This is a genomic window from Streptomyces sp. NPDC013157 (assembly GCF_042899865.1).
GTDB lineage: Bacteria > Actinomycetota > Actinomycetes > Streptomycetales > Streptomycetaceae > Streptomyces.
Genome location: NZ_JBIBAK010000004.1, coordinates 624,787 through 679,670, shown reverse-complemented (window position 1 = coordinate 679,670; position 54,884 = coordinate 624,787). Strand labels below are relative to the sequence as shown.

57 protein-coding genes (1 of these 57 running past the window's edge) are annotated in these 54,884 nt (G+C 71.8%); 23 read left to right on the top strand and 34 right to left on the bottom strand.

Annotated elements, in window-relative coordinates; all coding sequences use genetic code 11:
- Positions 1-41: 41 nt before the first annotated feature.
- Both ACFY6U_RS16400 and ACFY6U_RS16395 read right to left on the bottom strand, forming a co-directional pair.
- A complete protein-coding gene (locus ACFY6U_RS16400; protein ID WP_390038619.1) occupies positions 42-476 on the bottom strand; it encodes an NfeD family protein in 435 nt (144 codons plus the stop codon).
- A 71-nt stretch (positions 477-547) separates the two neighbouring features.
- Positions 548-1,339, bottom strand: a complete 792-nt coding sequence (locus tag ACFY6U_RS16395) for an ABC transporter ATP-binding protein (RefSeq protein WP_351502746.1) — start codon at positions 1,337-1,339, stop codon at positions 548-550.
- Positions 1,340-1,489: 150 nt separating this feature from the next.
- Between ACFY6U_RS16395 and ACFY6U_RS16390 the strand changes: the two genes are divergently transcribed.
- On the top strand, positions 1,490-2,275 hold the full coding sequence (locus tag ACFY6U_RS16390; RefSeq protein WP_390038617.1) for a hypothetical protein: 786 nt from the start codon (positions 1,490-1,492) through the stop codon (positions 2,273-2,275).
- 178 nt (positions 2,276-2,453) lie between these two features.
- On the opposite strand, the gene ACFY6U_RS16385 is transcribed toward ACFY6U_RS16390, so the two are convergent.
- From ACFY6U_RS16385 to ACFY6U_RS16375, 3 genes are all read right to left on the bottom strand, one after another.
- The gene (locus ACFY6U_RS16385; protein ID WP_351498536.1) at positions 2,454-2,702 is read right to left on the bottom strand and encodes a chaplin; all 249 of its coding nucleotides are present in this window, start codon (positions 2,700-2,702) and stop codon (positions 2,454-2,456) included.
- 170 nt (positions 2,703-2,872) lie between these two features.
- Positions 2,873-3,514: a response regulator gene (locus ACFY6U_RS16380; RefSeq protein ID WP_390038615.1), complete on the bottom strand. Its 642-nt coding sequence runs from the start codon at positions 3,512-3,514 to the stop codon at positions 2,873-2,875.
- On the bottom strand, positions 3,507-4,652 hold the full coding sequence (locus ACFY6U_RS16375) for a GAF domain-containing sensor histidine kinase (protein WP_390038613.1): 1,146 nt from the start codon (positions 4,650-4,652) through the stop codon (positions 3,507-3,509). Before ACFY6U_RS16375 ends, ACFY6U_RS16380 begins: the two co-directional genes overlap by 8 nt.
- Before the next feature lie 226 nt (positions 4,653-4,878).
- Here ACFY6U_RS16375 and ACFY6U_RS16370 point away from each other — a divergent pair, with 226 nt between their 5' ends.
- The 3 genes from ACFY6U_RS16370 to ACFY6U_RS16360 all read left to right on the top strand — a co-directional run bounded on the left by ACFY6U_RS16370 (position 4,879) and on the right by ACFY6U_RS16360 (position 7,800).
- Positions 4,879-5,574, top strand: a complete 696-nt coding sequence (locus ACFY6U_RS16370) for an SDR family NAD(P)-dependent oxidoreductase (protein WP_390038611.1) — start codon at positions 4,879-4,881, stop codon at positions 5,572-5,574.
- Positions 5,571-6,704 carry an S-adenosylmethionine:tRNA ribosyltransferase-isomerase gene (locus tag ACFY6U_RS16365; RefSeq protein ID WP_390038609.1) on the top strand — a complete coding sequence of 378 codons (1,134 nt, stop codon included), beginning with the start codon at positions 5,571-5,573 and terminating at the stop codon, positions 6,702-6,704. The genes ACFY6U_RS16370 and ACFY6U_RS16365 overlap by 4 nt, the downstream gene beginning before the upstream one ends.
- 295 nt (positions 6,705-6,999) lie before the next feature.
- Complete coding sequence (locus ACFY6U_RS16360; protein WP_390038607.1) at positions 7,000-7,800, top strand: transglycosylase SLT domain-containing protein; 801 nt, start codon at positions 7,000-7,002, stop codon at positions 7,798-7,800.
- Between the two features lie 86 nt (positions 7,801-7,886).
- Here ACFY6U_RS16360 and ACFY6U_RS16355 read toward each other — a convergent pair whose 3' ends face one another.
- Positions 7,887-10,415 carry an FHA domain-containing protein gene (locus ACFY6U_RS16355; protein ID WP_390038605.1) on the bottom strand — a complete coding sequence of 843 codons (2,529 nt, stop codon included), beginning with the start codon at positions 10,413-10,415 and terminating at the stop codon, positions 7,887-7,889.
- Positions 10,416-10,647: 232 nt separating this feature from the next.
- Between ACFY6U_RS16355 and ACFY6U_RS16350 the strand changes: the two genes are divergently transcribed.
- Both ACFY6U_RS16350 and serB read left to right on the top strand, forming a co-directional pair.
- Entirely contained in the window at positions 10,648-12,561 is a 1,914-nt protein-coding gene (locus ACFY6U_RS16350) for a streptophobe family protein (protein WP_390038603.1), read from the top strand.
- Between the two features lie 394 nt (positions 12,562-12,955).
- A complete protein-coding gene (gene serB / locus ACFY6U_RS16345; RefSeq protein WP_390038601.1) occupies positions 12,956-14,164 on the top strand; it encodes a phosphoserine phosphatase SerB in 1,209 nt (402 codons plus the stop codon).
- Positions 14,165-14,282: 118 nt separating this feature from the next.
- On the opposite strand, the gene ACFY6U_RS16340 is transcribed toward serB, so the two are convergent.
- From ACFY6U_RS16340 to ACFY6U_RS16325, 4 genes are all read right to left on the bottom strand, one after another.
- Positions 14,283-14,801 carry a SixA phosphatase family protein gene (locus ACFY6U_RS16340; RefSeq protein WP_390038599.1) on the bottom strand — a complete coding sequence of 173 codons (519 nt, stop codon included), beginning with the start codon at positions 14,799-14,801 and terminating at the stop codon, positions 14,283-14,285.
- A 91-nt stretch (positions 14,802-14,892) separates the two neighbouring features.
- The gene (locus tag ACFY6U_RS16335; protein WP_390038597.1) at positions 14,893-15,099 is read right to left on the bottom strand and encodes a hypothetical protein; all 207 of its coding nucleotides are present in this window, start codon (positions 15,097-15,099) and stop codon (positions 14,893-14,895) included.
- A 178-nt stretch (positions 15,100-15,277) separates the two neighbouring features.
- Positions 15,278-15,394: an SGM_5486 family transporter-associated protein gene (locus tag ACFY6U_RS16330; protein ID WP_351498514.1), complete on the bottom strand. Its 117-nt coding sequence runs from the start codon at positions 15,392-15,394 to the stop codon at positions 15,278-15,280.
- Between the two features lie 137 nt (positions 15,395-15,531).
- Positions 15,532-16,854, bottom strand: a complete 1,323-nt coding sequence (locus ACFY6U_RS16325) for a CynX/NimT family MFS transporter (protein ID WP_390038679.1) — start codon at positions 16,852-16,854, stop codon at positions 15,532-15,534.
- A gap of 153 nt (positions 16,855-17,007) precedes the next feature.
- On the opposite strand from ACFY6U_RS16325, the gene ACFY6U_RS16320 reads away from it, so the two are divergent.
- The gene (locus ACFY6U_RS16320; protein WP_351498509.1) at positions 17,008-17,700 is read left to right on the top strand and encodes an FCD domain-containing protein; all 693 of its coding nucleotides are present in this window, start codon (positions 17,008-17,010) and stop codon (positions 17,698-17,700) included.
- Here the strand turns inward: ACFY6U_RS16320 and ACFY6U_RS16315 are convergent.
- From ACFY6U_RS16315 to fabG, 3 genes are all read right to left on the bottom strand, one after another.
- Complete coding sequence (locus ACFY6U_RS16315; protein WP_390038677.1) at positions 17,678-18,028, bottom strand: hypothetical protein; 351 nt, start codon at positions 18,026-18,028, stop codon at positions 17,678-17,680. The two genes, ACFY6U_RS16320 and ACFY6U_RS16315, sit on opposite strands and share 23 nt — an antisense overlap.
- A gap of 174 nt (positions 18,029-18,202) precedes the next feature.
- Positions 18,203-18,970 carry an enoyl-ACP reductase FabI gene (gene fabI / locus ACFY6U_RS16310; protein WP_046727988.1) on the bottom strand — a complete coding sequence of 256 codons (768 nt, stop codon included), beginning with the start codon at positions 18,968-18,970 and terminating at the stop codon, positions 18,203-18,205.
- 5 nt (positions 18,971-18,975) lie between these two features.
- Positions 18,976-19,695, bottom strand: a complete 720-nt coding sequence (fabG, locus tag ACFY6U_RS16305; protein WP_351498506.1) for a 3-oxoacyl-[acyl-carrier-protein] reductase — start codon at positions 19,693-19,695, stop codon at positions 18,976-18,978.
- 236 nt (positions 19,696-19,931) lie between these two features.
- On the opposite strand from fabG, the gene ACFY6U_RS16300 reads away from it, so the two are divergent.
- From ACFY6U_RS16300 to tyrS, 3 genes are read left to right on the top strand one after another with little or no spacing between them, the layout of a single operon-like run.
- Complete coding sequence (locus ACFY6U_RS16300) at positions 19,932-21,455, top strand: TldD/PmbA family protein (protein ID WP_390038594.1); 1,524 nt, start codon at positions 19,932-19,934, stop codon at positions 21,453-21,455.
- Positions 21,452-22,846: a metallopeptidase TldD-related protein gene (locus ACFY6U_RS16295; RefSeq protein WP_390038592.1), complete on the top strand. Its 1,395-nt coding sequence runs from the start codon at positions 21,452-21,454 to the stop codon at positions 22,844-22,846. Before ACFY6U_RS16300 ends, ACFY6U_RS16295 begins: the two co-directional genes overlap by 4 nt.
- A 43-nt stretch (positions 22,847-22,889) precedes the next feature.
- Positions 22,890-24,158: a tyrosine--tRNA ligase gene (gene tyrS, locus ACFY6U_RS16290; RefSeq protein ID WP_390038591.1), complete on the top strand. Its 1,269-nt coding sequence runs from the start codon at positions 22,890-22,892 to the stop codon at positions 24,156-24,158.
- Positions 24,159-24,275: 117 nt separating this feature from the next.
- On the opposite strand, the gene ACFY6U_RS16285 is transcribed toward tyrS, so the two are convergent.
- Positions 24,276-24,554, bottom strand: a complete 279-nt coding sequence (locus tag ACFY6U_RS16285; RefSeq protein ID WP_390038589.1) for a GlsB/YeaQ/YmgE family stress response membrane protein — start codon at positions 24,552-24,554, stop codon at positions 24,276-24,278.
- 244 nt (positions 24,555-24,798) lie between these two features.
- Here ACFY6U_RS16285 and ACFY6U_RS16280 point away from each other — a divergent pair, with 244 nt between their 5' ends.
- The 3 genes from ACFY6U_RS16280 to ACFY6U_RS16270 all read left to right on the top strand — a co-directional run bounded on the left by ACFY6U_RS16280 (position 24,799) and on the right by ACFY6U_RS16270 (position 25,947).
- Positions 24,799-25,200, top strand: coding sequence for a DUF3099 domain-containing protein (locus tag ACFY6U_RS16280; protein WP_390038587.1), 402 nt, complete (start codon positions 24,799-24,801; stop codon positions 25,198-25,200).
- A 256-nt stretch (positions 25,201-25,456) separates the two neighbouring features.
- Positions 25,457-25,669 (top strand): hypothetical protein, encoded by a 213-nt coding sequence (locus tag ACFY6U_RS16275; RefSeq protein ID WP_294008432.1) that lies wholly within the window; start codon positions 25,457-25,459, stop codon positions 25,667-25,669.
- Between the two features lie 26 nt (positions 25,670-25,695).
- Positions 25,696-25,947 carry a hypothetical protein gene (locus tag ACFY6U_RS16270; RefSeq protein WP_390038585.1) on the top strand — a complete coding sequence of 84 codons (252 nt, stop codon included), beginning with the start codon at positions 25,696-25,698 and terminating at the stop codon, positions 25,945-25,947.
- A gap of 24 nt (positions 25,948-25,971) precedes the next feature.
- Here ACFY6U_RS16270 and moaA read toward each other — a convergent pair whose 3' ends face one another.
- From moaA to ACFY6U_RS16255, 3 genes are all read right to left on the bottom strand, one after another.
- On the bottom strand, positions 25,972-26,961 hold the full coding sequence (gene moaA, locus ACFY6U_RS16265) for a GTP 3',8-cyclase MoaA (protein ID WP_390038583.1): 990 nt from the start codon (positions 26,959-26,961) through the stop codon (positions 25,972-25,974).
- A gap of 154 nt (positions 26,962-27,115) precedes the next feature.
- Complete coding sequence (locus tag ACFY6U_RS16260) at positions 27,116-28,735, bottom strand: cation acetate symporter (RefSeq protein ID WP_390038581.1); 1,620 nt, start codon at positions 28,733-28,735, stop codon at positions 27,116-27,118.
- Positions 28,732-29,088, bottom strand: coding sequence for a DUF485 domain-containing protein (locus ACFY6U_RS16255; RefSeq protein ID WP_390038579.1), 357 nt, complete (start codon positions 29,086-29,088; stop codon positions 28,732-28,734). The genes ACFY6U_RS16260 and ACFY6U_RS16255 overlap by 4 nt, the downstream gene beginning before the upstream one ends.
- A gap of 351 nt (positions 29,089-29,439) precedes the next feature.
- On the opposite strand from ACFY6U_RS16255, the gene ACFY6U_RS16250 reads away from it, so the two are divergent.
- The 4 genes from ACFY6U_RS16250 to ACFY6U_RS16235 all read left to right on the top strand — a co-directional run bounded on the left by ACFY6U_RS16250 (position 29,440) and on the right by ACFY6U_RS16235 (position 35,162).
- Positions 29,440-30,966: a S8 family serine peptidase gene (locus ACFY6U_RS16250; RefSeq protein WP_390038577.1), complete on the top strand. Its 1,527-nt coding sequence runs from the start codon at positions 29,440-29,442 to the stop codon at positions 30,964-30,966.
- A gap of 62 nt (positions 30,967-31,028) precedes the next feature.
- Positions 31,029-32,576 carry a S8 family serine peptidase gene (locus ACFY6U_RS16245; protein WP_390038575.1) on the top strand — a complete coding sequence of 516 codons (1,548 nt, stop codon included), beginning with the start codon at positions 31,029-31,031 and terminating at the stop codon, positions 32,574-32,576.
- Positions 32,577-32,630: 54 nt separating this feature from the next.
- Positions 32,631-34,007: a CoA transferase gene (locus ACFY6U_RS16240; RefSeq protein ID WP_390038573.1), complete on the top strand. Its 1,377-nt coding sequence runs from the start codon at positions 32,631-32,633 to the stop codon at positions 34,005-34,007.
- A gap of 153 nt (positions 34,008-34,160) precedes the next feature.
- Positions 34,161-35,162 (top strand): CopD family protein, encoded by a 1,002-nt coding sequence (locus tag ACFY6U_RS16235; protein ID WP_390038571.1) that lies wholly within the window; start codon positions 34,161-34,163, stop codon positions 35,160-35,162.
- A 5-nt stretch (positions 35,163-35,167) separates the two neighbouring features.
- Here the strand turns inward: ACFY6U_RS16235 and ACFY6U_RS16230 are convergent, their stop codons facing one another.
- The 8 genes from ACFY6U_RS16230 to ACFY6U_RS16195 form a co-directional block, all read right to left on the bottom strand.
- Positions 35,168-36,214 (bottom strand): zinc-dependent alcohol dehydrogenase family protein, encoded by a 1,047-nt coding sequence (locus tag ACFY6U_RS16230; protein WP_390038569.1) that lies wholly within the window; start codon positions 36,212-36,214, stop codon positions 35,168-35,170.
- Between the two features lie 36 nt (positions 36,215-36,250).
- Positions 36,251-36,916 carry a lysoplasmalogenase gene (locus tag ACFY6U_RS16225; protein ID WP_390038567.1) on the bottom strand — a complete coding sequence of 222 codons (666 nt, stop codon included), beginning with the start codon at positions 36,914-36,916 and terminating at the stop codon, positions 36,251-36,253.
- Positions 36,913-37,779, bottom strand: a complete 867-nt coding sequence (locus ACFY6U_RS16220; protein ID WP_390038565.1) for a sterol desaturase family protein — start codon at positions 37,777-37,779, stop codon at positions 36,913-36,915. Before ACFY6U_RS16220 ends, ACFY6U_RS16225 begins: the two co-directional genes overlap by 4 nt.
- A gap of 100 nt (positions 37,780-37,879) precedes the next feature.
- On the bottom strand, positions 37,880-38,593 hold the full coding sequence (locus ACFY6U_RS16215; RefSeq protein ID WP_390038563.1) for a VIT family protein: 714 nt from the start codon (positions 38,591-38,593) through the stop codon (positions 37,880-37,882).
- A 45-nt stretch (positions 38,594-38,638) separates the two neighbouring features.
- Positions 38,639-39,865 carry an amidohydrolase family protein gene (locus ACFY6U_RS16210; RefSeq protein ID WP_390038561.1) on the bottom strand — a complete coding sequence of 409 codons (1,227 nt, stop codon included), beginning with the start codon at positions 39,863-39,865 and terminating at the stop codon, positions 38,639-38,641.
- The gene (locus ACFY6U_RS16205) at positions 39,862-41,148 is read right to left on the bottom strand and encodes an amidohydrolase family protein (RefSeq protein WP_390038559.1); all 1,287 of its coding nucleotides are present in this window, start codon (positions 41,146-41,148) and stop codon (positions 39,862-39,864) included. Before ACFY6U_RS16205 ends, ACFY6U_RS16210 begins: the two co-directional genes overlap by 4 nt.
- Positions 41,149-41,161: 13 nt before the next feature.
- The gene (locus ACFY6U_RS16200; RefSeq protein WP_390038557.1) at positions 41,162-42,046 is read right to left on the bottom strand and encodes an SDR family NAD(P)-dependent oxidoreductase; all 885 of its coding nucleotides are present in this window, start codon (positions 42,044-42,046) and stop codon (positions 41,162-41,164) included.
- Entirely contained in the window at positions 42,046-42,849 is an 804-nt protein-coding gene (locus tag ACFY6U_RS16195) for an acetoacetate decarboxylase family protein (RefSeq protein ID WP_390038555.1), read from the bottom strand. The genes ACFY6U_RS16200 and ACFY6U_RS16195 overlap by 1 nt, the downstream gene beginning before the upstream one ends.
- A 253-nt stretch (positions 42,850-43,102) precedes the next feature.
- Here ACFY6U_RS16195 and ACFY6U_RS16190 point away from each other — a divergent pair, with 253 nt between their 5' ends.
- The 5 genes from ACFY6U_RS16190 (at position 43,103) to ACFY6U_RS16170 (ending at position 47,890) form a co-directional block, all read left to right on the top strand.
- Entirely contained in the window at positions 43,103-44,092 is a 990-nt protein-coding gene (locus tag ACFY6U_RS16190) for a DEDDh family exonuclease (RefSeq protein ID WP_390038553.1), read from the top strand.
- Between the two features lie 113 nt (positions 44,093-44,205).
- Positions 44,206-44,439, top strand: coding sequence for a hypothetical protein (locus ACFY6U_RS16185; protein WP_089101588.1), 234 nt, complete (start codon positions 44,206-44,208; stop codon positions 44,437-44,439).
- 49 nt (positions 44,440-44,488) lie between these two features.
- Positions 44,489-45,283, top strand: coding sequence for an SURF1 family protein (locus ACFY6U_RS16180; protein WP_390038551.1), 795 nt, complete (start codon positions 44,489-44,491; stop codon positions 45,281-45,283).
- Between the two features lie 62 nt (positions 45,284-45,345).
- Positions 45,346-47,130, top strand: coding sequence for a glycoside hydrolase family 15 protein (locus ACFY6U_RS16175; RefSeq protein WP_390038549.1), 1,785 nt, complete (start codon positions 45,346-45,348; stop codon positions 47,128-47,130).
- Between the two features lie 4 nt (positions 47,131-47,134).
- Positions 47,135-47,890, top strand: a complete 756-nt coding sequence (locus tag ACFY6U_RS16170; RefSeq protein WP_351501591.1) for an SDR family oxidoreductase — start codon at positions 47,135-47,137, stop codon at positions 47,888-47,890.
- Positions 47,891-48,000: 110 nt separating this feature from the next.
- Here the strand turns inward: ACFY6U_RS16170 and amaP are convergent, their stop codons facing one another.
- Genes amaP through ACFY6U_RS16145 form a run of 5 tightly spaced genes read right to left on the bottom strand, consistent with a single transcriptional unit; the run spans position 48,001 to position 50,265 of the window.
- Positions 48,001-48,579, bottom strand: a complete 579-nt coding sequence (gene amaP / locus ACFY6U_RS16165) for an alkaline shock response membrane anchor protein AmaP (RefSeq protein ID WP_390038547.1) — start codon at positions 48,577-48,579, stop codon at positions 48,001-48,003.
- Between the two features lie 4 nt (positions 48,580-48,583).
- Positions 48,584-49,192 (bottom strand): DUF6286 domain-containing protein, encoded by a 609-nt coding sequence (locus ACFY6U_RS16160; protein ID WP_390038545.1) that lies wholly within the window; start codon positions 49,190-49,192, stop codon positions 48,584-48,586.
- Positions 49,192-49,551: an Asp23/Gls24 family envelope stress response protein gene (locus ACFY6U_RS16155; RefSeq protein WP_390038543.1), complete on the bottom strand. Its 360-nt coding sequence runs from the start codon at positions 49,549-49,551 to the stop codon at positions 49,192-49,194. Before ACFY6U_RS16155 ends, ACFY6U_RS16160 begins: the two co-directional genes overlap by 1 nt.
- Positions 49,548-49,742 carry a hypothetical protein gene (locus ACFY6U_RS16150; protein WP_053654947.1) on the bottom strand — a complete coding sequence of 65 codons (195 nt, stop codon included), beginning with the start codon at positions 49,740-49,742 and terminating at the stop codon, positions 49,548-49,550. Before ACFY6U_RS16150 ends, ACFY6U_RS16155 begins: the two co-directional genes overlap by 4 nt.
- Before the next feature lie 58 nt (positions 49,743-49,800).
- Positions 49,801-50,265, bottom strand: coding sequence for an Asp23/Gls24 family envelope stress response protein (locus ACFY6U_RS16145; RefSeq protein ID WP_390038541.1), 465 nt, complete (start codon positions 50,263-50,265; stop codon positions 49,801-49,803).
- A gap of 87 nt (positions 50,266-50,352) precedes the next feature.
- On the opposite strand from ACFY6U_RS16145, the gene ACFY6U_RS16140 reads away from it, so the two are divergent.
- Complete coding sequence (locus tag ACFY6U_RS16140) at positions 50,353-51,048, top strand: nucleopolyhedrovirus P10 family protein (RefSeq protein ID WP_390038539.1); 696 nt, start codon at positions 50,353-50,355, stop codon at positions 51,046-51,048.
- A gap of 196 nt (positions 51,049-51,244) precedes the next feature.
- On the opposite strand, the gene ACFY6U_RS16135 is transcribed toward ACFY6U_RS16140, so the two are convergent.
- The 4 genes from ACFY6U_RS16135 to ACFY6U_RS16120 all read right to left on the bottom strand — a co-directional run.
- Positions 51,245-52,048: an enoyl-CoA hydratase/isomerase family protein gene (locus tag ACFY6U_RS16135; RefSeq protein ID WP_390038537.1), complete on the bottom strand. Its 804-nt coding sequence runs from the start codon at positions 52,046-52,048 to the stop codon at positions 51,245-51,247.
- A 128-nt stretch (positions 52,049-52,176) separates the two neighbouring features.
- On the bottom strand, positions 52,177-52,395 hold the full coding sequence (locus ACFY6U_RS16130; RefSeq protein WP_046727957.1) for a helix-turn-helix domain-containing protein: 219 nt from the start codon (positions 52,393-52,395) through the stop codon (positions 52,177-52,179).
- Positions 52,396-52,756: 361 nt separating this feature from the next.
- A complete protein-coding gene (locus ACFY6U_RS16125) occupies positions 52,757-54,355 on the bottom strand; it encodes an ABC-F family ATP-binding cassette domain-containing protein (RefSeq protein WP_390038535.1) in 1,599 nt (532 codons plus the stop codon).
- 92 nt (positions 54,356-54,447) lie between these two features.
- On the bottom strand, positions 54,448-54,884 hold the final stretch of the coding sequence (locus ACFY6U_RS16120) for a hypothetical protein (RefSeq protein ID WP_390038533.1). 517 nt of this gene lie beyond the right edge of the window; the window shows 437 of its 954 coding nt (coding positions 518-954); its start codon lies off the right edge, out of view; its stop codon occupies positions 54,448-54,450.

Sequence of the window (54,884 nt, the reverse complement as noted above, 5' to 3'; positions counted from 1 at the left end):
CGCAACTCGGGGACTCTTCTGTTCAGTTGAGTCTTACGAGGTCAGATGACGATCGCGGTGGCCCCCTCGATCTCCACGACGTCGACTTCCTGCCCCACTTCGTAGGCACGGTCCGGGTCGAGGGCGCGCGCCGACCAGATCTCCCCTGCGAGCTTGATCCGTCCGTCCGCGCCGCCGTCGACGCGTTCGAGTACGACGGCCTGTCTGCCCTTCAACGCATCCACGCCGGTGGCGAGTTGCGGGCGCTGGGCGGCGTGCCGGTTCGCGATGGGCCGTACGACGGCGATCAGCGCGACCGAGACGACGACGAAGACGAGTACCTGGAACACGGTGCCCGCGCCCAGTCCGGCGGTACCGGCGGCGGCCACGGCGCCGACCGCGAACATGCCGAACTCCGGCATCGCGGTCACCACGAGCGGAATTCCGAGCGCCGCCGCGACGACGAGCCACCACACCCATGCGTCGATGCTGTTCACACAGTCATGGTAGGGCCGGGGGTGCCGACCACGACAGTGCGCTGTGCCGGGTCAGGGCCCGTCAGATCCGGTCAGGACAGGGGCAGTCCGTGGGCGGTCCAGCGGTCGCCGAGCTGCTCGACGACGAGCGGGAGGCCGAAGCAGAGGGAGAGGTTGCGGGAGGTGAGTTCGAGCTCCAGCGGGCCGGCGGTGAGGACCTTGCCCTGGCGGATCATCAGGACGTGGGTGAAGCCGGGGGCGATCTCCTCGACATGGTGGGTGACCATGATCATGGAGGGGGCGATCGGGTCGCGGGCGAGCCGGCCGAGGCGGCGGACCAGGTCCTCGCGGCCGCCGAGGTCGAGGCCGGCGGCGGGTTCGTCGAGGAGGAGCAGTTCGGGGTCGGTCATCAGGGCGCGGGCGATCAGGGTGCGCTTGCGCTCGCCCTCGGAGAGGGTGCCGAACTTCCGGTCCACGTAGTCGGTCATGCCGAGGCGGTCGAGGAAGGCACGGGCGCGCTGCTCGTCGACCTCGTCGTACTCCTCCTGCCAGTGGGCGGTCATGCCGTAGGCGGCGGTGAGCACGGTCTCCAGGACGGTCTGGCGCTTGGGGAGCTTCTCGGCCATCGCGATGCCGGCCATGCCGATGCGCGGGCGCAGGTCGAAGACGTCGACCTTGCCGAGTGTGTCGCCGAGGACGGTGGCGGTGCCCTTGCTGGGGAAGAGGTAGCTGGACGCGACGTTGAGGAGGGTGGTCTTGCCGGCGCCGTTGGGGCCGAGGATGACCCAGCGCTCGCCCTCCTTCACCGACCAGGAGACCTGGTCCACCAGAGCCCGGCCCTCCCGGACCACGGATACGTCCTGAAGCTCCAGAACATCGCTCATGAGCGCGTTGTCTCCCCTTGCAGTGTCGCCGTTCTCGGCTGTCGCGTACGCCTGTGGCCCGGGCGGCGGCGCCGGTGGGCGCGGCCCTTATGAAATCTACGCCACGAGTGCGCCACTCCATTCCATCGGTCCTGTCCTTAGGGTGGGGGCATGCTCTCGGAACCGCGTTCAGGACGCCTCGCCGCGTGGGGAAATGCCCTTTTGGCCGGACTTGTCTCTCCGGATGACGCCGTGCTCGCCATCGTCGGCGAGGACGCGGTGCACCGGGTGGAGGGGCTGCCCGGTGAGTCCGCTCCGGTCGGGCTCACGCTGGCGCTGGGGCGGCTGCGGACGCTGGGGACGACAGGGCTGCGGGTCGCGCTGCCGGCGTCGGGGCATCCGCTGGGGCTGAGCGGGCCGCCGGAGTTCAATGCGCGGGCGCTGGAGGCGGAGGAGGCGGTGATCTGCCACGGCGCCGCGTTCGGGCTGGTGCCGGAGGTGTACGAGGCCGGGCCGGCCGGCGATGTACATGTCGAGGCGGTCTGGCATGTGCTGCCGGTGCGGGAGGCGCCGCCGGCCGACGTGCCGTCGCTCGGCGAGGCGGAGCGGGAGCTGGCCGAGGCGCTGCGGGACGCGACTGAGGTGCTGTCGAAGCTGGACGTCGCCGGGTCCGGACCGGTGGCGGAAGCGGCGATCGACGCGTACCGGGCGCGCGCGGAGCGGGGCCGGGAGGTGCTGGCCCCTGGGTATCCGCCGCGGGCGGTGCGGGTGCTGGAGCTGGCGCAGCGGGTGGGGCTGCTGATCTCGCTGGCCCACGACAACGGGCACGGCGGGGCGGTGAGCGCGGCGGAGATGGCGGCGCGGTCGCTGGCGCTGCGGCCGGTGGAGCGGACGGCGCGGCGGGCGCAGGTCGCGGCGTACAACTCCGTTGTGGAGGAGCGTGAGCGGGGGCGCTGAGCGCTCTGCTGTAAGTGCCGCTGGATGTCGTCAGACGTCTGCGGCGCCGTCGTGGTTGGTCGCGCAGTTCCTCCCCCGGCCTTCGGCCGGGGTACCCCCAGCACCCCTTCGGGGCGCTGCCCGACCGCGGCAAGCCGACCGGCCTTCCGGGGCGTCCGGAAGGCCGGAGGTCGCGGTCTCAGTGGTTGAGGCCGAGGTTGCCGAAGGCGGGGTTCAGCACGCCGATGACGTTGATGCTGTTCCCGACGACGTTGACCGGGACGTGCACCGGGGCCTGGATGACGTTGCCCGAGACGACGCCCGGAGAACCATGGGCCTCGCCGGCCGCGGTGGCGCCGCCGGTGTGGGCGGAGGCCAGTCCGGCACCAGCGGCCACGATCCCGCCGGCCACCATCGTCACGGCCGCTGCCTTCTTCAGGTTCTTCACTTCTTGAGCCCTCCTTGGCGATCGCCACGGCGGTCGCCGCGGCACGCACTGAAGAACGGCGGCGGCCGACGGAGGATGCGCCGTCCGGGTGACATTCCCACGACGGTATGAATCTCAGCCCGTAGGACGACCCTCCAGGTTGCCGTCGGTGAAGCGTTGCGGAGGACGTTTCAGCCGGTCACGCCGTGGCGAACGGCCCACAGGGCGGCCTGGGTGCGGTCGGCGAGGTCGAGTTTCATCAGGATGTTCGAGACGTGTGTCTTGACGGTCTTCTCGGACAGCACCAGGGCACGCGCTATCTCCCGGTTGGAGCGGCCGTCGGCGATCAGCCCCAGTACCTCCCGCTCCCGCTCGGTGAGCGAACCACCCCTGCCCTGGCCGGAGTTGGCCTCCTCCTGGGAGAGCAGGACGCCGGCCACCTCGGGCTGGAGCAGGACGTGCCCGGCGTGCACCGAGCGGATGGCGGCGGCGAGCGCGTCGGGATCGACGTCCTTGTAGACGTATCCGGCGGCGCCCGCGCGCAGGGCCGGGACCACCGTGCGCTGCTCGGTGAAGCTGGTGACGATCAGCACGCGCGCGGGGTTGTCGAGTTCGCGGAGCCTGCGCAGCGCCGCCACACCGTCCAGGCCGGGCATCTTGACGTCCATGAGGACGACGTCGGGGGTCAGCTCCTGGGCGCGCTCGACCCCCTCCGCGCCGTCGGCGGCCTCGCCGACGACCTCGATGTCGTCCTGGACCTCCAGGAAGGTGCGCAGGCCCCGGCGGACGACCTGGTGGTCGTCGACCAGCAGCACCCGGATCGCGTCAGCCACCGGGGACCTCCATCTCGATCGTGGTGCCCTTGCCGGGCGCCGATTCCACGGTCAGCGTGCCGCCGACGCCGCTCGCCCGGTCCCGCATGGAGACCAGGCCGAGGTGGCGTCCGGCGCGCCGGGTGAGGAGCGGGTCGAAGCCGCTGCCGTCGTCCGTGACCCTCAGGACGGCTCCGCCGCCACGCCGGTTCACCGTCACGTCGACATGCTCGGCCCCGGAGTGTCTGAGCGCGTTGTGCAGGGCCTCCTGGGCCACCCGGAGCAGAGCCTCCTCCTGGGCGGCGGGCAGGGCGCGGAATCCGCCGGCGGCGAAGGTCACGCGCGCGGTGTGGGCGCGGTCGAGGACCTGGACCTGGGTGCGCAGGGTGGCGAGCAGGCCGTCCTCGTCGAGGGCGGCGGGGCGCAACTCCACGACGGCTGCGCGCAGTTCGTCGACGGCCTCGGCGGCGAGCACGGCCACCTGCTGCAACTCGCCCTTGGCGCGGGAGGGATCGCGGTCGACCAGGGCGGCGGCGGCCTGGGCGGTCAGGCGGAGCGAGAAGAGCTTCTGGCTCACCGCGTCGTGCAGCTCGTGGGCGAGCCGGGAGCGCTCCTCGGCGATGGTCAGCTCGCGGCTGCGCTCGTAGAGGCGGGCGTTGGTGAGGGCGATGGCCGCGTGCTGGGCGAGGATGGAGAGGAGTTCCTCGTCCTCGGCGGTGAAGCCGCAGCCGCCCTCCGGTTTCGGGCAGTTCTTGTTGGCGAGGAACAGGGCGCCGATGACCTCGTCGCCGTCCCGGATCGGCAGCCCCAGGAAGTCGGACATCTCGGGGTGGGCGGAGGGCCAGCCCTCGAAGCGGGGGTCCGTGCGGACGTCGGCCAGCCGCTCGACCTTCGCCTCGCGCAGCATCGCCGCGAGGATGCCGTGCTGGCGCGGGAGCGGGCCGATGGCCTTCCACTGGGTGTCGGTGACGCCGTCGACGACGAACTGGGCGAAGCCGCCGTGGTCGTCGGGGACCCCCAGCGCGGCGTACTGGGCGTCGAGCAGCTCACGGGCGGAGGCGACAATCGTCTTGAGGACGTCGCGCACCTCCAGATGCCTGCTCATGGCCAGCAGCGCGGAACTGACCGCCGCCAGGCCGGACCGGGGACCATGACTCATGTCCTCACGGTACCGGCGGGGTCCGACAGTGCGGATCGGGCCGATGGCGGCAGGGCCTGGACCGCCGGCCGTAGGCCGCAGGACCTAGGCCGCGAGTCCCGGACCGGCGGCTTAGTCCGAAGGACCCCGCCCGGTTGCGGCCCGCGTCCGAGGCGGCCGGGGTGGTCCGGTTCCTACGTTGGGATCACCGCCGACGCGGGCGGACGGAGCCGAGGGGACGGTTGTCATGCCGGTAGCGATCATCACGGGGGCCTCGAGGGGGCTGGGGCGGGCGCTGGCGGAGGCGCTGGCCGCGCGCGGCTGGGATCTGGTGCTGGACGCCAGGGGGGCCGGGGTACTGAAGGAGACGGCGGAGTCCGTCGCGGGGCACGGGACGCGGGTGACGGCGCTGTCCGGCGATGTCACGGACGCCGGGCACCGGGCCGGCCTGGTGGCCGCGGCGCGGGAGCTGGGCGGGGTGGACCTGCTGGTGAGCAACGCCAGCGCGCTGGGCGCCGAGCCGCTGGTGCGCCTGGGCGAGCTGCCCCTGGCGGGGCTGCGCCGGGCGCTGGAGGTGAACGTGGTGGCCGCGCTGGGCCTGGTCCAGGAGGCGCTGCCGCTGCTGCGGGAGTCGGCGGCGGGCGCGGTGGTCGCGGTCAGCTCGGACGCGGGCGCCGAGGCGTACGAGACCTGGGGCGGCTACGGCGCCTCGAAGGCGGCCCTGGACCAGCTGGCGGCGGTGCTCGGTGTGGAGGAGCCGGGGCTGCGGGTGTGGGCGGTGGATCCCGGGGACATGGCGACCGACCTGTACGCGGCGGCCGTACCGGACGACGACGGTCCGCGGCCGGCACCGGTGAGCGTCGTACCGGCCTTCCTACGGCTCCTGGACGAGCGGCCGGCGAGTGGGCGGTACGGGGCGCCTGCCCTGGTGGAGGGGCGATGACGACGGTGGTGCGGGTACCCGAGGAGCTGTCCGCGCGGGTGCCGGCCGAGCAGCGCGGGCCGGGTCTTGAGCGGGACGCCGTACGGCTGCTGGTGTCGCGCGGGACGGCGGTGTCGCATCATGCCTTCGCGGAGCTGCCGTGCCTGCTGCGGGCCGGGGACCTGCTGGTGGTGAACACCTCGCCGACGCTGGCGGCCGCCGTGGACGGGCGGGTCGGGCACGCGCGCGTGGTGGTGCACTTCTCCACGCGCGGGGACGACGGCCGGTGGGCGGTCGAGCTGCGGGAACCGGACGGGAAGGGGACCACCCGCGCGCGTGCGGGTACGCGTGCGGGGAGTGAGGTGCGGCTGCCCGGGGGCGGGCGGCTGGTCCTGGAGGAGCCGCTGAGCGCGCGGGGCGAGCGGCTGTGGTGGGCGCGGGCCTCCGCGGACGTACGCGGGGTACTGCGGGAGCACGGGCGGCCCATCCGTTACTCCTATACGGAGCGGGACCAGCCGTTGTCCGTCTACCAGACGGTGTTCGCGCTGCCGTCGGCGGACGGGGCGGGGAGCGCGGAGATGCCGAGTGCGGCCCGGCCCTTCACCGCGCGGCTGGTGGCGGAGCTGGTGAGCCGCGGGGTTCAGTTCGCGCCGGTCACGCTGCATACCGGGGTGTCGTCGGGGGAGGCGCACGAGCCGCCGTACGCGGAACGTTTCGCGGTGCCGGAGGCGTCGGCGCGGCTGATCAACAACGCGAAGGCGAATCAAGAAAGGCGCGAAGCGCTTCCTCGGAAGGGTGGTGATGGGCGACGGGCGGGCGGGCGGGTCGTCGCGGTGGGGACGACAGCCGTGCGGGCCGTGGAGACGGCCGCCGGGGCCGACGGGGTGGTGCGGGCGGCCGAAGGGTGGACGGAGCTGGTCGTGACGCCGGAGCGCGGGGTGCGGGTGGTGGACGGGCTGCTGACCGGGCTGCACGAGCCGGAGGCCTCGCATCTGCTGATGCTGGAGGCGGTCGCCGGGCGGCCCGCGGTCGACCGCAGCTACGAGGAGGCGCTGCGCGCGCTCTACCTGTGGCACGAGTTCGGCGACGTGCACCTCATCCTCCCGGAGGAGGGCCCTCACGCAGAGCGTTGCGCCAGCAACTCCTGGTGAGATTCGCGTGTGGCCGATGTGAGGCCGCACATAGGGCGCACATCACGTACGAACGGACATAGGAGATAAACAGTCACGGCGCGAACGGGGCAGACGTTCCAGTCTGTCCCGATTTGCCCATCCGGGCTCCACTACCGGGGATCGTACGTCACACCTTTGCCACGGCATTTTGCGGCCGCTAAGAATGGCTGCCGTCGCTCAGCACCGCGGGTTCCCTCCGGTGCTCGTGCAGGAGGAGCCGGTCTCCCCCGCGGACAACGAGCGACCTCCGCGCTATTCGAAGAGGTCCACTCCCATGCCCAAGCACGCCCACAGTCCCACGCTGACCAAGCACCACAAGATCGCGCTCGCCGGAGTCGCCACGCTCGGCGCCGCCGCCCTCGCCTTCTCGGCCGTGCCCAGCAGCGCCGAGACGATCGCGTCCGGTACCCCCCAGACCGCCGCCAAGGTGGCCTACGGCACCGAGCAGATCAAGGACGTCACGGGCAAGGTCACGGACCAGCTGGCCCTGCAGAACGTCAAGGTCGAGGCCATCGCCGCCAAGAAGAAGCCGGCCTCCGCCCACCAGCGGCACGTGGCTCACGTGAAGAAGGTCCACGCGGCCCATGTCGCCCACGTGAAGAAGGCCCACACGGCTCACGTGAAGCACGTCCACGCGGCCCACGTGAAGCACGTCGCCGCCGTCAAGAAGGCCGCCGCCAAGCGCGCCGCCCAGCAGGCCGCCAGCCGGTCCGCGCAGCGCCCACAGATCCAGCAGGTCGCCGCGAAGACCTACGCCAACAACCTCGACGGCTGGATCCGCCAGGCCCTCGACATCATGAACGCCAAGGGCATCCCGGGCTCCTACAGCGGCCTGCACCGCAACATCATGCGGGAGTCCTCCGGCAACCCGAACGCCATCAACAACTGGGACATCAACGCCATCAACGGCATCCCGTCCAAGGGCCTGCTGCAGGTCATCCCGCCGACCTTCTCGACGTACCACGTCTCCGGCACGTCCTGGAACATCTACGACCCGGTCGCCAACATCACCGCCGCCGCCAACTACGCGGCGCACCGCTACGGCTCGATCGACAACGTCAACAGCGCGTACTGAGGCAGGCGCGGGCCTCGGCACACACACGCCGAAGGGCGGCACCCCACTGCGGGTGCCGCCCTTCGGCGTCGTACGGACCGCGGGTGCTACTTGCGCATGACCTCGGGCTCGTGGCGGCGCAGGAAGCGGGCCACCAGGAAGCCGCAGATCACACCCAGGACGATCAGCGCGGCCATGTCCATGGTCCAGGCGCCGGCCGTGTGGTTCCACAACGGGTCCGTCTTGGTCGGATCGTCGGTGTTCGGCGCGATGTTGTTGAAGTCGAGCGTGGCGCCGTCGGCGGCCACCGCCCAGCGGGAGGGCATCAGGAACGAGACCTGGTTGACGCCGACCGCCCCGTTCAGGTTGAACAGGCAGCCGGTGAACACGACCTGGATGATCGCGAACATCACCAGCAGCGGCATGGTCTTCTCGGAGGTCTTCACCAGCGAGGAGATGACCAGTCCGAACATCATCGAGGTGAAGCCGAGCCCCATGATCGGGATGCACAGCTCGAAGAGGGTGGAGTGGCCGAGGATCACGCCCTGGTCGGGGATCGTGCGGCTGGAGAAGCCGATCAGGCCGACCATCAGGCCCTGCAGCACGGTGATCACGCCGAGCACGACCACCTTGGACATCAGGTAGGCCGACCGGGACAGTCCGACGGCGCGTTCCCGTTCGTAGATGACCCGTTCCTTGATCAGCTCACGCACGGAGTTCGCGGCGCCCGCGAAACAGGCGCCGACCGCGAGGATGAGCAGGACCGTGGTCGCCGTGCCGTTGGGGACGGGGATACCGGTCTTGTGGTTGACCGGGTTCACCAGCAGGGTCTTGTCGCTGTCGATGAGCAGACTGACCGCGCCGAGCACCGCCGGCAGGATCACCGTCAGCGCCAGGAAGCCCTTGTCCGACGCGATGACCGCCACGTACCGCCGGACGAGGGTCAGCAGCTGCGAACCCCAGCTCTGCGGCTTCTTCGGCTTCATCACCTGCATCGGCGGCATCTGTACGGACTGCGGAGCTATCGCGTCGATGTCCGCGGCGTACATCTGGTAGTGCTGTGAGCCCTTCCAGCGGCCGGCCCAGTCGTAGTCGCGGTAGTTCTCGAAGGCGGAGAAGACGTCGGCCCAGGTGTCGTAGCCGAAGAAGTTCAGCGCCTCCTCGGGCGGGCCGAAGTAGGCGACCGCGCCACCCGGGGCCATCACCAGGAGCTTGTCGCACAGCGCCAGCTCGGCCACCGAGTGGGTGACGACGAGGACCGTGCGGCCGTCGTCGGCGAGGCCGCGCAGCAGCTGCATCACATCGCGGTCCATGCCCGGGTCGAGGCCCGAGGTGGGCTCGTCGAGGAAGATCAGCGACGGCTTGGTGAGCAGCTCCAGGGCCACCGACACGCGCTTGCGCTGGCCGCCGGAGAGGGAGGTGACCTTCTTCTCCTTGTGGACGTCGAGCTTCAGCTCGCGCAGCACCTCGTCGATGCGGGCCTCGCGCTCCTCCCCCGTGGTGTCGGCGGGGAAGCGGAGCTTGGCCGCGTACTTGAGGGCCTTCTTGACGGTCAGCTCCTTGTGCAGGATGTCGTCCTGCGGGACCAGACCGATGCGCTGGCGCAGCTCGGCGAACTGCTTGTACAGGTTGCGGTTGTCGTACAGCACCTCGCCCTCGTTGGCGGGGCGGTAGCCGGTGAGCGCCTTGAGCAGGGTCGACTTGCCGGACCCCGACGGGCCGATGACCGCGATCACGGACTTCTCCGGGACGCCGAAGGAGACGTCCTTGAGGATCTGCTTGCCGCCGTCGACCGTGACGGTCAGGTGGCGTGCGGAGAAGGAGACCTCACCGGTGTCGACGAACTCCTCGAGCCGGTCGCCGACGATCCGGAAGGTGGAGTGGCCGACGCCCACGATGTCGTTCGCGTCGAGCAGCGCGCTGCCGCCCTTGGCGATCGGCATACCGTTGACGTACGTGCCGTTGTGCGAGCCGAGGTCGCGGATCTCCATGCGGCCGTCGGGCGTGGAGTGGAACTCGGCGTGGTGGCGCGAGACCTGCAGGTCGGAGACGACCAGCTCGTTGTCCAGGGCACGGCCGATGCGCATCACGCGGCCGATGGAGAACTGGTGGAACGTGGTCGGGCTGCGGTCGCCGTAGACCGGCGGCGCCCCCGCGCCACCGCCGGAGGCCACGGCCGGGGCGCCCGGCTGCTGCGGGATCGCCGGCGGGGCCTGCTGCCAGCCCTGTTGCGGAGCCGGCGGCTGCGCGGCGGGCGGCTGGGACCAGCCCGCGCCGCCCGCGCCCTGCGCCGCGAACGGCCGTTGCTGGGGCTGCGGTTGGGCGGCGGCCGCGGCACCGGAGAGGCCCAGGCGCGGTCCGTCGTTCGCGTTGCCGAGATGGACGGCCGAGCCCGGGCCGATCTCCGACCGCTGGACCCGGCTGCTCTGCACGAAGGTGCCGTTGGTACTGCCGTGGTCCTCGATGACCCAACTGCGGCCGTCGAAGCTGATCGTGGCGTGCCGCCAGGAGACCCTGGCGTCGTCGAACACGATGTCCCCCTGCGGATCCCGTCCGAGGGTGTATGACCTGGACGGATCGAGCGTCCAGGTACGTCCGTTTGATTCCAGTACGAGTTCCGGCACTCCAAGCCCCATGAGTAGTCCCCCGAGTTACCCCCATCACAGGGAGTCTAGGGATGTCGAACATCGTCGGGAACTATTTCAGGCTCGGCCCTCTGACCGAAAGCCGGGCCTTGTGGAGGCCTCGGACGAGCGCTTCAACTCTTTCCGTTGACGGGGTTGAAACCGGGCCGGAGAGTGGTAATCCACGCGAGGGGGACAAGCGCGACGGAGTGGTCCGGCGCGGCTGCGGATCGGGGGGTCTGCCATGAGTGCTGATGCGTCCGGTACGGGAATCGAGCACGGGAGGTACGGCGGGCGGCTGCCGTGGGCCGACATCCTGCTGTCCTCCATAGCCGCCGTGAGCTGGGCGTTGATCGGCATGGCGGGTACGGCGGCGCTGGGTCTGCATCTGCTGCGGGCCGACGCGGCGGGCTCACTGGGCCCGATGACCGCGGCCGTTGTGGCGCTCGGGGCGGGTGGTTCGGTCACCCCGGACGGAGATCTGTCCGCTTTCGGCCTGAAGGGGGCGCAGGCCTCCACGGCCATCGAGATCACGCCACTGGGGGTGAGCCTGGTCGGCGCGCTCCTTTTGTCATGGTTCTTCTTACGGTCCCTGCGCACGGCCGGAGTTGTGATCTCCCCGGCCGAACTGCTGGCCCGCGCGGGCTCGGTGGTGGTGCTGTTCGTGGCGATCCTGGGCGGACTGGCCTGGGCGGGACACTCCGTCGTGACGATAGACGGCGGCGCGCTCGGCCTCGACACGCTGACGGGTGGCGGGAGCGGCGGCGGAGGGCTGAAGATCCCCGGCATCGGTGACATCGGCGGGCTGCTGCCGGACCGCCTCGGCGACCTCGTGCACGCGAACGCCGCGGTCGGCTTCAGGGTGGACACGGCGGCGACCCTGCTCGGCGGCCTCGGCTGGTCGGTGGGCATCCTGCTGATCGCCCTGCTGGCCTCGCGCCGGACTCCGCTGCCACCCGGCTGGGCTGCGGTGCACCGGGTGGTGCGGCCGGCGGCCTCGGCGCTGGTGACGGTGCTGCTGGTGGCCGTGGCGGCCGGCTGGGCGGCGGCGGCCTACGCGGCGATCGGCGACCCGCATCCGGCCCGGATCATGGGCGCGGCCCTCCTCGGCGCCCCGAACGGCGTCTGGCTCGGCATCCCGATCGGGCTCTTCGTCCCCTTCGACGGCAGGGCCACGGGCGTCCTGACCATGTTCCTGCCGCACCCCCTGGACGAGCTCCTGGACTCGAAGTCCGACCAGTCGGTGACGCTGGGCCATTTGGCCGGCCTGGACGGGCGGGTGTGGCTGCTGGGGGTCGCGGCGGCCCTGCTCATGCTGCTGGCCGGGGTGTTCACGGCGGTCCGGACGCCGGTGGGGTGGACTGCGCCCGGTTTCGCCGGGCGGTGTGCCGTGCGGCTGGGGATCGCCACCGCGCTCACGCTGCCGCTGCTGGCGTGGCTGGCGGACGTGTCGGTGGACGCCTCGCTGTCGGTGCTGGGCTTCGACGCGTTCGGGGCGGGGATCCAGCTGCACGGGAAGCTGGGCATGGCGTTGCTGCTCGGAGCGGTCTGGGGTGCGGCGGCGGGGGCCGCTGGGGCGCTGCTCGCCTGGGTGACCGGGGCGGCGGGGTCACGGGCGGCTCCGCTGGCACTGGGTGACGGCGAGGCGAGCGGCGGGCCCGCTCGTCAGGGGGCCGACCTGGCTCCGGGACGGGTCGGGAGCGAGACGGCGGGGCCTTACCTGCCGGGCAGGCCGTACCGTCCGCCGAATCCGAACACGAACCCCTATCTCCGGGTGCCGGAGGAACTGCGGGACACCGGGGGCGGCCGCGGGGCTCGGTCCGGTGCGGTACAGGGGGCGGGGACGGCACCGCCGGGCGGTTCCGCCGTCCCGGGCCGTCGTCCGCCGGACGCACCGCCCCCGGCGGACGACGGCCGCCGGGCACCGGAGGAGAGCCGGGCGGACGGCGGCCCCTCCGACGTACCGCCGCCCGGGGCGGGCGATGTGTACGGCGCTCCCACCATGGCGCGCCCCTTCGATCCGCCGCCCCGCTCCCCGCGGCCCCGGCCGAGCGCGCGGCGGCCCGACGGATCACAGGGCGGTCCGGGCGCCGTGCCCCCACCGCCTCCGCCTCCTCCCCCGCCACCTCCGGCACCGCCCAGGCGGCCCCCAAGGTGAGCCCGAGCGCGGGCCGGGAAGCGACCGACGGCGGGGGTCGGACCGCCCGCGCGGAACATGGCGACCGCGCGGATCACGGCCTCCGCGCGAATCGCGGCCTCCGCACGGATCACGGCGTCGGCGCGGATCGCATCATTCGCTGGATCATGGTTGCGTCCGCGCGGATCACGGACTCCGCGCGGATCACTGCGTCCGCCGCCTGCGTGTCCCGGGGCTGAACCGTGCGTGAAGACGCGGCGGGGCGCACCCCGGCCCCGGCCGTGGTCATCGCACGCACGTTCGCCGGTAGGGCGGAGGCAAGGCGTCCGACACCGGCCCGACACCTATTGTTCCGTGTCCGTCAGGCGGACCACCTGCGCCGCAGGCACTGGGTGCCGGTTACGGTGGTTACACCATGAGCGATCCGCAGACCTCCGAGGTCCCCACTCTCCTCGTCAAGATTTTCGGCAAGGACAGGCCGGGCATCACGGCCGGCCTCTTCGACACTCTTGCCGCCTACATGGTCGACGTGGTCGACATCGAGCAGGTCGTCACGCGAGGCCGCCTGGTGCTGTGCGCGCTCGTGACCCAGCCCCCGGCGGGGCTGGAGGGCGACCTCAGGGCGACCGTGCACAGCTGGGCCGAGTCGATGAAGATGCAGGCGGAGATCATCTCCGGCCGCGGCGACAACCGCCCGCGAGGCCTCGGCCGTTCCCTGGTCACCGTCCTCGGCCACCCGCTGACCGCTGAGTCGACGGCCGCCATCGCCGCCCGGATCGCCAAGACCGGCGGCAACATCGACCGTATCTTCCGGCTCGCCAAGTACCCGGTGACAGCGGTCGAGTTCGCGGTGTCCGGCGTGGAGACCGAACCGCTGCGCACCGCCCTGGCCTCCGACGCGGCCGAGCTCGGTGTGGACATCGCGGTGGTCTCCGCGGGCCTGCACCGGCGGGCCCAGCGGCTGGTCGTCATGGACGTGGACTCGACGCTCATCCAGGACGAGGTGATCGAGCTCTTCGCGGCGCACGCCGGCTGCGAGGACCAGGTCGCCGAGGTGACGGCGGCCGCGATGCGCGGGGAGCTGGACTTCGAGCAGTCGCTGCACGCGCGCGTGGCGCTGCTGAAGGGGCTGGACGAGTCGGTCGTGCAGAAGGTGCGCGCGGAGGTGCGGCTGACGCCCGGCGCGCGGACCCTGATCCGGACGCTGAAGCGGCTCGGCTACCAAGTCGGCGTCGTCTCGGGCGGTTTCACCCAGGTCACCGACGACCTGAAGGAGCGGCTGGGGCTGGACTTCGCCCAGGCCAACACGCTGGAGATCGTCGACGGGAAGCTGACCGGCCGGGTGACCGGCGAGATCGTGGACCGGGCGGGCAAGGCGCGGCTGCTGCGCCGGTTCGCCGCCGAGGCGGGCGTGCCGCTGGTGCAGACGGTGGCCATCGGTGACGGGGCCAACGACCTGGACATGCTGAACGCGGCCGGTCTCGGGGTCGCCTTCAACGCCAAGCCGGTGGTCCGCGAGGCCGCGCACACGGCGGTGAACTTCCCGTTCCTGGACACGGTCCTCTACCTGCTGGGCGTGACCCGCGAAGAGGTCGAGGCGGCGGACACCCACGACGAGAGCTGAGCCGTCCGGCCGATCCGGACACGAGGGCCCGGCACCGATCTCCACGGTGCCGGGCCCTCGTCGTGTCACGTCACTGGTGGTGCGGTGGGCTCACGTCTCACGTCTCACGTCTCACGTCTCACTCGGAGGGTGCCCAGTAGTCCACGAGCGTGGCCACGCCGGGTTCGAGGGCCTTCCAGGAGCCCTCGTGCGTCAGGACGGCGAAGGCGGCGGCGGGAAAGCCCCGGCGGTTCATCCGCTCGCGGGCGTCGTCCTCGGCGGCGCCGGCGAGGATCTCGGCCAGACCGTGCACGCCGGGGTTGTGGCCGATGAGGATCACGGTCTGTACGTCGTCGGGCACCTCGTTGAGCACGGCGATCAGCTCGCCCGGCGAGGCCTCGTACACCCGCTCCTCGTAGACGGTTTTCGGCCGGTGCGCGAGCTCGTGGACGGCGAGCTTCCAGGTCTCCCGGGTACGCACGGAGGAGGAGCACAGTGCCAGGTCGAAGGTGATGCCACTGTCCGCGAGCTTGCGTCCGGCGACGGCGGCGTCCATTCGGCCCCGCTCAGCGAGCGGTCGCTCGTGGTCGGTCACCTGTGGCCAGTCGGCTTTCGCATGGCGGAAGAGGACAATCCTGCGGGGTTCTGCGACGCTCATGGCACCCAGCTTCGCATGAAACAGGCCATCGGGCGCAGGGAGTTGACATGCGGCTTCGCCCGGTCCGCGGGCGCCGCGCCCCTGGCCGCCGCTAGCGGTCGACGATCTGCTGGACGCGCTCGAGGAGGTGGGTGACGGCGGGGTCTCCGGTGGCCGCGTGGGCGTCCGCCGGGTTCAGTAGGAGGAGCAGCAGGGCCACGAAGGCGAGCGCGGGAAGGGCGAGCGCCCACCAGGGGAGCCGGATGTCGACGCTGCCCGGGGTCGCCGGGTGGGACCGGGTGTGCGTGGGGGCCGGCATGGTCGCCTCCGTTGGTCTCCGGGGTGTGTCGGCCGCTCTCGCGGCCACACCTCGAAACTACGGAATCCGCGGTCGCCGTCCCATCCGGTGATCCACCCACTTGACCCTGACCCTCACCCCCTAGGGGATGGTGGGGCTAGCCCCACCACCGGGCCGCGGGAGCGGTGGCCGGCTGCGGTCAGGGTGACGCGAGGGTCGCGATGACGGCGATGACGACGAAGATGGCGAAGAACGAGCCGAAGACGATCAGCATCTTCTTCTGACCGTTCTGGGGGTTCGGGTCGAGCACTGGCATGGGGCCAGTCTGGCACCCCCGGGAGGCGACGGACCGAGCGGGGTGGCCGCGACACGGTCCGGCATGGGCCGACAGGGGGCGCCAAGGCGTGGCGGGGGCTCCCAGGGGGCGCGGGGGCCGGCGGGGCCGGTGCGGGGTCAGGCGGTCGCGGCCGCCTCGTCCTCCACGATGCGGTCCCGGCCCGCCAGGACGCCGACGGCCATCTGCGGGATCATCAGGCCGACCATGAGGGCGATCGGCAGGCCCCAGCCGCCGCTGTGCTGGTAGAGCACGCCCACCAGCAGCGGGCCGGGGATGGAGATCAGGTATCCGGTGCTCTGGGCGAAGGCGGAGAGCTGGGCGACGCCCGCGCCGGTCCTGGCCCGCATCCCGACCATGGTGAGGGCCAGCGGGAACGCGCAGTTCGAGATGCCGAGCAGCACGGCCCAGGCCCAGGCGCCGCCGGCGGGCGCCAGGTACAGGCCGGCGTATCCGGCGAGGCCGCAGACGCCGAGCGCGATCACGATCGGGCCCTGGTGCGGCAGCCTGGTGGCCACGCGCGGGATGACGAAGGCCAGTGGTACGCCCATCACCATGGTGACGGCCAGCAGCAGTCCGGCCGTGCTCGCGGAGACGCCCGCGTCCCGGAAGATCTGCGCCATCCAGCCCATCGTGATGTAGGCGGCGGTGGCCTGGAGCCCGAAGAACACGGCGAGCGCCCAGGCGGTACGGCTGCGGGTGATCCGCAGGGCGGGCGGCCTGCGCTCCGCACGCGCGCGTGCCCCGGCCTCGCTCTCGGGGGCCGGCGCCGTTCCGCGGTCCCGCACCAGCGGGATCCACGGCAGCACCGCGATCGCCGCGAGCCCGGCCCAGACCGCCAGCCCGGTCTGCCAGCTGCCGCCCAGGGCGCCGGTCAGGGGCACGGTCACCGCGGCGGCCACCGAGGTGCCGGCGGCGAGGGCCATCGAGTACAGGCCGGTCATGGAGCCGACCCGGTCGGGGAACCAGCGCTTGACGATGACCGGCATCAGCACGTTGCTGACCGCGATGCCCATGAGCGCGAGCGCGCTGCCGGCCAGGAACCCGGCGGTGCTCCCGGCGTACGGCCGTATCAGCAGGCCGGCCGTGACGGCCGCCATGCCCGCGCAGACCACGGCCGCGGGGCCGAAGCGGCGGGCGAGGCGGGGGGCCATGACGCCGAAGACGGCGAAGCAGAGCGGGGGCACGGAGGTCAGCAGTCCGGCCACGCTGCCGCTCATACCGAGGCCGTCGCGGACCTCCTCCAGGAGGGCGCCGAGGCTGGTGATGGCGGGCCGGAGGTTGACGGCGGACAGCACGATACCGACGACGACCAGCCGTGCCGCCCACGCGCGCGTGGGGGTCGCGGGGCTCCCGCCGGATGCCGTCGCCCGAGCTGTCTCAGCCGTCTCGGCTGTTTTGGATACCCCAAGCGTCCCGGTTGTATCGGATGTCTTGAATATCTTGAATGTCTTGGATATTTCGGATGTTCCAGAGGCCGTGGTGCTGTTTTCCCTGCCTGCCATGAGGCCATCATAGAATCATAGGATGAATGGTTGTCCATCCCCGGGCGGGCCCGGCCGGTCCCGCCGGGCCCTCGCGTGCGAAGGTGTGTCATGCCTCTGAGCCATCCGCGCCGCTCGGCGCTGTCCGAGCAGGTCATCGCCGCGTTGCGGAACCAGATCACCTCGGGCGAGTGGCCGGTCGGCTCGCGCATCCCCACCGAGCCGGAGCTGGTCGAGCAGCTCGGGGTGGCCCGCAACACCGTCCGGGAGGCCGTCCGGGCGCTGGCCCACAACGGCCTGCTGGACATCCGCCAGGGCTCGGGGACCTACGTCTCCGCCACCAGTGAGCTGGCCGGGGTGATGCACCGCCGGTTCGCCGGGGCCGACCCCCGGCACGTCGCCGAGCTGCGCTCCACCCTGGAGTCGTCGGCCGCCCGGCTGGCCGCGGCCCGCCGCACCGAGAAGGACCTGGGGCAGCTTGACGCCCTCCTGGCACGCCGCGAGCAGGCCTGGCGGTCGGGCGACGCGGAGGCCTTCGTGACGGCGGACGCGACCCTGCACCTGGCTGTGGTGGCCGCCTCGCACAACGACGTGCTGACGGCGATGTACGCCGACCTGGGCGAGGTGCTGCGGGACTGGCTGCGCGCGGACGTCGGCGCCGAGCTGACGCCGCAGTCGTACATGGACCACACCCGGCTGGTCGAGGCGATCCGCGCGGGCGACGCGGACGCGGCCGCGAAAGAGGCGGCGAGCTATCCGTTCCAGTGCCGTCCGGACCGGTTCAGCCCACCTTCTGGTGGCTGATCCACACCGCGCGGACGTCCTGCCAGCAGCGGCCGGAGAGCCGTACGGTCATCGCCGGGCCGGTGTCGACCGGGGAGCCGTCGGTGTCGATGTCCCACCACTGGGCGCACTCGATGTGCAGCCGGACCCGGTCCGTGTCGACGTAGGGGTTGTGGCAGTAGGCCACCACGTGGGAGCCGCGGACGGTGCTCCGGCACGCCGCGCCGAACAGCTGCGGGGCCGGGCCGTGTCCGCTCGGCACGCGCGCGTGGGACTCCGCGTCGCAGGGCAGCGACACCACGAGGGCGAGGGCCAGGGTCACCGGGGCCAGGCTGCGGGACAGGCGCACAAGGGGGACCTCCTCGGCCGGGCTGGGGAGGGACATCGCGCGGTGCACGCGCAACCAGGGTGCGCCGCCGCGTCTCCAGGGTGCGCCGCCCGGCGGGCGACGGCCCGGCCGGTGGGCCGAACGGGTGAGGCCCGCACCCTTCGCGGGATGCGGGCCTCGAAGAGTCCGTGCGGGTCAGGCGCCGATGGCGTGCAGACCGCCGTCCACGTGGATGATCTCGCCGGTGGTCTTCGGGAACCAGTCGCTCAGCAGGGCGACGATGCCCTTGCCGGCCGGCTCGGGGTCCTTGAGGTCCCACTCCAGCGGGGAGCGGTGGTCCCAGACGGCGGCCAGGTCGCTGAAGCCCGGGATGGACTTGGCGGCCATAGAGCCGATGGGGCCCGCGGAGATGAGGTTGCAGCGGATGTTCTGCTTGCCGAGGTCGCGCGCGATGTAGCGGCTGGTGGCCTCCAGGGCGGCCTTGGCCGGGCCCATCCAGTCGTACTGCGGCCAGGCGTACTGGGCGTCGAAGGTGAGGCCGACGACCGAGCCGCCGTTCTGCATCAGCGGCAGGCAGGCCATGGTCAGCGACTTCAGGGAGTACGCCGAGACGTGCATGGCGGTGGCGACGGACTCGAACGGCGTGTTGAGGAAGTTGCCGCCGAGGGCGTCCTGGGGGGCGAAGCCGATGGAGTGGACGACGCCGTCGAGGCCGCCGAGCTCCTCGCCGACGAGGTCGGCCAAGCGGCCGAGGTGCTCGTCGTTGGTGACGTCGAGCTCGATGACCTTGGTGGGCTTCGGCAGCTTCTTGGCGATGCGCTCGGTCAGCGTGGGCCGCGGGAACGCGGTGAGGATGATCTCGGCACCCTGCTCCTGGGCCAGCTTGGCCGCGTGGAAGGCGATGGAGGACTCCATCAGCACACCCGTGATCAGGATGCGCTTGCCCTCGAGGATTCCACTCATGGTGATCAGTGACCCATTCCCAGTCCGCCGTCAACGGGGATGACGGCTCCAGTGATGTACGAGGCGTCGTCCGAGGCGAGGAACCGCACCGTCGCGGCGACCTCCTCGGGCTCCGCGTACCGGCCGAGCGGCACCTGCGACACGATGGTGGCGCGCTGCTCGTCGGTGAGCACCTTGGTCATGTCGGTGTCGACGAAGCCGGGCGCGACGACGTTGAAGGTGATGTTGCGCGAGCCCAGCTCACGGGCGAGGGACCGCGCGAAGCCGACCAGGGCGGCCTTGGAGGCGGCGTAGTTGGCCTGGCCGGGGCCGCCGTAGAGGCCGACGACCGACGAGATGAGGACGACGCGGCCCTTCTTGGCGCGCAGCATGCCGCGGTTGGCGCGCTTGACGACCCGGAAGGTGCCGGTGAGGTTGGTGTCGACGACCGAGGTGAAGTCCTCCTCGGACATCCGCATCAGGAGCGTGTCCTTGGTGATGCCGGCGTTGGCGATCAGGACCTCGACCGGGCCGTGCGCGTCCTCGATCTCCTTGTAGGCCTGCTCCACCTGCTCGGAGTCGGTGATGTCGCACTTGACGGCCAGGACGCCCAGTTCCTTGAGGACGGCCGGCGGCTCACCGGAGCGGTACGTGACGGCAACCTTGTCGCCGTTGTCGGCGAAAGCACGGGCGATGGCGAGGCCGATGCCCCGGTTGCCTCCAGTGACGAGAACCGAGCGGCTCAACGGATCACCCTTTCGTTCGGTATGACAACCCGCCCGAACAGCTGGCATGACAGGCGGCTTCATCGAAAACCTATCGGTCCCGCCATCGCCGCGGGCAAGCGGGCACCGACAGTGGCTCGGGGGTGTCACTGTCGGGTCCCTACAGAAAGGCCCGGCGCCGGGCCGAAACCTGTGGTCCGCACGCCCGCGGGCGCGACATGATCGGACGGACAGGCCACGACAGCAGGGAGACCTCCGTGCCTCATTCCATCGACGAAGCCTTCACGGCGCTTCCGCTACGGGCCCTGGCCGACGCCGCGCTGGCACGCGCGCGTGCGCTGGGGGCCGAGCACGCGGACTTCCGGTTCGAACGGGTGCGCAGCGCGTCCTGGCGGCTCAGGGACGCCAAACCCGCCGGATCGTCGGACACCACCGACCTCGGGTACGCGGTCCGGGTCGTGCACGGCGGTACCTGGGGCTTCGCGTCCGGGGTGGACCTGACCCTGGACGCGGCCGCCAAGGTCGCCTCCCAGGCGGTGGCGATGGCGAAGCTCTCGGCGCAGGTCATCAAGGCGGCCGGCTCGGATGAGCGGGTGGAGCTGGCCGCCGAGCCGGTGCACGAGGAGCGGACGTGGGTCTCGTCGTACGAGATCGATCCGTTCGCCGTGCCGGACGAGGAGAAGGCCGCACTGCTCGCGGAGTGGAGCGCGCGGCTGCTGGCGGCGAACGGCGTCAACCACGTCGACGCCTCGCTGCTCACCGTCCACGAGAACAAGTTCTACGCGGACACGGCCGGGACCGTGACGACCCAGCAGCGGGTGCGGCTGCATCCGCAGCTGACGGCCGTGTCGGTCGACGAGTCCAGCGGCGAGTTCGACTCGATGCGGACCATCGCGCCGCCGGTCGGCCGCGGCTGGGAGTACCTGACCGGCACCGGCTGGGACTGGGACGCCGAGCTGGAGCAGATCCCGGAGCTGCTGGCCGAGAAGATGCGGGCGCCCAGCGTCGAGGCGGGTCTGTACGACCTGGTGGTCGATCCCTCCAACCTGTGGCTGACCATCCACGAGTCCATCGGCCACGCCACCGAGCTGGACCGCGCGCTCGGCTACGAGGCCGCCTACGCCGGCACCTCCTTCGCCACCTTCGACCAGCTCGGCAAGCTGAAGTACGGCTCCGACCTGATGAACGTCACCGGCGACCGCACCGCCGAGCACGGCCTGGCGACCATCGGGTACGACGACGAGGGCGTCGCGGCCCAGTCCTGGGACCTGGTCAAGGACGGCACGCTCGTCGGCTACCAGCTGGACCGCAGGATCGCGCGGCTGACCGGCTTCGACCGCTCCAACGGGTGCGCGTACGCCGACTCCCCCGGACACGTCCCCGTGCAGCGCATGGCCAACGTGTCCCTGCAGCCGGACCCGGCCGGGCTGGCGACGGAGGACCTGATCGGGGGGGTCGACCGCGGGATCTACGTGGTCGGCGACCGCTCCTGGTCGATCGACATGCAGCGCTACAACTTCCAGTTCACCGGACAGCGGTTCTTCAGGATCGAGAACGGCCGGATCACCGGGCAGCTGCGCGATGTCGCCTACCAGGCGACGACCACCGACTTCTGGGGCTCCATGGCAGCCGTCGGCGGCCCCCAGACGTACGTCCTCGGCGGCGCCTTCAACTGCGGCAAGGCCCAGCCGGGACAGGTCGCCGCGGTGTCGCACGGCTGCCCCTCGGCCCTCTTCAAGGGCGTCAACATCCTCAACACCACGCAGGAGGCCGGTCGATGAGCGCCCGTAGCAACAAGCCGCACGAGATCGTCGAGCGCGCTCTGGAACTGTCCCGGGCCGACGGCTGCGTGGTCATCGCCGACGAGCACTCCACCGCCAACCTCCGCTGGGCCGGCAACGCGCTCACCACCAACGGCGTCACGCGCGGCCGTTCGCTCACCGTCGTCGCCACCGTGGACGGCAAGGAGGGCACGGCCTCGGGTGTCGTCTCCCGGTCGGCCGTGACCGCCGACGACCTGGAGCCGCTGGTGCGGGCCGCCGAGGCCGCCGCGCGCGGTGCCGGGCCCGCCGAGGACGCCCAGCCGCTGGTCACCGGCGTGCCGGAGGCGCCGGACTTCACCGACGCACCCGCCGAGACCTCCTCCGCCGTGTTCGCCGACTTCGCCCCGGCGCTCGGCGAGGCCTTCGCACGCGCGCGTGCCGGTGGCCGCGAGCTGTACGGCTTCGCCAACCACGAGCTGGTGTCGACGTACGTGGGCACCTCGACCGGGCTGCGCCTCAGGCACGACCAGCCCACCGGCACGCTGGAGCTGAACGCCAAGTCTCCGGACCGTACGCGCTCCGCCTGGGCCGGACGCTCCACCCGGGACTTCAAGGACGTCGACCCCGGCGCGCTCGACGCCGAGCTCGCGGTGCGGCTCGGCTGGGCCGAGCGGCGCGTGGACCTCCCGGCCGGCCGGTACGAGACGCTGCTGCCGCCGACCGCCGTCGCCGACCTGCTGATCTACCAGCTGTGGTCGGCGTCCGGGCGGGACGCGGCCGAGGGCCGGACGGTGTTCTCCAAGCCGGGCGGCGGCACCCGCGTCGGCGAGAAGCTGACCGACCTGCCGCTGACCCTGCGCAGCGACCCGAACGAGCCGGGCCTGGAGTCCGCGCCCTTCGTCGTCGCGCACTCCTCCGGCGGCGACCAGTCGGTCTTCGACAACGGGCTGCCGGTCGGCGCCACCGAGTGGGTGTCGGGCGGCGAGCTGAAGCACCTGACGACCACCCGGCACACGGCCGGCCTGACCGGGCTTCCGGTCGCCCCGGCGGGCGGCAACCTGATCCTGGACGGCGGCCGGGACCGCTCGCTGGAGGACATGGTCGCCGCCACCGAGCGGGGGCTGCTGCTGACCTGCCTCTGGTACATCCGCGAGGTCGACCCGGCGACGCTGCTGCTCACCGGCCTGACCCGGGACGGCGTCTATCTGGTGGAGAACGGCCAGGTCACCGGGCAGGTGAACAACTTCCGGTTCAACGAGTCGCCGGTGGACCTGCTGGGGCGGGCGACCGAGGCCGGGCGGACGGAAAAGACGCTGCCGCGGGAATGGAGCGACTGGTTCACTAGGGCTGCGATGCCCGCGCTGCGGGTGCCCGACTTCAATATGAGCTCTGTCAGCCAGGGCGTATAACCTCGTACCTGATGACGAGACCACCCAAGGAGATTCGAGAACCGTGACGGACATCGTCGACGAGCTGAAGTGGCGGGGGCTGTTCGCCCTGTCCACTGACGAGGACGCTTTGCGCAAGGCGCTCGCGGACGGTCCCGTCACGTTCTATTGCGGTTTCGACCCGACCGCGCCGTCCCTGCACGTCGGGCACCTGGTGCAGGTGCTCACCGTGCGCCGGCTCCAGCAGGCCGGTCACCGGCCGCTGGCGCTGGTGGGCGGGGCGACGGGTCTGATCGGCGACCCGCGCCCGACGGCCGAGCGCACGCTCAACGACCCCGAGACGGTCGCCGGCTGGGTCGGCAGGCTGCGCGCCCAGATCGAGCCGTTCCTGTCCTTCGAGGGCGAGAACGCGGCCGTCATGGTCAACAACCTCGACTGGACCGAGGGCCTGTCCGCGATCGAGTTCCTGCGGGACATCGGCAAGCACTTCCGCGTCAACAAGATGCTGACCAAGGACTCCGTGGCCCGCCGCCTGGAGTCCGACCAGGGCATCAGCTACACGGAGTTCAGCTACCAGATCCTCCAGGGCATGGACTTCCTCCAGCTGTTCCGGCGGTACGGCTGCACGCTCCAGCAGGGCGGCAGCGACCAGTGGGGCAACCTCACGGCGGGGCTGGACCTGATCCACCGCCTGGAGCCGCACGCCAGTGTGCACGCGCTGGCGACGCCGCTGATGACCAAGGCGGACGGCACGAAGTTCGGCAAGACCGAGGGCGGAGCCATCTGGCTCGACGCCGAGATGACGACGCCGTACGCGTTCTACCAGTTCTGGCTGAACGTGGACGACCGGGACATCTCGTCGTACATGCGGATCCTGTCCTTCAGGTCCCGTACGGAGCTCGAGGAGCTGGAGAAGCAGACCGAGGAGCGACCGCAGGCGCGGGCCGCGCAGCGGGCGCTGGCCGAGGAGCTGACGACGCTCGTCCACGGGGCCGACCAGACGGCTGCCGTGATGGCCGCGTCCCGTGCCCTCTTCGGGCAGGGCGAGCTGGCGGAGCTGGACGACCGGACGCTGGCCGCGGCACTGTCCGAGGTGCCGCATGTCCGGGTCGCCGAGCTGGGTCCGGTGGTCGACCTGTTCGCCGAGGTCGGGCTGGTCGCCTCCAAGTCCGCTGCGCGGCGGACCGTGAAGGAGGGCGGGGCCTACGTGAACAACGTGAAGGTGACCGCCGAGGATGCAGTGCCGGATCGTGCGGAGCTGCTGCACGGGCGGTGGCTGGTGCTGCGGCGGGGGAAGAAGAACCTGGCGGCTGTGGAGGTCGTCGGTTCGTGAGCGCCGTAGGGGGTGCGGGGTGCGTTGTCGACCGCCGGTTCGCTGTGGCTGATCGCGCAGTTCCCCGCACCCCTGACGGGGCGCTTGAGTTCGCGGCGTTGTGACGTTCGGGGCGTCTCAGATGCGCTGCTTTCGCTTTCCCAGGGTCGCCATGTACGCCATGTCGCCCAGGAAGACGATGATGATGGCCGCCACCAGCTGGAACAGGTGACGGGTCCAGTCGATGCCCGGTGTCGCCGCCACGCCCGCCGCGCGGGCGACCGCGTTGCCGGCGATGGCGCCCAGGATGCCGAAGATGGTCGTCAGCCAGAGGGGGCTGTGCTGCTTGCCCGGGATGATCGCCTTCGCGATCAGGCCCAGCACGAAACCCACGATGATCGCCCACAACCAGCCCATGACTGCCTCCTCGTACGGCTCGACGTGAGCATTACGCCAAGTCTCGGCCCGTACGCCGTACGGCGCATGTCGGTACCGTCGTACGCGCTACGGCGCAGGGCGTTCACGCAGGCAGGGGGCGACCCGGTCTCGAAGGCGGCGCAGGCGCGGCGTACCGTGGGAAGGGTCCTGGCCCGGTTCCCCGAGCGGGTGCGGACCGTGTACGGGCCGGGGAGTGTCCGATGCGGGCGGATGGTGGAATGTGATGCGGAAACAGCGCGGCGACGGCAACGTCCAGGTGTTCCGGATCACCGGAGCCCGTACCGGCCTGGCGGAGGACGTACGCGGCCGGCAGCGGCGGTACGTCATCTCGATGGGCATCCGGACCATGTCGGTGATCCTCGCGGTGACGTTGTGGAACGTCGAACGGTATGTCGCCGTCGTGGCCCTGGTGCTGGGGGCGCTGCTCCCCTATGTCGCCGTCGTCGTCGCCAACGCCGGACGGGAGCGGCCGCAGTCGCTTCCGTCGACCTTCGGGGTCGCGCCGACCCGGCTGATGATCGCGCCGCCGCGGGCCGAGGAGACGCAGGCGGAATCCGTCCCGGAGGACGTGGTGGCGGATCCCGCGGCGGGCGCCGTGCGGGGCGAGCGGCCGGAGTCGGTCTGAGCGTCGGGGTCGCGGTGCGGACGGCCGAAGGCTCCACCCGAAGCTCAAGAAAAGCTCAGATCAATCGTGCTGTTCCAGTGCCGGGCCGTGGGTGACCCGTGACATACTGCGTACGCGCTCCGCATCCCCCGTCGGAGCGACGGACCGACGCCGGGCAGCTCCCCCCGTGGCTGCTCGGCGTCGCCATTTCAGGCGGGCGACCACATCTGAATAATCCGCCCGCCCACCCCCCTGATCATGTGCCAGGAGGATCCGTATGCTCGCCATCTGGCAAAATGTCAGGTTTGTCGCCGCTGTGACGGTGCTGGTCCCCCTGGCCTTCGTCTGTCTGACCTTGCTGGTGCTCGGGCTGGCCGTTCTGGTTCTGCCCCAGTCGCGTCACCAGAGCGCCTTTCGCGCAATGGGCATCCTTCGGCAGGTGGTCGAGGTGCTGGTGTCCGGACGTGGGACGACCGCACGACAGCACTGACCGGAGCCTCGGCTAAGGTCAGCGACGTGATCCCGAACGCCCCTGGTTCCGAAACCGGCTCCCCCGTCTGCTCCGCCAAAGGCTGCCGTGCCGACGCCGTGTGGGTGCTGGCGTGGAACAACCCGAAGATCCACACGCCGGAGCGGCGCAAGACCTGGCTCGCCTGTGAGGAGCACCGGGAGCATCTCTCGCAGTTCCTGGGGGTGCGGGGGTTCCTGAAGGACGTCGTGCTGTTGCGGGAGTGGGAATCGCCCGAGTCGCCCGAGCAGGACGGGTAGGCCTGGTTGGCCCGGTAGGCAGGGCTAGCCGCCGATCGCGGACATCGGCCGGTCCGGCTGCACGAACTGCGGGTCGTCCAGTCCTGCCCCCGCCTTCTTGCCCCACATCGCCAGCCGCCACCTGCGGGCGATCTCCTCGTCCGCCGCGCCCGAGCGGAGCGCACCGCGCAGGTCCGTCTCCTCCCGCGCGAACAGGCAGGTCCGCACCTGGCCGTCGGCCGTGAGGCGGGTGCGGTCGCAGGCCGCGCAGAACGGGCGGGTGACCGAGGCGATGACGCCGACGCGGTGCGGGCCGCCGTCGACCAGCCAGCGCTCCGCCGGGGCCGAGCCGCGGTCGCCCGCGCCCTCAGGGGTGAGGTCGAAGCGGGTGCGGAGCGAGGCGAGGATGTCGCCGGCCGTCACCATGCTGTCCCGCTTCCAGCCGTGCTGGGCGTCGAGGGGCATCTGCTCGATGAAGCGCAGTTCGTAGTCGTGGGCCACCGCCCAGGCGAGGAGGTCGGGGGCCTCGTCCTCGTTCAGTCCCGGCATCAGGACCGTGTTGACCTTGACCGGGGTGAGACCGGCGTCGTGGGCGGCCCGCAGGCCGTCCAGGACGTCCTGGTGGCGGTCGCGGCGGGTCAGGGTCTTGAAGACGTCCGGGCGGAGGGTGTCCAGGGAGACGTTGACCCGGTCCAGGCCGGCCGCCCTGAGGGCCGTCGCGGTGCGGCGCAGGCCGATGCCGTTGGTCGTCAGGGACATCCGGGGGCGGGGGGCCAGGGCCGCGACCCGCTCCACGATGCCGACCAGGCCGGGGCGCAGCAACGGCTCACCGCCGGTGAAGCGCACCTCCTCGACACCCAGCAGGCGGACGGCGATGTCGATCAGCCGGACGATCTCGTCGTCCGTGAGCAGGTCGGGCTTGGCCAGCCACTGCAGGCCCTCCTCGGGCATGCAGTACGTACAGCGCAGGTTGCACCGGTCGGTCAGCGAGACTCTCAGGTCGGTGGCCACCCGGCCATAGGTGTCGATGAGCACGCGGGCCCCCTCCCTCGTCGCGGATCAGATCTCTGCCGTCACATGCGAGCCTACGTGACGGCACCGACATCGTGAGAGGCCCGATACCACGAGGTACGACGCGGCCGCGTCGTAGGATCCTATGATCCCGTCGACGCGGCCAGTCGTACGAAGCTCAGTGCGCTCCGGTGCCGGTCAGGGACCGCACCTCCAGCTCCGCGTACTTGCCGGCGTCCGGGACCTCCTTCGAGAGCAGAGTGCCCACGACACCGAGGAGGAATCCGACCGGGATCGAGATGATGCCCGGGTTCTCCAGCGGGAACCAGTGGAAGTCGACGTCCGGGAACATCGACGTCTCCTTGCCGGACACCACCGGTGAGAACAGCACCAGGCCGACCGCGGTGACCAGGCCGCCATAGATCGACCAGAGGGCTCCGGCCGTGGTGAACCGCTTCCAGAAGAGGCTGTAGAGGATGGTCGGCAGGTTGGCGGAGGCGGCGACCGCGAAGGCGAGGGCCACCAGGCCGGCGACGTTCAGGTCACGGGCGAGGGCGCCGAGGAGGATGGAGACGGCACCGATGCCGACGGTGGCGTACCGGGCCGCGTTGATCTCCTGCTTCTCGGTGGCCTGGCCCTTCTTGATGACGTTGGCGTAGATGTCGTGCGCGAAGGACGACGAGGACGCCAGGGTGAGGCCCGCGACCACCGCGAGGATCGTCGCGAAGGCCACCGCCGAGATCGTGGCCAGCAGGATCGCGCCCCAGTTGGAGTCGACGCCGCCCAGGTGGAGGGCGAGGAGGGGCGCCGCGGTGTTGCCGGACTTGTTGGACGCGATGATCTCGTCGGGTTTGATCAGCGCGGCCGCGCCGAAGCCGAGGGCGAGGGTCATCAGGTAGAAGGCGCCGATCAGGCCGATCGCCCAGAGGACCGACTTCCGGGCCGCCTTGGCGGTGGGCACGGTGTAGAAGCGGATCAGGATGTGCGGCAGGCCGGCGGTGCCGAGGACCAGGGCGATGCCGAGGGAGAGGAAGTCCAGTTTGCTGGTGCCGGTGGCGCCGTACTTCAGGCCGGGCTCCAGGAAGGCGGACCCCTTGCCGCTGTTGTCGGCGGCCTTGCCGAGCAGGTCGGAGACGTTGAAGTGGAACTTGGCCAGCACCATGAAGGTCAGCAGCAGGGCGCCCGCGATGAGCAGCACGGCCTTGACCATCTGGACCCAGGTGGTGCCCTTCATGCCGCCGATGGTGACGTAGACGATCATCAGGACGCCGACCAGGGCGACGATGCCGATCTTGCCGCCGTCGCTCGTGATGCCGAGGAGGAGGGAGACGAGGACGCCCGCACCCGCCATCTGGGCCAGCAGGTAGAAGATCGAGACGACGATCGTGGAGGTGCCGGCGGCGGTGCGGACCGGACGCTGGCGCATGCGGTAGGCCAGCACGTCGCCCATGGTGTAGCGGCCGGAGTTGCGCAGCGGCTCGGCGACCAGGAGGAGGGCGACGAGCCAGGCGACCAGGAATCCGATGGAGTACAGGAAACCGTCGTAGCCGAACAGGGCGATGGCGCCGGCGATGCCGAGGAAGGACGCGGCGGACATGTAGTCGCCGGAGACGGCGAGGCCGTTCTGGAAGCCGGTGAACTGGCGGCCGCCCGCGTAGAAGTCGGCGGCGTCCTTGGTCTGGCGGCCGGCCCAGACGGTGATGACGAGGGTCGCGGCGACGAACACCGCGAACAGGGTGATGATCAGCGTCCGGTGCTCGCTCGCCTCGCCGGCCGCCAGTGTGATCGCGGGGCTCATGCGCCGCCCTCCATCCGGGACTTGATGGCCTCGGCCTTGGGGTCGAGCCTGGCGGCGGCGTGCCGGGCGTACCACCAGGCGATGAGGAACGTGGTGAGGAACTGGGCGAGGCCGAGGACCAGGGCCACGTTGACGTTGCCGACGACCTTGGTGCCCATGAAGTCGTCCGCGTAGCTGGAGAGCACGACGTACAGCAGGTACCAGGCGATGAAGGCGATGGTCAGGGGGAAGGCGAAGGAGCGGTGGGAGTGCCGCAGTTCGGCGAACTCCGGACTCTGCTGCACCTCGGCGAACTCCTCGCCGGAGGGGTGCCGGGTCTGTGTGTTCGAGGGCGGTGGTGTCTCGGTGGCCACGGAGTCTCCTCGCGATACGGACATGCGGATTCTGACCTCACAGACATGTGGACCACGCACGTGAAGTAGTGGGGCGACTCCGGTGCGTGATTCCGACGGGGGGCCTCGATCCTGCTGTGGCTCCCTCCCCGAGGTCACGGCGCCACGCGTGGACAGGTTCAACTCGCCGGGGTTCTTTCGGAAGTCGTCGGCGCAAGTCACCTCCGGTCATTGCTGGCCGGTGAGTGCGGGAGATAGCTTCGGCCCTGCACCACCCGTCATGTACCTGCCCAAGCGCCCACTCGCGTCTTGGGCGGGCCCGTTTTTCGGCTGATCTCCTTCGGTCGATGTTCCGGATGATGTGGAGACCCCATGGCTCATCTGCGTTCCAGACGCGGACTGGCGCTCGCCGTCCCGGTGGTCCTGTCACTGACAGCCTCGCTCGGCCTCCTGCCGTCGGCGGCTTCCGCGGTCCCGCTGCCCGCCCGGGCGACGCAGTCGGCGGACGGGCCGGACCTGGCCTATGTCGTCAACACCAGGACGGATCACCGCACCATCGAGTCGGTGCAGCGGGCGATCACCCGCAACGGCGGCACGATCGTCGCGACGTACGACACGATCGGCGTGATCGTCGTGCACTCGGCGAACCCGGACTTCGGCACGGCGCTGCGGGCGGTGCGCGGGGTGCAGTCGGCGGGCGCCACCCGGACGGCTCCGCTGAGCGCGGCGGGGACCACGGACGAGGGCGCGGTGCAGGTCCTGTCGAAGGCGGAGGCCGCGAGGGTCGAGCAGAGGTCGACGGCCGGCCAGGAACCCCTTGAAGCGGACCAGTGGGATCTGCGGACGATCGCCGCCGACAAGGCCGCCGCGATCGAGCCGGGGAGCCGCTCGGTGACCGTCGGCATCATCGACACGGGTGTCGACGACACCCACCCGGACATCGCCCCGAACTTCTCCGCCTCGCAGTCCGCCAACTGCGTGAGCGGCAAGGCGGACACGACGTACGGGGCCTGGCGGCCGGTGGACGCCGACCACTACCACGGCACCCACGTCGCCGGTGAGATAGCCGCGGCCCGCAACGGGATCGGCGTGGCCGGCGTGGCACCGGGCGTGAAGGTCGCGAGCATCACGGTGGCCCAGCCCGACGCGACGCAGCTGTTCTACCCGGAGAGCGTGGTCTGCGCCTTCGTCTTCGCCGCCGACCACGGCATCGAGATCACCAACAACAGCTACTACGTGGATCCGTGGCTGTACAACTGCATGGACGACCCTGATCAACGCGCCATCGTTGACGCGGTCAACAGGGCTCAGCTGTACGCGCAGCGCAAGGGCACGCTCAACGTGGCCTCGGCGGGCAACTCGAACGACGACCTCGACTCGCACGCCCTCACGGACACCTCCAGCCCGGACGACTCGACGGCCACCACCCGGACGGTCGACCCGCACGAGTGCTTCGACGTGCCGACCCAGCTGCCCGGTGTGGTCACCGTGAGCGCGGTCGGCGTCAACGACACGAAGTCCTACTACTCCAGCTACGGCCAGGGCGTCGTCGACGTGGCGGGTCCGGGCGGCGACAAGTACCAGATCCCGGACACGCCGTCGAAGAACGGCCGCATCCTGTCCACCCTGCCGAACGACCAGTACGGCTTCCTCCAGGGCACCTCGATGGCGTCCCCGCACGTGGCCGCGGTGGCCGCGCTGCTGAAGTCGACGCATCCGCGCGCCACTCCGGCCCGGCTGCTGGCCCTTCTGAAGGCCGAGGCGGACAACCCGGGCTGCCCGGCCGGCCCGTACGACGGTGACGGCGACGGCGTCGTCGACGCCACCTGCGTGGGCGGCAAGCACGTCAACGGCTTCTACGGCTCCGGTGTCGTCAACGCGCTCCGCGCGGTCAAGTAGTCACCGCAGAGCAGGACTTCCCGCACGGCATGCCCGTTCCGCGAACGAACTGGAGACCTCAGATGACCGCGCCCCAGTCACGCCACCGTCGCGTCCTCGCCCTCCCGCTCGGCATGGCCATGGCCACGGCCCTCGCCTTCCTGCCCAACGTCTCGGCGTCCGCGGCCGAGACCGGCGTCGCCACGGCAGCCGCCGCGTCGACGGCCGCCGCCAGTGACCCGACGTCCCTCAGTTATGTCGTCAACGTCCGTCCCGGACAGCGCACTTCCGAACGCGTCCAGAAGGCGATCGAGCAGGCCGGCGGTTCGGTGGTGATCGCGTACGACGAGATCGGCGTGATCGTCGTCCACTCCGCGAACCCGGACTTCGCCGTGATCATCCGCAAGGTGCCCGGCGTGGACTCGGCCGGGAACACCCGCAACGCGCCGCTGCCCGCCCAGTCGACCACCGACGTGGGCACGCCGGAGGTGCTCAGCTCCGAGCAGGTCGCGGAGGCGGACGCCCAGGCGACCGACGGGCAGGACCCGCTGGAGCCGCTGCAGTGGGACCTGCCCGCCATCAAGGCGGACAAGGCGCACGAGAAGACGCTGGGCAGCTCGAAGGTCACGGTCGCCGTCATCGACACGGGCGTCGACGACACCCACCCGGACATCGCCCCCAACTTCTCCGCCGCGCAGTCCACCAACTGCGTCTCGGGCAAGCCGGACACGACCTACGGGGCCTGGCGGCCCACCGCGGCGGAGAGCCCGCACGGCACGCACGTGGCGGGCGAGATCGCGGGCGCCAAGAACGGGATCGGCATCACCGGTGTGGCGCCGGGCGTCAAGGTGGCGGGAATCAAGGTCGCCACCACCGCCGGGTACTTCTACACGGAGGCCGTGGTCTGCGGCTTCGTGTGGGCGGCCGAACACCACATCGACGTGACCAACAACAGCTATTACACCGACCCCTGGTACTTCAACTGCACCGACGACCCGAACCAGAAGGCGCTCGTCGACGCCATCACCCGGGCCTCGCAGTTCGCGGAGCGCAAGGGCACGGTCAACGTCGCGGCGGCCGGCAACGAGAGCTACGACCTGGCCTCCCACTCGATCACCGACCCGGTCTCGCCGAACGACGGCACGCCCGTCGACCGGGTGATCGACCCGCACAACTGCTTCGACATTCCGACCCAGCTGCCGGGTGTGGTCACGGTCGCGGCGACCGGCGCGAAGGGCCTCAAGTCGTCGTTCTCCAACTACGGCCTCGGAGTCATCGACATCGCCGCGCCGGGCGGCGACTCGACGGCCTACCAGGCGCCGGCGCCCCCTGCCACCAGCGGCCTGATCCTGGGCCCGCTGCCGGGCGGCAAATGGGGCTACATGGCCGGTACGTCGATGGCGACCCCGCACGTCGTCGGCGTCGCCGCATTGATCAAGTCAACCCATCCGCATGCCTCCGCCGCCCTGGTGAAGGCCCTGCTGTACGCCGAGGCGACCGCCACGCCGTGCACCGACCCGTACGACATCAACGGCGACGGCAAGGTCGACGCGGTGTGCGAGGGCACCAGGAACCACAACGGCTTCTACGGCTGGGGCACCGCCGACGCGCTGGCGGCCGTGACCAGGTAGCCGGGTCAACCCCGAGCATATATATTGATCCGGTCAATAATGCATAGTGCAGTCATGACTGGAATCAACTACGCGTGGTCCGCGCTGGGCGGCGATCCGTCGCTGCCCTCGCGGGTCACGACCGTGACGCGCACGGGCTCGCTCCCGGCGCACCTTCCGGTGCGGCAGCTCGCCCGCGCCTGCGTCGGCGTGTGCGCGCTGGCCGCCGCCGAGCTCGGGGCCCGGCGGACCGGTGCCGCGGAGGTACCCGGGGTCCGGGTGGACGACGGGGCCGTGGCGACGGCGTTCACCAGCGAGCGCCACCTGCTGGTCGACGGGCGGGCACCCGTGCAGTTCGCCCCGCTGTCCAGGTTCTGGCGTGCGGCGGACGGGTGGGTGCGTACGCACGCCAACTACCCCCACCACAGGACCCGGTTGCTGGGCGCGCTCGGCCTGCCGCAGAGCGCCTCCCCGGAGCAGGCCGCGGCCAGGATTTCCGAGCTGCCCGCGCTGGACGTGGAGGACGCGGTCTACGGTGCCGGCGGACTCGCCGTGGCGCTGCGCTCGCCCGGTCAGTGGGCCGGGCACGAGCAGGCGGTCGCGGTGGCCGCGCGGCCCCTGGTCGAGCGCGACCGCGTGGACACGGGTCACGCGCGCGTGCTCCCGCCGCTCGACGCCGGAACCGCTCCCCTGCTGCCCGCCGCCGGCCTGCGCGTCCTGGACCTGACCCGGGTCCTCGCCGGCCCGGTCGCCACCCGCACCCTCGGGCTGCTGGGCGCCGACGTCCTGCGCCTGGACGCGCCGTGGCTGCCCGAACTCCCCGACCAGCACGCCGACACGGGCTTCGGGAAGCGCTCGGCGAAGCTCGGCCTGACGACGGACCGGGCGGCCTTCGAGGAGCTGCTGGCCTCCGCGGACGTCGTGGTCACCGGCTACCGGCCGGGCGCCCTGGACCGGTTCGGGCTCTCCCCCGAGGCGCTGGCCGAGCGGCGGCCCGGGCTGGTCGTGGCCCAGGTGTCGGCGTGGGGCGCGTACGGGCCGTGGGGCGGGCGGCGGGGCTTCGACAGCCTGGTCCAGGTCGCCACCGGCATCGCGGAGACCGAGGGCGCACCGGACCGGCCGGGCGCGCTGCCGGCGCAGGCGCTGGACCACGGCACCGGCTATCTGCTGGCGGCCGGCGTGCTGCGGGCGCTGACCGAGCAGTCGTCCGACGGGGGCAGCAGGTTCGTACGGCTGGCTCTGGCACGGACCGCGCGGTGGCTCACGGAGGAGCTGGAGCCGGGCCCCGGGGCCGGCGAGCCGTACGACGGCCCGGACGCCTGGCTCGCCGAGACGGACAGCGCGCTGGGGCGGCTGCGATACGCGCGTCCGCCGTTGTCCTTCGCGGGCGGCCCGGCCGACTGGGCGCGGCCGCCGGTGCCGTGGGGGTCGGATGCTCCGCGTTGGGCGTAGCCGCCGGGATCGACGGCAGGGCGGCCACGGCTCGTCGGGCGTGCGCGCACATCGGGGTGGCCGGAAACGTACGAATGGGTGGTATGCCGTTCCGTCAGCTGTTTTCCTGTACTTGCCCGCTTCTGTCATGGCTGGTGGAGCTCAGGGGGGCCGTTGACACGACCGACCGCCGAGGTGGCCGCGAGCGGCCCCGCGAGACGCCCGGGGACTTGGCGGGCCGTCGCCGTCCTGGTGCTGGCGGCGGTGGCCGCGCTGGTACCGCTGGTCGGGCCGTCCGTCGCGCTGCGGGGCACCGGGGAGGCCGCGGCGCCCGGAGTGGGCGGTATCGCCCTGCTGCGCGGGGTGCTGTTCGCCGCGTTGTGCGTGCCGGCGGGTGAGCTGTTCGTGGACCGGCTGGGCCGCCGGCTGCCGGACCCGCCGCCCGAACGGCCGCCGAGCTGGACGGTGTTCGCGGCCGGTGCCGGTTTCGTCGCCGCGCTGGGGCTCGCGTCGGTCGTGTCGACGGGCAACCTGGTGCCGCGCTCCCTCGCCGACATCGACGTGGGCGGCCTGTACCGGTCGCGCGACGGCAGGCTGGCCCTGATCGAGGTCAACGCCTTTCTGCTGGCCGGTCTGTGCGCCCGCTCGCGCCGCCCGGCGACCCAGGTGTGGCCGCTGGCGGCGGTGGCCGTCGCCGAGGCGCTGCGCGCCCATCCGGCGCCCGAGCACGACCCGTTGCCCGGCTCCGGGCTGACCCTGGTGCACCTTGCGTGCGCGACGCTGTGGGTGGGCGGTCTGCTGCACGCGCTGCGCATGCTGCGCCGGTGGCGCGGCCGGGAGGCCCGGGCGGCGCTGCTCGGGCTCTACGCGCGTGTGGCGGCCGTACTGCTCGCGGCCATCACCGCGACGGGAGTGTGGAGTTCGCTGCGGCGGATGCCCCCGGACACGGTCCTGGACCAGCTGACGACGACGGCGTACGGGCGCACCCTGCTGGCCAAGGTGATCCTCGTCGCCGCCGTCGCCGTGCTCGCGCTGTGGGCGCGGTTCCGGCTGCGCCGGGCGGCCGACCCGCTGACCGCGTACGTTCCCGCGCGGGCCGAGGTGGCCGTGCTGGGGGTGGTGGTCGCGGTGTCGGGGCTGCTGACGGCTCTGCCGCTGCCGATCAGGTGGACGTGACCCGGTCAGCCGTTGGTGACGAGCACCTTCAGGGCGGTGCGCTCGTCCATCGCCTTGTAGCCGTCCGGCACGCCCTCGATGCCGACGGTGAGGTCGAAGACCGGCGACGGGTCGATCGTGCCGTCGAGGACGTCGGGCAGCAGGTCGGGGATGTAGGCGCGGACCGGGGCGACACCGCCGCGCAGGGCGATGTTCCGGTCGAACATGACGCCGAGGTCCAGGCCGGTGCCGCTGCCGTGCGGGACGCCGACGAAGCCGATCGCGCCGCCGTCACGGCTGATGTCGACGGCCGTACGCATCGACTGCTCGGTGCCCACGGCCTCGACGACGGCGTGCGCGCCCTGGCCCCGGGTGAGTTCGCGTACGGCGTCCACGGCCGCGTCCCCGCGTTCGGCGACGACGTCGGTGGCGCCGAAGCGGCGCGCGATGTCGGTGCGCACCTCGTGCCGCCCCAGCGCGATGATCCGCTCGGCGCCCAGCCGCTTGGCGGCCAGCACGGCGCACAGGCCGACCGCGCCGTCCCCGACGACGGCGACCGTGGCACCGGGCCGGGCGCCCGCGCCGAGGGCCGCGTGGTGGCCGGTGCCGAGCACGTCGGAGAGGGTCAGCAGGGCGGACAGCAGGCGGTCGTCGGAGGCGGCGTCCTTGGGCAGCTGGACCAGGGTGCCGTCGGCGAACGGGACCCGCACGGCCTCGCCCTGGCCGCCGTCGTACCCCACGGAGCCCCAGAAGCCGCCGTGCTCGCAGGACGTGGTCAGGCCCTCACGGCAGTAGTCGCAGACGCCGTCGGACCACATGAAGGGGGCGACCACGAGGTCGCCGCGCCGCACGGTGCCCACCTCGGACCCGGTCTCCTCGACCACGCCGAGGAACTCGTGGCCGATGCGCTGCCCCGGCTGCCGGGCCGACTCACCGCGGTACGCCCAGAGGTCGCTGCCGCAGATGCAGGCGCGCAGCACCCGCACGACGGCGTCGGTGGGCAGCTGCACCACGGGCTCGGGCACGTCCTCCACGCGCATGTCGAACGGGGCGTGGATGGTGGTGGCGCGCATGGCGAGGGTCCTTCTCGTGCTGTGGCGTGGATGCGCTCAGGGGGTGGTCGAGCGCACTTCACGGTACGCCGTGGCCGGTGCGGGGCGCGCGTCGAGGGTGCCGCGGACCAGCAGGAACTGTGCCGCCGCGTAGGTGAGCATGATCCAGAAGTCGGGTCGCGGCAGCTGCGGCCAGTCGGCGACGCCGGTCGCGATCAGCGTGTCGGAGAGCATGAAGAGCGCGCCGCCGAGCCCGGCGAGCGGGCCGAGCCGGGTGGCGGCGGTGTACGCCATGGCGGTGAGCAGGGTGCTGTAGCCGGCCACGGGGACGCGCAGGCCGCTCGGCAGGTCCGGCCAGAGCAGGGCCTCCAGGGCCACGAGGGCGGCCGAGTAGGCGAAGGCGAGGAGACGGGCACGCGCGTGTGGCGGGCCCTGGCGGCGGAAGAGGACGAGATAGCAGACGTGCCCGGCCGCGAAGGAGGCCATGCCCGCCATGAAGGCGGGATCGGCGTCGGAGAGGAGCAGGACGTCGCCGCCCCAGCCGCACAGCAGGGCGGCGACGAGGAGCCGTGGGGCACCCGCGCGGGCGGCGGACGCGGCGAGCAGGGGCATCAGGAGCACCTTGGCGACGGCGTGCCCGGTGTGGAGGCCGACGGCCAGGAAGGCGAGGTCGAGAAGGACGGCGAGGGCGAAGGCGGCGAGCAGCGCCCGGGACGCTCTCACGCGGCCACGGACTCCTCTGCCTGCTCCACGGCGGGCGCCGGCGCCCAGCCCGGCCCCCGGAACACCCGCCCGGCCCGCTCCCGCCAGCTGCCCGCGGCCCGGATGTCCTTGGCGATGGCGACGTACTCGTGGGTGGCCACCTTGACCGGGTTGAACGTGTTGATGTTCTTGGTCAACCCGTACACGGGCCGTTCGGTCTCCGGCACCCAGGACCCGAACAGCCGGTCCCAGATGATCAGGATCCCGCCGAAGTTGCGGTCCAGGTAGCCGCCCTGGGAGGCGTGGTGCACGCGGTGGTGGGAGGGCGTGTTGAAGACGAACTCGAACCACCGGGGCATCTTGTCGATGCGTTCGGTGTGGATCCAGAACTGGTAGACGAGGTTGGCCGAGGAGCAGAAGGCGAGCGCGGCGGGGTGCACCCCCGCGGCCACCAGCGGGACGTAGAACGGCCAGACGGTCAGCGAGGTCCAGGGCTGGCGCAGCGCGGTGGAGAGGTTGAACTTCTTGCTGGAGTGGTGGACGACGTGGCAGGCCCACAGGATGCGGATCACGTGGTGACCGCGGTGGGACCAGTAGTAGAAGAAGTCCTGCGCGAGCAGCATCAGCGGGACCGTCCACCACAGGACGGGCACGCGCAGCGGGGTCAGTGCGTATACCGCCGTGTAGATCATGACGATCGGGATCTTCCACACGAAGTCGAAGACGAGCGACCCCAGCCCCATGCCGATGCTCGTGGCCGCGTCCTTGGCCTGGTACCCGGCGGCATCGTCGTCGGGATGGACGCGGTAGCTGATCACCTCGATCACGGTGAGCAGCACGAAGGCGGGTATCGACCACAGCACGACATCGGGCAGGTTCGGCATGTGGGCACCGTAGAACCGCCCGCCGACCGCGGCTAGACGTTGTTACCCACAAGTATTAACGGCGGTATGCGCTTGCTTGTTGGCGATCTCCGCCAATGAGCTAGACCCCGGCCGCCCCCAGCAGACTCCCCGCCGCGTACGTGACCCCCATGGCCAGCGCGCCGCCCAGGACGTTGCGCAGCACCGCCGGACGCACCGCGGCCGCTCCCAGGCGGGCGCTGGCCCAGCCGGTCAGGACCAGCGCCGCCAGCACCGAGCCCACCGTCACCGGGAGCCGCCAGCCGGACGGCGGCAGGACGATCGCGAGCAGCGGGAGCAGCGCCCCCACGGTGAACGCCAGGAAGCTGGCGAGGGCCGCGTTCCAGGGGCTGGTCAGCTGGTCGGGGTCGATGCCCAGTTCCACGCTCGCGTGGGCCTTCAGGGCGTCGCGTTCCGTCAGCTGGACCGCCGCCTCGCCGGCCACCTCCCGGGACAGGCCGCGGCGCTCCAGCAGTTCGGTCAGTTCCTCCAGTTCCGCCTCGGGCTGCTCCTTCAGCTCACGCTTCTCCTGTGCCAGTGCGGCGAGTTCGGAGTCGCGCTGGGTGGACACCGAGACGTACTCCCCCGCCGCCATCGACATGGATCCGGCGAGCAGGCCCGCCAGACCCGCCGTCAGCAGGGCGTTGCGGTCGGCCGTGGCGCCCGCGACGCCGACGACGATGCCCGCCGTCGACACGATGCCGTCGTTCGCGCCCAGGACGGCCGCCCGCAGCCAGTTCAGCCGGGAGCCGAGGGCTCCGCCGTGGGCCTCGTTGTCGTGCGTGGGTTCGGTCACAGCAGGGAGGATCGCACCCCGAGGCCCATGGGCGCCGTACCGACGTCACCAGACCCGTACCGAAGCCCCTCGCGCGAACACCGGACTCGTCGCGTCGGCCGGCGGTTCCGGCAGCGGTTCGGCGATCTCCGCCACCGTCGGTCCCACCTTCGCCGCGATCGGGTCCAGGAGGTCCAGGTCGAAGCCGTACACGCGGGCCGCGTTGCCGCCGAGCATCGCGGCCAGCTCGTTCTGCGGGACGCCGGCGAAGGCGAAGCGCAGACCCTCTCTCGTGTACGGGTACGTGCCCTCGTCGTGCGGGTAGTCGCTGCCCCACATGATCTTGTCCAGGCCGATGCGGTCGCGCAGCGGCACCTCGTGCGGGCGCATGAAGCTGGCGCCGACGAAGCAGTTCTCGTGCCACACCTCGGAGGGCGGCCTGCCCATCGACTCCGCGAGGCCCACCCCGAACTTCGCCTCCGCGGTCGTCGCCTGCGCCGCAGCCAGCAGCCGGCCGTGGTAGTAGTCCAGCATCGCCAGGACCCCGGGTATCCAGCCGGAGCCCTGTTCGGTCAGGACCAGTCTCAGGTCCGGGTGGCGGCGGAAGGCACCGCCGAAGACCAGGTGCCACAGCGCGCGGTGCGAGAACCAGGTCGTCTCGACCATGAAGACCGCGCGGGCGGCCGGTTCGTCGCCGAGCGGCGGGGACGCGGAGCCCGCGTGGTGGTTGACGGGGACGCCGAGTTCCGCGCAGACGGCCCAGATCGGGTCGTACACGCGCGCGTGCAGTTCGGGCAGGCCCGAGCCGGGCGGGGTGCCGGGGAGCATCAGGCCGCCTTTCAGACCGGCCCCGGCCGCCCATCGGATCTCCTTCACGGCCTCCTCGACGTCGTTGAGGAGGATCTGGAAGACGCCCGCCCGGCGGCCCGGCGCGGCGGCGCAGAAGTCGGCCAGCCAGCGGTTGTGGGCGCGCAGGCCGGCCCAGCGCCGCTCGAACTCCGCCGCGGTCGGCGCGGGGGCCATGAGCGAGCCGGACGGGAAGAACGGCGGGATGGTGTTCGGGAAGATCACCTCCGCGACGATCCCGTCCTCCTCCAGCTCCGCGAGCCGCCGCGCGGAGTTCCAGTTCCGGTCCGCCGAGTCGGCGAGCAGGTCCTCGTACGGGTTGACGTACGTCGCCGCCCACAGGTCGAAGTCGTCCTGGTACCGCTTCTCCAGGTAGGGGCGGTAGTCGAGGAGGTCCGCCCCGGCGTGGCAGTCGGCCGAGATCACCGTGTAGCGGTCGTCGCTCACGACGTCACCCCCAGAACTGGGAAGTCGTTGTCGGTCAGCCAGTGGCGCCCCACCTCGCGCGAACGGGCCCAGGACGCCTCCACCGCCGCCTGGTCGGCCGGCTGGCCGAGGTCGGACGGGGCCGGGCCGATGCGCCGGGCGAGCGGGGTCAGGCGTTCCACGTCGAAGCCGAAGGCCTCGGCGGCCGCGAGGCCGAGCATTCTGCGGGTCTCGGTCACCGGGATGTCGTGGAAGGTGCGGCGCAGCCACGCGCGCGTGTCCGGCCAGGTGCCCTCGGGGTGCGGGAAGTCGCTGCCCCAGAGGATGTTGTCGACGCCGATCTCGTAGCGCTGGGCGAGTTCCCGGCGCTTGGTGTTGGTGGCACAGACGAAGACCTGCCGGTCCAGGTACTCGTGCGGCGGGCGGGTCAGCTCCTCGAAGGGGGAGAGTTTCTTGCCGCCGTGCGCACCGAGGTAGAGGCGGTCCATGAACCACAGCAGGTTCGGCAGCCACCAGCAGCCCGACTCGGCGACGCCGAAGCGCAGTCCGGGATGGCGTTCGAAGACGCCGGACCAGAGCAGGAACCACAGCGGGCGGGCCGGCCACCACGTCACCTCGCTGACGTAGATGCCGAGATGGTCGCCGTACTCGTCGCGCGGGGCCGCGCCGGAGTGGGTGAGGACCGGCATCCCGCACTCGGCGGCCGCGGCCCAGACCGGGTCGTAACGGCGGTCGTGGTAGGGCTCCTTGTCGACCCACATGGCGGGGATCATCAGGGCGCCGAGACCGGACTCCTTCGCGCGGTACACCTCGGCGACCACGCGGTCCGTCGGGGCCGTGACCGGCAACAGGGCCACCCCGCAGTGCCGTTCGGGGTGCTCCGACACGAAGTCCGCGAGCCAGCGGTTGTGGGCCCGTGCTCCCGCCATGCCCAGCTCCGGGTCGTGGTCCCCGGACAGGCCGAGGCCGACGCCGAAGGGCGCCGCGGTCCGGCTGTCGACCGCGTCGGCGTCCGGGAAGACCACCTCGGCGGCCACCCCGTCGCCGTCCAGCTCCTTCACCCGCTGCGCGGCGTCCCACCCCCCGCGCAGCCCCTCCTCGTTGTCCTGGAACCACTTGGCCGCGAACGCCTCGTTCCGGATACCGAGCCGGGTCATCTCCTCCCGGCGGCGCTCCCGCCCCGCGAGGAACTCGTCGAAGTCCCGGTGGAACCGGGCGTCCAGATAGGGCCGGTACTCCTCGGTGGGGAGACCGGCGTGGCAGTCGGAGGAGATGATCAGGTATGGGTCGTCGTACGCGGTCACCACTGCCCCCTGTTCAGTCCAGGATGAAGCTTTCGAGGTACGAGGGGTTCGTCCGGTCCAGCATCGAACGCGCCCGCGCCCGGATCTGGGCGTCGCTGTGCCCGCTCTCCGGGAGCAGCCAGAAGCGGTCCGCGCGGATGCCCGCCACGACGAAGTCGGCGACCTCCTCGACGGGCGTGAAGGCGACCTCCTTGCCCGCAGCCCGCATCGCCGCCTCCCACTGGTCGAGACTGCGGTACGGCGTCCGGCGCGGCCGTTCCTTGGCATAGCGGTCGGGGCGGTTGCGGTGCGACTCCCACAGGCCCGTGCGCAGCATGTGCGGCCCGGGGAAGAGCACCGAGGCGCCCACGCGCGCGTGCTCCGCCCGGAGATGGGCGTACAGGGACTCGGTCATCGTGACGACGGCCGCCTTCGTGACCGCGTACACGGAAGCCGTGGGCAGCGGGGCGATACCGCCGTCGCCGGAGGATGTATTGACCACATGACCGGGTTGACCCGACTTGATCATCCTGGGCAGGAAAGCCTGGACGCCGTGGAAGACGCCCCACACGTTGACCTCGAACGCCCACTTCCAGTCGTTCGGTTCGTGCTCCCACATCCGGCCCTCGGCGCCCGAGCCGACCCCGGCGTTGTTGCACAGGACGTGCACCGCGCCGTAGGTGTCGTAGGCCGACTCGGCCAGCTCCAGGACCTGGTCGCGGACGCCGACGTCGACCACGCGCGCGTGCACGTCGGCGCCCTCCGCACGCAGCCCGTCGGCTGCCTTCTCCAGAGCGGCCGGTTCCACGTCGGCGAGGACCACCTTCAGGCCCTCGGCGGCGAACCTCCCGGCCATCGCGAGCCCGATCCCGCTCGCCGCGCCGGTGACGACGGCGACCTGTCCGGCACGGAGCTCCATCAGGCCTCGCTCCCTTCGCGTTCTTCCGGCGGCGCGTCGTGGATCTGGCGCGGGTCGTCGTAGCGCTGGTGGACGTACGGCAACAGGGCCTGCGCGTCGACCCGTTCGACGATCCGGCCGCGCTGGTCGCTGGTCTTCTCGCCGAGGGTGAGCTCCAGCAGGCGCAGCACCGGCAGGTCGGCGACCGGGTCGTACGCCGACTCGCGGAGGACGACCTCCCCGGTGACGCGCTCCAGCCGGCGGATCTTCTCCTCGCGTACGCAGTGCACCAGCAGCGGGTCGCCGTCGAATCCCGAACCGTCGACCGCCGGGAGGAACTTGAAGTAGAAGTCGGTCTTCGGGGCGGGCTCGGGCAGCGGCAACGGGCCGTCGACCGTGCCGCGCACCTCGACGAAGGCGACGCCGTGCCGGGCCAGGGCCGCGTGGACCTGCGAGCCATCCCGCTCGACGGTCACCTCGCCGAGCTTCTTGGGCTCGCCGAAGACCTCGCGGCCGCCGGTGAGGGCGCGCTCGTGGGTCATCGGCATGACCAGCGGGTACCAGCCCTCGACCGTGCCGTGCGCGGCGGCGACCGCGAACGAGCCCGCGCCCAGCGGGTATCCGGGCAGTTCGACCTTGCTGATGCTGACCCTGGCCAGCGGCCGGCCGGCCGGCTTGAGCGGCGGCGGCAGGACGGCCGCGACCGCGTCCGGGTCGGTCTCCCAGACGGCCACCACGCCGGTGGACCAGACGTCCGGGAGTTTCGTGGTGCGCGCGGCCGCGATCTCCGCCCCGGTCCGAGCGCCGTACCGTACGCGTGCCATCCGCCGTACCGTCCTTCCGTCGGCCGTCCGTGCTCCGGGCGGGGTGCACGCTTGCACCGGGCGGTGAAAAGGTCCATAGCCACGCGTAGGGCAATCAGGACAAAGTCCACGGCCGTGCGACGGACCGTCAGGACGGACGAGCCATCAGGAGGACCCCGCATCGGGACGGAGGCATCAGGGCATTCGAACGGGCGGCTGCGGCGGGCCACCTGACGGACCGGGCTGTCGGACCGGGCCCGTATCCTCAATGACCATGCTCGAAGACCGTACGACCGCAGTGTCCCCCGGCACCCCGTGGCCGGCCGCATACCCCAAGGGGTACGCCGTCGTCGACGTGGAGACCACCGGACTGGCCCGGGACGACCGGATAATCAGCGCGGCCGTCTACCGGCTGGACGAGCGCGGCGAGGTCGAGGACCACTGGTACACGCTGGTCAACCCCGAGCGCGATCCGGGTCCCGTGTGGATCCACGGCCTGACGAGCGAGGTGCTCGAAGGCGCGCCGCTCTTCACCGACATCACCGAGGAGTTCTCGGCCCGGCTGGACGGCCGGGTACTGGTCGCGCACAACGCGGTCTTCGACTGGCAGATGATCGCGCGGGAGTACGCGCGCGCGAAGACCGAGGCCCCGGTGCGGCAGCGGCTGTGCACGATCGCGCTCGCGAAGGAGCTGGACCTGCCGCTGCCCAACCACAAACTGGAGACCCTGGCGGCGCACTTCGGTGTCGTCCAGCGGCGGGCGCACCACGCGCTGGACGACGCGCGCGTGCTCGCGGAGGCGTTCCGGCCCAGTCTGCGGGCCGCGGCGGCGGGCAACGTACGGCTGCCGCTCCTCGAGTGCCGGCCGCTCACCGAGTGGTCCGACACGCCCCGGATCGGGCCCCAGGCGAGCGGCGGGCACGGCGGCTACCGGCCCGGCGGCTGGCGGCCGTCCCGCAAGCGGCCGGCGTGCCCCTACCCGAACCCGGGACGGTACGAGGACGGCAGCCCGCTGAAACAGGGCATGCGGGTGGCGTTCTCCGGGGACACCTCGATCGAGCGGGAGCTGCTGGAGGACCGGGCCGTCGAGGCCGGTCTGCACGTCTCGACGAGCATCTCGCGGCTCACCAGTCTGCTCGTCACCAACGACCCCGACTCGGGCACCTCGAAGGTCCTCAAGGCCCGTCAGTTCGGGACGCCCGTCGTCGACGAGGCGGCCTTCGGACAGCTGCTGCGGGACGTGGCGCCGGCCACGGAGAAGTGACCGCCCGCGCGGGCCGCACACCCGTCCGCACGCGCCGTACGGACGGGTGATTGCCGTACGACTCGCCCGGCGCCCACTCGCCCGCGCGCGGCCGACCGCCCACCCTGTGGCGCATGGCGAAATGTGAAGTTTGCGGCAATGACTACGGAATGACCTTCGAGGTGCACGCGCAGGGCGCGGTCCACGTCTTCGACTGCTTCTCCTGCGCGATCCACCGCATGGCCCCGCTCTGCGAGCACTGCAAGGTCTCGATCATCGGCCAGGGCGTCGAGGCCGACAACCAGTGGTTCTGCGGCGCCCACTGCGCCCGCGAGGCCGGGAAGGCGGGCATCGTCGACCGCGTCTGACCCGGTACCCGCCCGAACGCGCCCCACGACCGAGTTGTACGGTCGTGGGGTGTACCGCTTCCTGTTGACTCGGCAGTGGGTGATCCTCACCCTCATCTCGCTGCTTCTGATCCCGACGATGATCCGGCTCGGGTTCTGGCAGAAGCACCGGTACGAGGAGCGCAGCGCCCGTAACCAGCTGGTCGCCGACGCCCTCGGTGCCAAGCCGGTGCCGGTCGAGGAGGTGACCGAGCCGGGGCACGCCGTGACCCGCAAGGAGCGGTACCACACCGTCACCGCGACCGGCACCTTCGACACCGCCGACGAGGTCGTCGTCCGCCGCCGTACCAACTCCGACGACGAGGTGGGCTATCACGTCCTCACCCCCTTCGTCCTGACCGACGGCAAGGTGCTGCTGGTCAACCGGGGCTGGATCCCGTCCGACGGCCCGAGCCAGACCGCCTTCCCCAAGATCCCGGCGCCGCCGGCCGGCAAGGTCACCGTCCAGGGCCGGCTGATGCCCGACGAGACCACCGCGGCGAGCGGCATCAAGGACCTCAAGGGCCTGCCCGCCCGGCAGATCATGCTGATCAACAGCGAGGAGCAGGCGCGCCGGCTCGGCAAGCAGGTGCTCGGCGGCTACATCCAGCAGACGGCACCCGAGCCCAAGGGCGACACCCCGGAACAGATTTCCGACCCGGGCAAGGAAGACGCCCCGCTGAACTACGCGTACATGATCCAGTGGTGGCTGTTCGCCGCGGGCGTCCCCTACGGCTTCTTCGTGCTGGCCCGCCGCGAGGCACGCACGCGTGCGGAGGCGGCGGAGCAGGAGACGGCCGCGGAGGCGGAGCCGGCCACCGTCTGACGGTGTCACTCCCCCGGCCCACCCCCTGATTGGCCCCCCGGCAGTCAGGGAAACCGGCTCCCGTGGACCGACGCATCGAGGACTACGCGCTCATCGGCGACGAGCAGACCGCGGCCCTGGTCGGCCGGGACGGCTCCATCGACTGGCTGTGCCTGCCCCGCTTCGACTCGGCCGCCTGCTTCGCCAGGCTCCTGGGCGACGAGGACCACGGGCACTGGCGGATCGCCCCCCGAGGCGCCACCACCTGCACCCGGCGCGGCTACCGGCCCGACACCCTGGTCCTGGACACCGAGTGGGAGACCGCAGAGGGGACGGTCCGCGTCACCGACCTGATGCCCCAGCGCGAACACGCGCCGGACGTCGTACGCATCGTCGAGGGCGTCAGCGGTCGCGTCACCGTGCACAGCACGCTCCGGCTCCGCTTCGACTACGGCTCGGTCATCCCGTGGATGCGCCGCTCCGGCGGCCACCGGGTCGCGGTCGCCGGGCCGGACTCGGTGTGGCTGCGCAGCGAACCGTCCGTGCGGACCTGGGGCGAGGACTTCGGCACGCACTCGGAGTTCACCGTCGCGGAGGGCGAGCGGGTCGCGTTCGTGCTCACCTGGCACCCCTCGCACGAGCAGCGGCCACCGCTCGTGGACCCGTACCAGGCGCTGCGGTCCAGCGTCACCGACTGGCGGCGCTGGACCGCCCGCTGCACCTACCACGGCCCCCACCGGGACGCGGTCGTACGCTCCCTGATCACCCTCAAGGCGCTCAGCTACGAGCCGACCGGCGGCATCGTCGCCGCGGCCACCAGCTCGCTGCCCGAGGAACTCGGCGGGGTGCGCAACTGGGACTACCGCTTCTGCTGGCTGCGCGACTCCACCCTCACCCTCGGCGCCCTGCTCGCCGCCGGCTACCACAAGGAGGCCGAGCGCTGGCGCGACTGGCTGGTCCGCGCGGTCGCCGGCGACCCGGCGGACCTGCAGATCATGTACGGCCTCGCGGGCGAGCGCCGGCTGCCCGAGTTCGAACTGGACTGGCTGCCCGGCTTCGCCGGCTCCAGGCCGGTGCGCGTCGGCAACGGTGCCGTCGACCAGCTCCAGCTGGACGTGTACGGCGAGGTGATGGACTCGCTGTCGCTGGCCCGCACCGCCGGTCTGCCCACCAAGCCGCACATGTGGTCCATCCAGTGCGCGCTGATGAAGTTTTTGGAGAAGGCCTGGCGGCAGCCGGACGAGGGCCTGTGGGAGGTGCGCGGCGGCCGCCGCCACTTCGTGCACTCCAAGGTGCTGGTGTGGGTGGCCGCGGACCGGGCGGTACAGACCCTGGAGGACCACGCGGAGCTCAAGGGCGAGCTGGAGAGGTGGCGGGCGCTGCGCGACGAGGTGCACCGGGAGGTCTGCGAGAAGGGGTACGACCCGAAGCGCAACACCTTCACGCAGTACTACGGCTCGCGCGAACTCGACGCCTCCCTGCTGCTGATCCCGCGCGTCGGCTTCCTGCCCCCGGACGACCCCCGGGTGGTCGGCACGGTGGACGCGATCCGCGACGACCTGGGCCGGAGCGGGTTCCTGCGCCGCTACGACACCGACGCGATCGGCGTCGACGGGATGCCAGGCGGCGAGGGCGCCTTCCTGGCCTGCTCGTTCTGGCTCGCCGACGCGCTGCACATGACGGGCCGCACCGACGAGGCGAAGGAGCTGTTCGAACGGCTGGTGAGCCTCGTCAACGACGTGGGACTGCTGTCCGAGGAGTACGACCCGGAGACCGGGCGTCAGCTGGGCAACTTCCCGCAGGCGTTCAGTCACATCGGGCTGGTGAACACCGCCCTCACGCTCTTCGACGGCGAGCAGGCAGGATAGGGCCATGGATCTTGGGCTGAAGGACCGGGTGTACGTCGTCACCGGAGCGACCCGCGGGCTGGGCCACGCGGCCGCGCGCGAGCTGGTCGCGGACGGGGCGAAGGTCGTGGTGACCGGACGGGACGAGAAGCGGACCGCCGACGTGGCGGCCGAACTGGGGCCGAACGCGGTGGGCGTGGCCGTCGACAACGCGGACCCCGCGGCGCCGGAGCGGCTGATCGCCGTCGCGCGTGAGCGGTTCGGAGGGTTCGACGGCATCCTCGTGAGCGTGGGCGGGCCGCCGGCCGGGTTCGTCGCCGACAACACGGACGAGCAGTGGCAGTCCGCGTTCGAGTCGGTGTTCCTGGGTGCGGTACGGCTCGCCCGCGCGGCCGCGGCCGAGTTGGAGGACGGCGGGGTCATCGGGTTCGTGCTGTCCGCGTCGGTGTACGAGCCGATTCCCGGGCTGACGATCTCCAACGGGCTGCGGCCGGGCCTGGCCGGGTTCGCCAAGTCGCTGGCGGACGAGCTGGGGCCGCGCGGGATCCGGGTGGTGGGGTTGCTGCCGTCCCGGATCGACACGGACCGGGTGCGGGAGCTGGACGCCATGTCCGCCGACCCGGAGGCGACGCGGGCCGAGCACGAGTCGCGGATTCCGTTGCGGCGGTACGGGACTCCGGAGGAGTTCGGGCGGGTGGGGGCGTTCCTGCTGTCACCGGCCGCTTCTTATCTGACCGGGATCATGGTGCCTGTGGACGGGGGGATGAGGCACGGGTTCTGACGGTCGGTGCTCGGGGCGCGGGTGAGTGGGTGCTGGTCGCGCCCACGCGGCGGCAGCCGCAATCGACACAGCCCCGCGCCCCCAAACAGGTGAGTCGCCTCGGCGGCGCTTCAAATCACCCTTCCTGCACGGTGTTTGACTGACGTCAGCCGGACTTCCGCGGGGAGCTTCTCCAGCGCCGCCGAGTTCCGGGCGTGGGTCAGGGCCTGGTTCGTCAGGTCCCGCAGAGCATCCTCCGGGGCCACGTCCGGCTCCAGCTGGAGCCACACCCGTACCTCCGGAGCCGTACGCGTGCCCCTCAGGACCGCCTGGGCGTGGGAGACGCCCTCCTGGTGGGCCGCGTCCGCCGCCAGGACGGTCTCCAGGGCCCTGCCGCGCAGCAACGCGCTCTCGCCGTCTCCCGTGTCCACCAGGACCTCGGTCAGGCGGCGCCGGCGCAGCTGGGCGGTCAGCCACCAGAGGGAGAGCAGGAACAGCACGGCCAGTGCGGCCAGGACCGTCGGCCACCACCACTCCGCGGCGCCCCAGTGGGTGCGCTCGGCCGGGGTGAGCAGGACGTCGTGGCGGCCGTCGTGGATCCACCAGGACGGGGGCGGGGCGCCGAGGCCGACGGCCAGGACCGAGCCGCCGAGGGCCAGGAGCAGGAGGCCCGTGAGGGCGGTCAGGACGCGGTTGACGGTGCCGAGCACGGTGTCACCCCTTCCGGCCGGGGCGGATCACATGAAGGGTCAGGGCGGGTGGGCGGGCCAGCCCCATGGCGTGGATCGCGTCGGTCAGCGCCGCCTCCAGGTCGCCCCGCACCTCGTCGAGTTCACGGAAGTGGGAGACGGCGAGGACGTGGGCGCGGGAGCGGCGCAGTCGTACCCGCACCCGGCGCACGCCGGAGATCTCCATGGCCCGGTCGCGCAGCAGCAGGGCGGCCGCGTCACGGCGCAGCCCGGCGCGGACGTGGGGGTGGGTGCGCCGCATGGGCAGGAGGTCCCGCAGGCCGGGCGTGACGGCCAGGACCAGCAGCCACAGGCCGAGGGCGGCGGCGATGCCCGCGCCCGCCAGGACCCAGGTGTCGTCGAGAGGCCGCGCAGCCAGTTGGCGGGCGAGTTCGCGGCGCCAGTGCATGGCGGGGTGGTGGGCCCGTACCGCCGCGATGTCGTACAGGAAGGCGCCCGCGGTCACCAGGACGAGCACGGCGACCAGGGTGGCGGGGGCGCGGCGCGGGGACCAGAAGCGGGGCTCGTGGCCGGCCGGGGGTGCGGCCGCCGGTGGCGGTGGCTTGTCGATGACCGGTGTCTGCTCCGTGCTCATCACGCCCTCCCCTGGGTCTGGACCGGGTGCAGCCGTTCGACGTGGACGGCGACCTCCCGGACGTCCATGTCCACCAACGCGCCTACCCGCTCGACCACATGTCGACGCACCGCCGCGCACCGGGCGCCGATGTCGGACGGGTAGTCCAGTTCGAGGTGGACCCGGACGCGGGCCGTGTCATGGTGCGTGACCACGGTGGCGTGCGGAGGTACGGCGTCCTTCGGAAGGGGGCCGAGCGCCTCGCGGGCCGCCTGCGCGGCGATCTTCGCCACCACCCGGTCGGCGATCCGGACGGCGCCGCGCTCGCCGGGCGCCACCGCCGTCGGGGCGCCGCGCGTCCCACCGCTCGCGGAGGTCATCGCCGGCGGTCGCGCCGGTCGTCACGGGTGCGGAAGAAGTCGCCGAGTTCGAGGTCCCCCTCCGCGAACCGGCCGACGACGAACCCGATGGCCCCGAGCGCAGCCACCAGCAGAAAGGCGCCGAACCCGCCGAAGTACCCGGCGAAGCCCAGCGCCATGCCGGCGATCATGCCGACGACGGCCATACTCATGGTGCGCTCCCCTCAGCGGTCCCTGTCAGCGGTCCCTGTCAGCGGTCCCGGTCGGCGGTCACTGGAGCCGGGACTCCGGCTCCTCTTCCTCTTCCTCCGGAAGTTTCACATCACTCACCGCGATGTTGACCTCGACCACTTCGAGACCGGTCATGCGCTCCACGGCGGCGATCACGTTCTCCCGGACCGCGCGGGCCACGTCGGCGATCGACACGCCGTAGTCGACGACGATCTCCAGGTCCAGCGCGGTCTGCACCTCGCCGACCTCGGCCTTCACGCCCCGGCTCACGGACTTGGAGCCGCCGGGCACCCGGTCGCGCACGACGCCGAAGGTGCGGGCGAGGCCGCTGCCCATCGCGTGCACGCCGACGACGTCCCGGGCCGCCAGTCCGGCGATCTTCTCCACGACTCCGTCGGCGATCGTCGTCCGTCCGCGGGTCGCCGGGTCGCCGCCGCCGCGTCTGACGGTCTTCCGGGTCTGTACCGCCGGGTCCTTCTCGGGCTCCGCCGCCATCTCGGTCATCGCCGTGCGTCCCTTCCCGTGGCCGTCCTGCGACCACGGTACGTGCGGATGTCCTGTCGTGCCCCGAAGATGCGGCAGGCTGGAGGAATGACGGCGGACCGACGGACTGACACGGTACGGAACCTTCTGGGCCTGGGCAGGCTCCTTCCGCTGGGCGGGCCGCAGGACGGGGCGTGGCTCACGGAGGCGGCGGCGGACGCGGTCCTGCGGCGGGCGGCGGCCGGGGTGGCGGGGGTGCGGCTGGGCGCGGTGCGGATCGCCCTGGCGGATCCGGCGGACGTGGCGGAGGCGGTCGTACCGGCGCCGCCCGGGGCGGTGCCTCCGGGGCCGCTGCGGCTGTCGGCGGACTTCGCGGCGACGGCCGCCGAGCCGCTGCCTGCGACGGCGTCCCGGCTGCGCCGGGCCCTTGCCACGGCCACGGAACGGCTGGGGCTGGTGGTGATCGAGGCGGACCTGCGGGTGACCGACCTGCTGGAGGAGGAGCCGGCGGAGCCGGAGCCCGCACCCGCGCCTCGGCCGCCGTCGGTCCGGGAGGGGACGGATCCCGAGGGAGCCCGGGTGACGGCGGCGGCGCTGGCGGTGCCGGGGGTGGCCCGGGTGACGGGGGCGCTCAGCCGGGAGGTCCACTTCGACGCCGCACTGCCGCGTCGGCACGTGCGCGTGGAGGTGGCGGTGACCGACGGCCCGCGGGCCGTGGAGGTGGCCCGAGGGGTCCGTACGGCGGTCGGCGAGACACTGGAGGACCGGCCGACGGTGGCGGTACTGGTGACGGACGTCAGCTGAAGCGCCCCGTCAGGCACGCGCGGAGGCTGTGCTGGTGACGGACGTCAGCGCAAGCGCCCCGTCAGGGGCGCGCGGAGGCATGTGCTGGTGACGGACGTCAGCGCAAGCGCCCCGTCAGGGGCGCGGGGAACTGCGCGGCCAGCCCCCACCGGCCCGCGGGGAACCGCACGACCAGCCCCCACCCGCCCGCGGCGACCTACTCGCCCACCCCCGCAAGGTCCCGCAGCCGCCGAGCCTGAGCCTGCCGCTCCGCAGCCCGCTGCTCGTCGTAGGTACGGCAGGCGGCACCCCGCAGCAGCGCCTTCGTCTCCACGACGGCATCCCGCGGCGCAGCCAGCAGCGCCCCGGCCAGGTCCCGTACCGCCGCGTCGAGTTCGTCCACCGGCACGGCAACGCTCGCCAGCCCGGAAGCCACCGCCTCCTCGGCCTGGACGTAGCGTCCGGTCGCGCAGATCTCCAGCGCGCGGGCGTAGCCCACCAGGGAGACGAGCGGGTGGGTGCCGGTCAGGTCGGGCACCAGCCCGAGGCTCGTCTCGCGCATGGCGAACTGCACGTCGTCCGCGACGACGCGCAGGTCACAGGCGAGGGCCAGCTGGAAGCCGGCCCCGATGGCGTGCCCCTGCACGGCGGCGATGGACACGATGTCGCTCTGCCGCCACCAGGTGAACGCCTCCTGGAATCCGGCGATGGCCGCGTCAAGGTCGGCGTCGTCACGGCGCGCGAGCTCGATGAAGGTCGGCTCGCCCGGGATCCCCTCCGGCGTGAACATCTGCCGGTCGAGGCCCGCGGAGAAGGACTGCCCCTCACCGCGCAGCACAACGACCCGGACCGACCCCGGCAGCGACCGCCCGGCCTCTGCCAACGCCCGCCACAGTGCGGGGCTCTGGGCGTTGCGCTTGGCCGGGTTGGTCAGCGTCACCGTGGCGAGCGCGTCGTCGACGGTGAGCCGTACGCCGTCCTTGTCGAGAACAGGAGCGAGGTCCTGGTCGGGCGAAGCCATGGGGCGCCTCCGATGTGTGCGGTCATCACGCATTGCCGTACGGCATGCCAAGTGACTGCACAGTAACCACCCGGCCGATCACTCGACCGACCGGGTGGCCACCATCGAAGCCGATGGGCCGCCCGGGGTCAGGACGCGGCTTTCTTGCCCCGCGTCGCCCCGCCACGCCCACGCAGCGTGACACCCGACTCGCTGAGCATCCGGTGGACGAAGCCATACGAGCGGCCGGTTTCCTCGGCCAGTGCCCGAATGCTCGCACCGGAGTCGTACTTCTTCTTCAGGTCTGCCGCGAGCTTGTCGCGCGCGGCGCCGGTCACCCGGCTGCCCTTCTTCAGAGTCTCGGCCACCCGTGCCTCCTCATGGGAAGTGCGCTCTGGTCCCCTCATGATCACCCCTCCGGGGCGTGATGGCCACCCATTCGGCAAGGTCCGTGAGACATCGTTGTGACGACAGGAGTGCATCCCCACATACGGAATCTGTGATTCCGGCGCGGGTTGTCCGTGCGGCCGAACGGGTTCTTCTGTGAAGTGCCAGGTCAGGCACGCAAAGCGGCCGATCCCTTGTCGACAAAGGGATCGGCCGCGAAATCGGTGTAGGACACACCTCGATACGAGGAGATCTCACACAGATGATGGATCACCGATAGGCCGAATGATCCATAGCCAGTGGATCAGGCATTCGATCAAACGACGGCGACGGGACCGGCTCTCAGGCGAGGGCGACCAGATCCGCGTAGTCGGAGCCCCACAGGTCCTCGACGCCGTCGGGCAGCAGGATGATCCGCTCGGGCTGGAGCGCCTCCACGGCACCCTCGTCGTGGGTGACGAGGACGACCGCGCCCTTGTAGGTGCGCAGGGCGCCGAGGATCTCCTCGCGGCTGGCGGGGTCGAGGTTGTTGGTCGGCTCGTCCAGGAGCAGGACGTTCGCGGAGGAGACGACCAGGGTGGCGAGGGCGAGGCGGGTCTTCTCGCCGCCGGAGAGGACACCGGCCGGCTTGTCGACGTCGTCGCCGGAGAACAGGAACGAGCCCAGCACCTTGCGGACCTCGACGAGGTCCATGTCGGGCGCCGACGAGCGCATGTTCTCCAGGACCGTGCGGTCCGGGTCCAGGGTCTCGTGCTCCTGGGCGTAGTAGCCGAGCTTCAGGCCGTGTCCCTCGAGGACCTCGCCGGTGTCGGGCTGCTCGACGCCGCCGAGGAGGCGCAGCAGGGTGGTCTTGCCGGCGCCGTTGAGGCCCAGGATGACGACCCGGGAGCCCTTGTCGATGGCCAGGTCGACGTCGGTGAAGATCTCCAGCGAGCCGTACGACTTCGACAGGCCCTCGGCGGTCAGCGGGGTCTTGCCGCAGGGCGCGGGCTCCGGGAAGCGCAGCTTGGCGACCTTGTCGGAGACGCGGACGGCGTCCAGTCCCGCCAGCAGCTTGTCGGCGCGGCGGGCCATGTTCTGCGCGGCGACCGTCTTGGTGGCCTTGGCGCGCATCTTGTCGGCCTGGGAGTGCAGCGCGGCGGCCTTCTTCTCGGCGTTGGCGCGCTCGCGCTTGCGGCGCTTCTCGTCGGCCTCGCGCTGCTGCTGGTAGAGCTTCCAGCCCATGTTGTAGACGTCGATCTGGGAGCGGTTGGCGTCCAGGTAGAAGACCTTGTTGACGACCGTCTCGACCAGGTCGACGTCGTGGGAGATCACGATGAAGCCGCCGCGGTAGGTCTTCAGGTAGTCGCGCAGCCAGACGATCGAGTCCGCGTCCAGGTGGTTGGTCGGCTCGTCGAGCAGGAGCGTGTCCGCGTCGGAGAACAGGATGCGGGCCAGCTCGATACGGCGGCGCTGACCGCCGGAGAGCGTGTGCAGGGGCTGGCCGAGCACCCGGTCGGGCAGGTTGAGCGCGGCGGCGATGGTGGCGGCCTCGGCCTCGGCGGAGTACCCGCCCTTGGTGAGGAACTCGGTCTCCTGGCGCTCGTACTGCTTCATCGCCTTGTCACGGGTGGCGCCCTTGCCGGTGGCGATGCGCTGCTCGTTCTCGCGCATCTTGCGGATCAGGACGTCGAGGCCGCGCGCGGAGAGGATGCGGTCGCGGGCGAGGACGTCGAGGTCGCCGGTGCGGGGGTCCTGCGGGAGGTAGCCGACTTCACCGGAGCGGGTGACGGAGCCCGCGGCGGGGATGCCGTCGCCGGCGAGGACCTTGGTGAGGGTGGTCTTGCCGGCACCGTTGCGGCCGACCAGGCCGATACGGTCGCCCTTGGCGACGCGGAAGGTGGCGTTCTCGATGAGGACGCGCGCACCGGCGCGCAGCTCGATACCGGTTGCGGAGATCACGGACAGACTCCAGAGCGTACGGATAGTGACGGGTGGGCGGCTGAGGACGTTCCCGCCGTCTAATGCGCGAGGAGAATGGCCATGGGCCAAGTCTAACGGGGCGGCGCAAGCGCTTTTTCGGTGCGCGGGTGTTCGGGACGGCCCGCGCGGGGCGGTTCGTTGCCCAGCGGGGTGCGGTGCGGGGCGATTCCGCCCAGGTCGTCCACGGCGACGAGCTGCGCGGTCCAGGCGCCCTGCGCGCAGGGCTGGGCGACGAGCAGGGCGTGGCCGTGACGTACGGCACGTTCGGGGTGGAAGGCGCAGCCCGCGCGGGCGGGCAGCACCCAGCGCAGGTCACCGTCGGCGGTGCGGTACGCCGCGATGCGGTCCGGGGTGACGACCGCGAGGATGCCGCGGCCCAGGGGGCGCAGGACGCCGGCGCCGCCCCGGGCGCGCAGCCAGTCGGTCGCCGCGGGCAGGGCGCGGTGCCAGCGCACGGAGCGGCCGTCGGTGTCGGTGACGAGCCCGTCGTCCCAGACGGTGATCGCCT

Coding starts and splice junctions, on each gene's coding strand:
- ACFY6U_RS16335 (WP_390038597.1), bottom strand. CDS start 15,099: ATGCCGGCCCCCACGCACACCCGGTCCCACCCGGCGACCCCGGGCAGC.
- ACFY6U_RS16155 (WP_390038543.1), bottom strand. CDS start 49,551: ATGACCTCCGCGAGCGGTGGGACGCGCGGCGCCCCGACGGCGGTGGCG.
- ACFY6U_RS16250 (WP_390038577.1), top strand. CDS start 29,440: ATGGCTCATCTGCGTTCCAGACGCGGACTGGCGCTCGCCGTCCCGGTG.
- serB (WP_390038601.1), top strand. CDS start 12,956: ATGAGCGATCCGCAGACCTCCGAGGTCCCCACTCTCCTCGTCAAGATT.
- ACFY6U_RS16375 (WP_390038613.1), bottom strand. CDS start 4,652: ATGAGTCATGGTCCCCGGTCCGGCCTGGCGGCGGTCAGTTCCGCGCTG.
- ACFY6U_RS16195 (WP_390038555.1), bottom strand. CDS start 42,849: ATGGCACGCGTACGGTACGGCGCTCGGACCGGGGCGGAGATCGCGGCC.
- ACFY6U_RS16390 (WP_390038617.1), top strand. CDS start 1,490: ATGCTCTCGGAACCGCGTTCAGGACGCCTCGCCGCGTGGGGAAATGCC.
- ACFY6U_RS16150 (WP_053654947.1), bottom strand. CDS start 49,742: ATGAGTATGGCCGTCGTCGGCATGATCGCCGGCATGGCGCTGGGCTTC.
- ACFY6U_RS16160 (WP_390038545.1), bottom strand. CDS start 49,192: ATGAGCACGGAGCAGACACCGGTCATCGACAAGCCACCGCCACCGGCG.
- ACFY6U_RS16350 (WP_390038603.1), top strand. CDS start 10,648: ATGAGTGCTGATGCGTCCGGTACGGGAATCGAGCACGGGAGGTACGGC.
- ACFY6U_RS16280 (WP_390038587.1), top strand. CDS start 24,799: ATGCGGAAACAGCGCGGCGACGGCAACGTCCAGGTGTTCCGGATCACC.
- ACFY6U_RS16145 (WP_390038541.1), bottom strand. CDS start 50,265: ATGACCGAGATGGCGGCGGAGCCCGAGAAGGACCCGGCGGTACAGACC.
- ACFY6U_RS16140 (WP_390038539.1), top strand. CDS start 50,353: ATGACGGCGGACCGACGGACTGACACGGTACGGAACCTTCTGGGCCTG.
- ACFY6U_RS16275 (WP_294008432.1), top strand. CDS start 25,457: ATGCTCGCCATCTGGCAAAATGTCAGGTTTGTCGCCGCTGTGACGGTG.
- ACFY6U_RS16355 (WP_390038605.1), bottom strand. CDS start 10,415: ATGGGGCTTGGAGTGCCGGAACTCGTACTGGAATCAAACGGACGTACC.
- ACFY6U_RS16190 (WP_390038553.1), top strand. CDS start 43,103: ATGCTCGAAGACCGTACGACCGCAGTGTCCCCCGGCACCCCGTGGCCG.
- ACFY6U_RS16370 (WP_390038611.1), top strand. CDS start 4,879: ATGCCGGTAGCGATCATCACGGGGGCCTCGAGGGGGCTGGGGCGGGCG.
- ACFY6U_RS16295 (WP_390038592.1), top strand. CDS start 21,452: ATGAGCGCCCGTAGCAACAAGCCGCACGAGATCGTCGAGCGCGCTCTG.
- ACFY6U_RS16285 (WP_390038589.1), bottom strand. CDS start 24,554: ATGGGCTGGTTGTGGGCGATCATCGTGGGTTTCGTGCTGGGCCTGATC.
- ACFY6U_RS16360 (WP_390038607.1), top strand. CDS start 7,000: ATGCCCAAGCACGCCCACAGTCCCACGCTGACCAAGCACCACAAGATC.
- fabI (WP_046727988.1), bottom strand. CDS start 18,970: ATGAGTGGAATCCTCGAGGGCAAGCGCATCCTGATCACGGGTGTGCTG.
- ACFY6U_RS16135 (WP_390038537.1), bottom strand. CDS start 52,048: ATGGCTTCGCCCGACCAGGACCTCGCTCCTGTTCTCGACAAGGACGGC.
- ACFY6U_RS16365 (WP_390038609.1), top strand. CDS start 5,571: ATGACGACGGTGGTGCGGGTACCCGAGGAGCTGTCCGCGCGGGTGCCG.
- ACFY6U_RS16395 (WP_351502746.1), bottom strand. CDS start 1,339: ATGAGCGATGTTCTGGAGCTTCAGGACGTATCCGTGGTCCGGGAGGGC.
- ACFY6U_RS16240 (WP_390038573.1), top strand. CDS start 32,631: ATGACTGGAATCAACTACGCGTGGTCCGCGCTGGGCGGCGATCCGTCG.
- ACFY6U_RS16220 (WP_390038565.1), bottom strand. CDS start 37,779: ATGCCGAACCTGCCCGATGTCGTGCTGTGGTCGATACCCGCCTTCGTG.
- ACFY6U_RS16320 (WP_351498509.1), top strand. CDS start 17,008: ATGCCTCTGAGCCATCCGCGCCGCTCGGCGCTGTCCGAGCAGGTCATC.
- ACFY6U_RS16185 (WP_089101588.1), top strand. CDS start 44,206: ATGGCGAAATGTGAAGTTTGCGGCAATGACTACGGAATGACCTTCGAG.
- ACFY6U_RS16200 (WP_390038557.1), bottom strand. CDS start 42,046: ATGGAGCTCCGTGCCGGACAGGTCGCCGTCGTCACCGGCGCGGCGAGC.
- ACFY6U_RS16330 (WP_351498514.1), bottom strand. CDS start 15,394: ATGCCAGTGCTCGACCCGAACCCCCAGAACGGTCAGAAGAAGATGCTG.
- ACFY6U_RS16340 (WP_390038599.1), bottom strand. CDS start 14,801: ATGAGCGTCGCAGAACCCCGCAGGATTGTCCTCTTCCGCCATGCGAAA.
- ACFY6U_RS16230 (WP_390038569.1), bottom strand. CDS start 36,214: ATGCGCGCCACCACCATCCACGCCCCGTTCGACATGCGCGTGGAGGAC.
- ACFY6U_RS16170 (WP_351501591.1), top strand. CDS start 47,135: ATGGATCTTGGGCTGAAGGACCGGGTGTACGTCGTCACCGGAGCGACC.
- ACFY6U_RS16245 (WP_390038575.1), top strand. CDS start 31,029: ATGACCGCGCCCCAGTCACGCCACCGTCGCGTCCTCGCCCTCCCGCTC.
- ACFY6U_RS16260 (WP_390038581.1), bottom strand. CDS start 28,735: ATGAGCCCCGCGATCACACTGGCGGCCGGCGAGGCGAGCGAGCACCGG.